Raw genomic sequence first — 50,558 nt, 5'->3', positions numbered from 1 at the left:
GGGGGAGCTGTGAGCAAGCTTTGATCCCGCGATTTCCGAATGGGACAACCCACCTTCACCATTTAAGACTGGTCCTGAGCAATCAGGATCCGTGTTAAATGGGAGAGGTATCACTAAGCTGAATAAAATAGGCTTTGGTGAGGCGAACCCGGAGAACTGAAACATCTCAGTACCCGGAGGAAAAGACATCAACCGAGATTCCGTTAGTAGTGGCGAGCGAACGCGGACCAGGCCAGTGCCTGGTGCTTAGTTAACAGAAGTGTCTGGAAAGGCACGCCATAGCGGGTGACAGCCCCGTATGTGAAAGCAAAGCATCAGGACTCGAGTAGGGCGGAGCACGTGAAACTCTGTCTGAACATGGGGGGACCACCCTCCAAGCCTAAATACTCGTACATGACCGATAGTGAACCAGTACCGTGAGGGAAAGGTGAAAAGCACCCCGATGAGGGGAGTGAAACAGTACCTGAAACCGGATGCCTACAAGCAGTGGGAGGGTCCTTGAGACCTGACCGCGTACCTCTTGCATAATGGGTCTGTGACTTAGTGTATCAAGCAAGCTTAAGCCGTTAGGTGTAGGCGCAGCGAAAGCGAGTCTGAATAGGGCGAGTTGAGTTTGATGCATTAGACCCGAAACCCGGCGATCTATGCATGACCAGGTTGAAGGTGCGGTAACACGCACTGGAGGACCGAACCGTTCAATGTTGAAAAATTGTCGGATGAGTTGTGCTTAGGGGTGAAAGGCCAATCAAGCCGGGAAATAGCTGGTTCTCCGCGAAATCTATTGAGGTAGAGCGTCGGATGATTGCCGTTGGGGGTAGAGCACTGGATGGTTGCGGGGGTCGCGAGATCTACCAACACTAACCAAACTCCGAATACCAACGAGTCTAGTCCGGCAGACAGACGGCGGGTGCTAAGGTCCGTCGTCAAAAGGGAAACAGCCCTAACCTACAGCTAAGGTCCCCAAGTCATCACTAAGTGGGAAAGCATGTGGGATTTCCAAAACAACCAGGAGGTTGGCTTAGAAGCAGCCATCCTTTAAAGAAAGCGTAACAGCTCACTGGTCTAAATAAGAGATCCTGCGGCGAAGATGTAACGGGGCTAAAGTGATGCACCGAAGCTTAGGGTGTGATCGTTTACGATCACGCGGTAGCGGAGCGTTCCGTAGGCCGTTGAAGCGATCTGGTAATGGGTCGTGGAGGTATCGGAAGTGCGAATGCAGACATGAGTAGCGATTAACAGTGTGAGATGCACTGTCGCCGAAATTCCAAGGGTTCCTGCTTAAAGCTAATCTGAGCAGGGTAAGCCGGCCCCTAAGACGAGCCCGAAGGGGGTAGTCGATGGGAACCACGTTAATATTCGTGGGCCTGGAGGTGTGTGACGGATGGTGTAAATGGTCTGGGCTTATTGGATTGCTCCAGGCTGTGAAATCGTCCCAGGAAATAGCCCCTCCGTATAGACCGTACCCTAAACCGACACAGGTGGAATGGTAGAGTATACCAAGGCGTTTGAGAGAAGTATCCTGAAGGAACTCGGCAAATTGCCTCCGTACCTTCGGAAGAAGGAGGCCCCACATAAGCGCAAGCTCTTGTGGGGGGCACAGGCCAGGGGGTAGCGACTGTTTAGCAAAAACACAGGGCTCTGCTAAGTCGGCTTCAAGACGACGTATAGGGCCTGACGCCTGCCCGGTGCCTGAAGGTTAAGAGGAGGTGTGCAAGCACTGAATTGAAGCCCAGGTAAACGGCGGCCGTAACTATAACGGTCCTAAGGTAGCGAAATTCCTTGTCGGGTAAGTTCCGACCTGCACGAATGGCGTAACGACTTCCCCACTGTCTCCAGGATATGCTCAGCGAAATTGAATTCTCCGTGAAGATGCGGAGTACCCGCGGTTAGACGGAAAGACCCCGTGCACCTTTACTGCAACTTCAGAGTGGCATTAGGAAAGAGCTGTGTAGCATAGGTGGGAGGCTTTGAAGCATCGACGCCAGTTGATGTGGAGCCATAGGTGAAATACCACCCTGCTGTTTTCTGATGTCTAACCTCGTACCGTTATCCGGTACAGGGACCCTCTGTGGTGGGTAGTTTGACTGGGGCGGTCGCCTCCTAAAGAGTAACGGAGGCGCGCGATGGTGGGCTCAGGACGGTTGGAAACCGTCTGTTAGAGTGCAATGGCATAAGCCCGCCTGACTGCGAGACTGACAAGTCGAGCAGAGACGAAAGTCGGTCATAGTGATCCGGTGGTCCCTCGTGGAAGGGCCATCGCTCAACGGATAAAAGGTACGCCGGGGATAACAGGCTGATGATTCCCAAGAGCTCATATCGACGGAATCGTTTGGCACCTCGATGTCGGCTCATCACATCCTGGGGCTGGAGCAGGTCCCAAGGGTTTGGCTGTTCGCCAATTAAAGTGGTACGTGAGCTGGGTTCAGAACGTCGCGAGACAGTTTGGTCCCTATCTGCCGTGGGCGTCGAAATTTGAGAGGAGTTGACCCTAGTACGAGAGGACCGGGTTGAACATACCTCTGGTGTACCAGTCGTTCCGCCAGGAGCGCAGCTGGGTAGCTATGTATGGACGGGATAACCGCTGAAAGCATCTAAGCGGGAAGCCTCCCTCGAGATAAGATTTCATCGAGCCGTCGTAGACCACGACGTTGATAGGCTGGATGTGGAAGTGGAGTAATCCATGAAGCTAACCAGTCCTAATTGCTCTGTTCGCGCTTAAACGGTTCACTTGTGAACCGCAGAGTCCCACCATCAATGACAGCACTGGCAACAGGTAGCTTGAATGAGACGGCGTGGTTCTTAAGCCAGCCAGAAATCACGACACACACAAAACACCGTGCACGGTATCGATTATAAACCCTGATTTTGCGCCAGCTTCATTGCTTGGTGACCATAGCGTCTGTGACCCACCCGATCCCATCCCGAACTCGGCCGTGAAACCAGTCTGCGCCGATGGTACTATTGCTCAAGCACTGGAAGAGTAGGGCGTCGCCAGGCATTGAAGCTCGCGCAAAATCAGCAAAAACCCATTCACATTGTCAAAAAAGGCGGCCCCAAAGCCGCCTTTTTTGCGTTACCCCAAAACCAAGGGGCAACCACGTGTCGCGGGATGGAGCAGCCCGGTAGCTCGTCAGGCTCATAACCTGAAGGTCGTAGGTTCAAATCCTACTCCCGCAACCAACAATAATTGCGATATCCCACCAGGGATCGCAGCCTTCGAAATACCCGCCCTAGAGGCGGGTTTTTTGCGTTCTAGGGCGATCGAGAGGATGCCGGCAAGATCGCCGCGCACGTCGATCTTAAGCTCACCGTCTTCGGGAACAAGAATGATTGCTTCGATGAGCGAACGGATGACCTCGGCCGCCTCGAAGCGCTTGTTCTCGTCATCATGCTCCAGGGCCTGATAGAGATTATCAAGCTGCGCCCGATAATGGTGCGCCATGTTCGGATGAAGCAGGGGAGGGGGCTCCTGGGCCTGCGCGAGGTCGCGCTCCAGTTCCTTCTTGCGTGCTTCCAGCCCTACCATCTTGGCGTTGATCTTGTCAGCCGCGCCGCCACGCAGGATCAGGTTCACAAGCATGTCGAGATCACGGTCAATTTTGGCAATTTCTTCCCGCGCCGCTGTGATAGCAGCGCCAGCGTCGCCCCTCATGCGGTTCATCTCCCTGGTGAATTCGTCGCAAAATTCTGTGAAGAGCGCAGGTTCCATCAAATGATGGCGCAACGCATGAAGCACGCGCCCTTCCAGACGGTCGCGCCGGATATTGAGGCGGTTGTCACAGGTACCCTTGTTCCGGGCTGCCGAGCAGCCCAGCATCATCGCTGAAATCATCGAATATCCGCCGCCGCAGCAACCGCATTGCAACAGGCCGGACAGGAGATATTTCTGGCGGCGGCGATCGCGGAAGTTTGCGGAGCCCACTGCGGCGTCTAGTTGATTCAACTGGCAGGATTTTTGCCGTTCCTTGGCATGCTGCCAGAGAGCATCATCGATGATGCGCAGTTCGGGCACGTCCTGAATGATCCATTCGGATTCCGGGTTGGGCCGGGCTTGCCGTTTGCCAGTATCAGGATCCTTGATGAAGCGTTGCCGATTCCAAACCAGCTTTCCGATATAAAGCTCATTGTTAAGGATCCCGGTGCCGCGCTTGGGATTGCCATTTATGGTACTAAAGCCCCAGGTGCCGCCGGTCGGTGCCACGATACCTTCTCTGTTCAGCTCGGTTGCTATCCGTTTGGCCGATTTGCCAGCGACATAGTCGCGAAAGATGCGCTGGATGACGCTTGCCTGTGCTTCATTGATGGAGCGGTTGCCCCGGATCAGTTCGCCGTTGGCATCGAGCCGTTTGACGACGTCATAACCATAGCTGTTACCACCCCCCGACTTGCCTTGCTCGACGCGGCCGCGCTGGCCACGCCGTGTCTTGTCGGCAAGATCCTTGAGAAACAGGGCGTTCATCGTACCCTTGAGGCCGATATGCAGATGGGTGATCTCGCCTTCAGACAGGGTGACCATCTTGACGTCGCCATAGGCCATCCGCTTGAACAGCCCGGCAATATCCTCCTGATCGCGCGACAGGCGATCCATGGCCTCGGCCAGCACGTAGTTGAAGCGGCCGCGATTGGCGTCTGCGATCAGCGCCTGAATGCCGGGCCGCAATAGCGAAGCGCCCGAAATGGCATGATCGGTATATTCCTCGACAATCTGCCAGCCCTGCTTTTCGGCATGCAGGCGACAGATGCGCAACTGGTCGGCAATGGAGGCGTCACGTTGATTGTCGGAAGAATAGCGGGCGTATAAAGCAACCTTCACGGAACGGAACTCCTCGTCTCAGGAGCGGGTCGTGCGGCGCTCCTCCAGCATCTCCAGATACGCCTTCCGCGCGGCACGACGGGCAAGCAGGCGAACCAGCTTGACCAGACGCGGATCGGGGCCGCTGCCGCAGGAGGCCCACGAAGTGTATTTCCCGGATCACTGAGCCTGCTGCTCAGGCCAGCAGGGGAAGCGCCGCCTCATCTGCCTCGCTCGCCGTATCTTCGAAATTCGACACCGTCACCCCGGCCAACCGGATCGGCTTCTCGGCCGGCAGCACGCTGTTTGCGAGTTCGCGCGCCAAGCCGTGCAGCGTCTCGCGGCTGCGGATCGTGCCGGCATGCTGCGCGCGTGCAGGATCTGCTGGAAAACGACCAATTGGATCCTGATAGCGGTCGCGAATGGGGCTGTCTGAACGAATGTCCGCTTCGCCGATTTTAATCCCGGCTCCGGTCAGTCTCTATCGTCCAACTTTCCAGACATTGGGCAATCGAGACGCACGCCAAAAAAGCGTCCGCTTTCGGGAAGATGAAAAGTGATCATAAGCGGCAAAGAAGGGTCGATTGACCCTCGACCTTTTCATCAGGACCGGCAATATCGCCTTATGGCGTCCGATCGTAAAACCGTTGAATTCCTTGTTGAGCAGATGGCAGGCGGCGGTACCGTTTCAGCCAAGGCGATGTTTGGCGAATTCGGCATTTATTGTGAAGGAAAAATGGTCGCATTGGTCTGCGACGACCACCTATTCGTAAAGCCGACAGTTGGAGGCCGGGCATTCGCCGCCGGTGCGGAAGAAGCCCGTCCATATCCCGGTGCAAAGCCCTGTCTCCTGATCGATGCGGAAAAGTGGGATGACCGTGAGTGGCTTGCCGAGATCGTTCGTATCACATCCCAGGAATTGCCTGCTCCCAAGGTCAGGACCAAACGCAAATCCGGTTGATGCAACGCCTGGCAGAAGTCCGTGTTCGTTAAACTAATGTCCGCCTTTGGAAGTGGAGGTGGGATCATTGAATGCCCGGGAAGGGTCGGAGCATGTTAGCGTCGGGCCACTCCGATCAGCGCGGTTGATGGGACAGACAGGATGGGGCGCCCCTCCGCCATTCGCCGCACCTCGGCGACAACATCTACTTTTTCCTCGTCGCTAAGACTGGTCCAGTCGGGCGACATGCCGAACAACGTGTCGGGATCATCTAGGGCCGTAACCTCGAGAGCATAGTCATGGGTGACGCGCTCGATGTCTGGATCGCGATAGCCGGCGGCGATCATCTCGCGGGCGAAGTCGTTTGGGTCGCTCAGAGCTCCCACCGCTTCCGGCATGGCCATGCTGTCGCGACCGGGGAAGAGGTCGCGGCGAATGTTACCCAGCAGTAGGAAGGTTGCTGCGCCACGTTCCTGCCAAGTCGCGACAATGCCATGTCCGCCTGGACGCGTAACCCGTGCCATTTCGGCTAGCCCCTTGCGCCAGTCGGGGAACATGATGACCCCGAAGATCGAGAAAACGGCGTCGAACGCCCCGTCCGGCAGCGCGAGCGCCTGTCCGTCCATGACACGGGCTTCGACATTGGGTAGCTCCGCCGCCGCGATGCGGGCCACCATCCCCGGCGAAAAGTCGGTCGCCAGCACCTGTGCGCCTGTTCGGGCAGCCGCCAGCGCCAGCGCCCCGGTGCCGGCCGCGACGTCCAGGACACGACTGTCAGACCCCAACCTTATCCGGTCCAGCGCAGCCTCGGCATAGCGTTCGGTGAAGGGATGGGCCGTCTTTTCATAGTGCTGCGCCGCCATGTCCCAATGGTCAGGGTTCTCGAACTCTCGCATTTCCTTTGCTCCGCGAATCATGTAACATTATGAGTATCGTGAAATATCTGACTTGCCAATCGGGGCGGGCATGCAAAAGATCGGGTCGTGCGTAACGATAGTCGCCTCTCGCGGATGCTTCATGTGCTGCTCCATATGGCGCGGCATGAAGGGGCCATGACGTCCGAGACGATCGCGGGGATGCTAGGCACTAATCCGGTGGTCGTTCGACGCACCATGGCAGGGTTGCGGGACGCAGGATATGTGCGCTCCGAAAAGGGGCATGGCGGCGGCTGGGTTATCGCGGTGGATCTGGAGACAGTCTCGCTCCTCGACGTGCATCGGGCGGTGGGTGGCCCCCGCATTTTCGCCATCGGCAATGAGCATTCTCATCCCGAATGTGCAGTTGAGCAGGCCGTCAACGAGGCGTTGCAGGATGTGTTCGCGGATGCAGAGGCACTATTGGTCGCCCGGTTAGGTGCGGTGAAACTCGCTGAACTAGCTCGAAACTTCGATGCGCGCTGCGCAATGGAGAGGGAACGCGAGCCCTTGGGTTGATCGGGCCCCCTTCACGCAAGCGGACGGTCTGTTCATCGGGATCCATAATTTAGCGCTGCATGGCCGATTTGGGTCGATCGCAGAGATGTGCCGTTGATATGCATCGCACTCGTCAGTGATCAAACAGCTGCCATAATGTATAGTCGAGACAGGCACGCCCACAACGCGGCACTGTTCAGGCGATACCCGCGCCGCCAGTCACACCATAGACCTCGCCGGTGATATAACTGCCCTCCTGCGACGCCAGCAGCACATAGATGGGCGCGATCTCGACGGGTTGGCCGGGGCGGCCGAACTGGCTCTGCTCGCCGAATTTCGTGACCTTTTCCTGCGGCTGACCGCCAGTGGATTGCAGGACCGTCCAGAAGGGCCCAGGCGCCACCACATTGGCGCGGATGCCTTTCTCGATCAGTTGCTTGGCTAGCGCCTTGGTATAGGCCACGATCCCTGCCTTCGTCGTTGCATAGTCGAGGAGGATGGCTGATGGATCATAGGCTTGGATCGACGCGGTCGTGATGACCGACGCGCCGGCGGGCAGATGCGGCACCGCCGCCTGCGCGATCCAGTGCAGCGCATAGAGGTTGGTCTTCATCGTGCGGTCGAAATCATCTGAACCCAGCGCCTGCACATCGTCCCGAAACTGCTGACGGCCCGCGTTGATGACCAATATGTCCAGCCCGCCAAGACCGGCGACGGCATCGATGACCAACTGGCGGCACCAGGCTTCATCTGTCACGTCGCCGGGCAGCGCGACGGCTTTACGCCCCTCCGCTTCGATCAGGGCGATCACGGCCTGCGCATCGCTCTCTTCGCTCGGCAGATAAGCGATAGCGACATCGGCCCCTTCCCGTGCGTAAGCGATGGCCGCTGCGCGACCAATGCCGGAATCGCCACCCGTGACGAGCGCCTTGCGCCGTTTGAGCTTGCCCGACCCTACATAGCTTTCTTCGCCATGGTCCGGTGTCGGATCCATCTGCGCCGCTATGCCGGGGGCTGGCTGGGGCTGCTTTGGGAAAGGCGGCTTGGGATATTGGTTACGTGGATCTTGCAGGGTGAGGCGATCGGCCATAAGGGTTCCTTGCTGATGAATGGCGGGCGGACATTTCGCAGCCGCTCCGAAGACTGAAGTCGAATTACGAGCCACCCCGTCCGCGAGTTCCTGCGTTAGGCTTGGCCATGCCCCGGTTCACCGAATGACGACGTCTTTTGCCGCACCAGACTACAGATCGGGCAGGATTTGGTCGGCTCTGCCCCAATGGGCCAGATCCTTGGAAGCCGCGTGCTTCAACATCTCTCCTGCATCCCCGATATGCCATTGGTCCGGGCTATCGAGCGTGCGCAGTTCCTCCCAGCTCAGCGGCACCGCAATCGGTGCGAACGGCCGCGACCGTGCGCTATAGGGCATGACGGCGGTCGCCCCGCGCTGGTTGCGCAAATAGTCGATGAAGATCTTGCCCGTCCGCTTCACCTTGGCGAGCGCAGCGGTAAACCGGTCGGGATCGGCCTGTGACAGGGCGGTGGCGAAACGATGCGCGAAATCCTTGACCTGCGGCCATTCCGCACTGGGGGTCAGCGGCGCTATCACATGCACCCCCTTGCCGCCTGTCACCATCGGGAAGGTGACAAGCCCCATCTGCGCCAGCATATCCTGCAGATGGAAGGCGGCGGAGACCACATCCTTGAACGCCAGCCCCTCGTCGGGATCAAGATCGAACACCAGTCGGTTGGGCTTCTCGACATCCTCGATCCTGGCACCCCAACCGTGAAATTCGATCGTCCCCATTTGAACGCAGGTCAGCAGCCCTGCGGGCGTATCGACGAACAGATAGGGTTCTTCATGGCCGTCCTTTTCGAGGATCCCCACCTGCTTGACGTCGTCGCCGAAACTGCCCGCATCATGTTTTTGGAAGAAGCATTTCTTGTCGCGGCCTTGCGGGCAGCGCACGAGGCTGATCGGCCTACTGCCTGCCCAGGGCAGCATGATATCCGCTACCGCTTCATAATAGTCGGCTAGCTCGCCCTTGGTGAGCTTGCCCTCCGGGAAGATCACACGGTCGCGATTGCTGATCTTGACCCCGCTGGTCGCGGCGGGCTGCGTTGCCCGTCCGACGGGCGCTTCGACTTCCAGCACCACCGCTTCCGGCTTCTTGTCTTCGCGTAATCCGAGATAGCTGGAATGGCGCAGCACGCCTTCTTCGGTAAATTCTGCAAAGGCGACCTCGGCGACCAGCTTCGGCTTGATCCAGCGCGCCTGCCGCACAGCCGCTCGTGGGGCCTCGACCGTCGGCGTCTTCCGGGCCAGCGGTGCCATCAAGGCCAGCAGCCGCTCCATCTCCTCCGCCGAAAAGCCTGTGCCCACTTTCCCGGCGAAACGCAGCGCGCCATTTTCATGGACGCCCAGCAGCAGTGAGCGGAATCCGCGCTGCTTGTCCGAGGGCAGCCAGCCCACAATCACGAATTCCTGACGGCGGATGCACTTGGTCTTGACCCAGCTTCCCGATCGCGCGCCGGAATAGCGCGCATCCACCCGCTTTGAGATGACGCCTTCAAGCCCCGCGCCGCAAAAGTGCTCGAACAACTGTTCGCCGCGCCCGATGATATGGTCGGAATAACGAATATGACCCGCGCCATCGCCGATGAGCGTGGCGAGCATCGCCTTGCGTTCAAGCAACGGTCGCCTGGTCAGATCCTCGCCATTCAACGCCAGCAAGTCGAACGCCATATAGTCGATCCGGCCCGGATCATCCTTGAGCGCGGCCTGCAAGCCCTGAAAGCTGGTGCGGCCATCGGGCAGGATCACCACGGCCTCGCCGTCGATGAGGGCGCTGGATGCGTCCAATTTTGTCGCGTCGGCGATTAACCCGGCAAAGCGATCGGACCAGTCGAGGCCTGATCGCGTATAGGCGCGGCCATTGTCGCCGCCGATGGCCAGCAGCGTGCGATAGCCATCATATTTCAACTCGTGGAGCCAGTGATTGCCCGCAGGCACATGATCGACCAGCGTCGCCAGCTGTACCGACTGAAACGGCGGCGGAGCATCGCCCTTCGCTTTTCCGGGTACAGCCGCTTTCGTCTTTGCGGCTTTGCGCTTGGGAACGGTTTTTCCGGCGGCGATTTCCTCCATAGTGCGGCCGCTGTCGATACTGGTGAGATGGTGACTGACAAGATCGTCCGACCCACCGGCAAAAGCGTCATTGACCTTGCGCAATATCCAGTTTTCGCCGCGCTCCTTTCCGCGTGGCTTGAGCCGGAACAATATCCACTCTCCCTGCATCCGGCGGCCATGCAGGATGAAATGGAGATGCCCTTCCGGCAGTGTCTTGCGCGGGTCTTTACCTGCTATCGGTTCCCATGTGCCATTGTCCCACAGCATGACGGTGCCACCGCCATATTCACCTTTGGGGATCAGGCCTTCGAACCGCGCATAATCGAGCGGGTGATCCTCGGTCCGCACCGCCAGGCGCTTGTCGTCGGGATTGGTGCTTGGCCCACGGGTGACGGCCCAGCTTACGAGCACGCCGTCCAGTTCCAGCCGGAAGTCATAATGCAGCCGCGACGCTGCATGTTTCTGGACGACAAAGCCTTTGCCGGTCGTCGGAAACTCAGCGCCCACAGGCTCTGCCGTGCGCGCAAAATCGCGCTTGGCCCGATAGAGATCGAGACTGTCTTTCGGGCTTTTGTCCTGCGCCTTCGCCATGGTGGTTCTGTCCGTTGCTTTGCCCCCCAATCCGCAAGCACGCCAACTCGTTCCGGGAGTATCGCAAGCGGGTTAAGCTTCTGCGTCAATGGCGCGCGCGAACCGATAGCTGGTCTGCTCGAACTTCGAAGCCCGGAAGAAATTATGCGCATTTTTGATTTCAATATCGCTCATCGCTTCGATCCGCGTGCATCCCGCTTCGCGCAGGACCGTTGTCGCAGCATCCAGCATGGCGGTCGCGATGCCTCGGCGGCGATGCGCCCCATCCACCAGCAGGACAGTGATGCGGCCGATCACGCCATGGTGAAGCGTGGGTATCAGGGTCCAGGCGCAACAACCGACGATCCCCTCCAGAACAGCGACGATCAAGCCGCCACCAGCCTTGCTGATCCGCTCAAGATTATGCGCGACCTCGTGTTCATCGATAGCCGTTTGGGCAAGCTGGCACAGCAGCGCCGCCATGTCTGCCGCATCCGCCGACGTGGCGGCGCGGATGCTGAGCGGGGCCGGTTCGGGCGTGGGCCTGGCCGCAATCTTCTTCGAGGGCGTTGGCGTGTGCCCGGTGGCACGCTTAGCGCGCGGCCGAAGGGCGGGCTCGACCTTTTCATGCGTCGCTGTCGTCGCTTTCCTTGCCGGTGTGGCGCGTGCAGGCATGGCGTCAGCCGATGCCTTCCAAGTGCTTGTCGCGCCCTCGCGCAGGAAGGCTTCGATATCCTCCAGCGAAGCGGTGAAGCCGTCGTCACCTATTCCCAGCAATGGCTTCCCGCCTGCATCGGTCAGCCCATATTTGCCATAATCATCCGCACCGACCTTGCGCTTGCGGGACTTTACCAGCTTGAAACCACGATGGGCGGCCATCTCGCGCAGCGTCTGATCCTTGGTTGCGTTGGTCATGATCCACTACGCGCAAAGCATCGGAAACCAACTGCTCACGCCCGCTTCTTGGCAAGCGCTTTTGCTGGTGCCTTGCCTGTCGGCTTCTTTGCCGGGGCCTTGGCCTTGCTGGCCGGGCCGATAGATTTTTTTAGCGCCGCCATCAGGTCAACCACATTATTGCCCCGTGGATCAGCGACATAGTCATCATCGCTGTCGATGTTGAGCGTCTTGCCGTTCTTCTTATGCTCGATCAGCTCTTTTAGGGCATCGACATAGCGATCGTGAAAATCGCTCGCGTCGAATTTGCCGGTCTTCTTGTCGATCAGGGTGGTGGCGAGATCGAGCAATTCGTCATCCGGCTCGCCATCGCCGATCTCGCGGAAATAACTCGCAGCCTTGTTGACTTCATCGGCATATCGCAACGTCTCCATCACCATGCCGCGCCCGCATGCCTTGATGCTGACGACATATTCCCGGCCGCGCATCGCCAGTTGGCCAAGGCCGACCTTCCGGCTGCGCCGTAGCGCCTCCCGCAGGACTATGAAGGCTTCCTCGGCCAAGTCGTCGGCGGGTACGACATAATAGGGCTTTTCGAAATAGATCATGTCAATGTCGTGCGCATCAACAAACTGGGTCAATTCCAGCGTCTTCTTGCTCTCCAGCTTGACGCCTTCGATTTCCTTCTCATCCAGCAGGACATATTCGCCCTTGGCATATTCAAAGCCTTTGACGATGTCGTCCAGGTCGATCGGCCCGATGCCGGGCACGACCTTCTCATATTTGATGCGTTTGCCCGAAGGCTGGTGGATCTGATTGAAGGCGATCGTTGCGCCACTCCTGGTCGCGGAATAGATTTCGACAGGGATGGAGACAAGTGCAAGCCTGATCTGGCCTTTCCAATAGGGTCGTGCAGCCATGATCATCTCCTGTCGGTCCGTCACATCAACCTTTCGCGCATGGTCTCGTTCCGTCCAGCCGTGTCGGCCATGCGGTCCAGCCTTGCACGTGCAACGTCTGCCGGGCTTGCAATCCGGGTGGGGGTAGCAATCCGATGCGCGGACGCTCTAGCGGTCCAAGTCAAATCGTAAACCGCCCCGAGGTCGCCGGGGGCTTTCAATCTCAACATTTCAGTAAGCCGACCGTCAGCTTGTTGAGATCAAAAATCGGCGGCTAAACAGCAGGGGTGGGCCGATCTTGCCTGCCCAATGTTTGTCAATCGTCGAAGGATTGGGACTGCTAAGGCAGGCCGCAAGCACAAAATAGAGCGGATATGAAGTTTACGCTGATCGCGCAGTGCAAGGTCGAAGTCGTCGCTATGCTGGCAGGGTGAATATGATCGGCGCGGTGAACTCGATGCGCTCGCCCGGTAGTTCGGCCGGTGCGCCAGGATAGGGGGAGGCGCGACGCAGCATTGCTTTGGCCTCATCGTCCAGCACGATATTGCCCGATCCCTGGACAATCGCACCCTCGATCAACATGCCAGTGCGGTCGAGGACGAAGCGAACCTGCACCCGCCCCTCCTCCCGTCGCATCCGGGCCCGGCGGGGATAGATTTTATGGGCGTAGAGCCAGGATCGGACCTTGGCGGCATAGCTGCGGCTGGTGCCGGGTGGCGCTTTCACGTCCAGTCCATCTGCGGCACCGCGGCGGGGCGGAGAAGTAACCGAGGCGGCGACGGCCGTGGCTTGCAAAGCGGGCGGCGATGGTGCTGCGGAGGGATTGGCTGCCGGTTTAGCTACCGACATTGGCATGGAAAGGGAAAGGCGCGATGGCACCGCAATGACCGGAGGCGTGATAGTGGTTACCGCGGGCGGTTGCAGTGCGGGCTGTTGGTTGGTCGTGGGGGACTGAACGGCGGCAGGCGTGCGGGGCGTCGCTGTCGCCGCTTCTTCCTCGCCCTGCTCCACGCCTTTGAGTTGGGCGACCGACAGGACCGTCAGCGCCGGAGATTCGCTCCGGCGGCTGACATGCCCCATGTCAAGGTTAAACAGCGCTGCGATCAACAGCCCGTTGACCAGCAACGATGCCGCCGCCGGCCCGCTGATGCGGAAAGGATGCGCTGCCTGTGCCATGGCGTCAGAATGTGTTCGCCACGGTGAACTTGAAGCTCTGTCCTTCCGCGGCGAGCGAGGAAAGATGGCGGCGATATTGTTTATCGAAGACGTTATCCATGGCGATGCGGAATTCGAATCCCCTGGCCGCGCCGCTCTGCGGCTTGAAGGCGAAGAACAAATTATGGATGGTGTAGCCCGGTGTCGGCAGGCCAGATCCGGCCGAGGCGAAGGCACCGGTCGTCACCTTGTCCTGCCGCTCCGCAAACTCGCCAGTCCAGCCGCCCGACAGGCCGCTCGCCGCATCGGCATAGCCCAATGTCAGGCGATAGTCGTTGGCCGGAATGGTATTGAGATAATCCCCCGTCAGCCGGTTCTTGCCATCGATGAAGGACGCATTGCCGCGCGCGAAGAAGCCGCCCATGCCATATTCGGCCTCACCTCCAGCCCCTTGAAGCGCGATCGGTTGATATTCTGGAAATAGGGCGTGCCCGCCGCGGCGGTGACATTGACGATCAGATCTTGGACGTCATTCTGGAACAGCGTCGTCTTGGCGCGGAAATGGTCCCCCTTACCCAGCATATTGTCGAAGGAGACGGTGAAGCCGACCTCCACATTGTCGGATTTCTCAGGCCGCAGGTCGGGATTGTTGGGCCGGGTCGCCGAACGGGTGAAGATTTCATCAATATTGGGCATCCGCACGGTGCGCGCGACCGAACCGAACAGGCCGAACCAGGGCGTAAAATTATACAGCGCGGCCAGCTTGGGCGAAACGCCGCTATCCTTGACCTTATCGGTCAGCGTCGTGCCGCCGACCACCGTGTCGCCGGGCGTCAGGTCGGTCCAATCGACGCGGACGCCGGGCATGATCGTCAGCTTGTCGGACCAGATGATCTCCAACTGGCCGAACAGGCCATAGCGGCTCATATCGCCTTCGGGATGGGTGCCCGCGCCCGGCGTCACCGTGCCGTTCAGCGCCACGCGCGGGTTGCGCCGTTCCTGCTTGCTCCATTGGCCGCCCAGGATCAGGAAGGTCGTCCAGTCGCCACCCATGGCGAACTCGCTGGTATTCTGGACCTTGGCCTGCCAGCTCTCATAGGAGAAGTCGGAATAGGCGAGCGGGCCGAGGAAGGTCGTCTCGGTCTGATGCACCTTCGACAGCGAATAGGCGACCTGCGCCTCGACATTGAAGATCTTGCTGCCGTCGAAATCGTTCACATAGCCCAGCACGGCGGTCTTGTCGTGAACGCGGCGGCGCATCAGCGCGGCGCCGGTGGCGGCGGAAATCTGGTCATAGACCTGCGGCGCGTCGCTGATCCAGTCCTGATAGCTGGCCCAGATCGCGTGCTTCTTATTGCCGCCGATCGCGACCCGGCCCTTGACCAGCCAGCTGTCGGACAAGGTGGCGGAGGCCGCGACGGTATCGCCATTGCCGCTCTTATAATCGTCCGTGCGCCGGTAGTTGTAGCTGCCCAGCAGTTCGACACCCTCGGTCGGCTGCACCGCGACGATACCCGATAGGGTGTGCGCCTGCGCATTGGTTTCGGTCGCCGCTTTCAACCGCACCGCCAGTGGATCACCATCGTCCAGAAAATCGGATGCATCCTTGGTGGTGAAATTGACCACGCCCGCCAGCGCGCCGGCGCCATAGAGGGTCGAGGAGGCCGGGCCGCGCAGCACTTCCACCCGCCTGTAGAGTTCAGGCTCGGTGAACAGCGCGCCCATGCGATATTGTTCGTAGAATTTGGTGACACCATCGACCGTCAGCAGGATGCGATTGTCGCTGTCGCCGATCGCCGTGCCCATGCCACGAATATTGAAGCCCTGGCCAAGCTGGCCTACGCCGCCCTGGACGTTGACGCCCGGTATCCCTTCCAACAGGTCGCCGATGGTGGTTGCCTGGACCTGGTCGATATCGTCCTGATCCAGCGTGCTGACCGCCTGCGGCGTGTCGATCGCGACCTTTTCGGTGCCGGCGGAGATGACCATGCGGTCAAGCGCCATACGCGTCGTTTCCGGCGCGTCGGCATCATCCTGCGCCCATGCCTGGGTCGGCGTAACGATCAGCGCGGTTCCCAACAGCAACGTCGGTTTGGTCTTCATCATATGTGCGCCCCCATTGTCGGTACATTGGATCGGGCCTGGATCGCCCCGAACGACGACGCACCTATCATCTTAATATGATATTGCAAGTGAATCGCATTAGACTTAATGGCTGATGCAGAAAGGGGACATCATGAAGACACCGCCCACTCGTTCCATCGCCCTGCTGCTAACCCTCTTCGGGGCTTCCACCACGCAGGCGCATATGCCCTATGTGCTGCCGACCCTGTTCGATGTGGGCAAAGGTGACCATATCACTGTCCAGTCGGCCTTTGCCGAAGACGCCTTCCTGCCCGAAGTCGCGATGCGCGACGCGCCTTTCCATCTGGTCGGCCCAGACGGCAACGACCTGCCGACCGGGCCGGTCACCCATTTGCGCGACCTCAGCGTCTTCGAAGCGGCGATTCCCGCCGACGGCACCTATCGCGTGACAAGCGGCCAGCGTGCCGGGCGGAAGGGCAAGATGTTCAGGCAAGGCGACATATGGGCCATGCGCGGCGAAGGCGCCGAACCGCCTGCCAATGCCGAGCAGGTCGAGGTGCAGAGCATGACCCTGGCTGACGCTTATGTGACGCGCGGCCAGCCGACCGAAACGGCGCTCAAGCCCCTGGGCAAGGCATTGGAAATCCAGGCGATCACCCATCCCAACGGCATCGTCGCGGGATCGGACGTTCGCTTCGCGCTGCTGTTCGACGGCCAGCCGCTCGCCAATGCCGACATTACGATGTTTCGCAGCGCCGGCCTCTATGACGGGCGCAAGGTGGCCGCACAGGTAAAGAGCGGCGCTGATGGGCGCTTCACCCTGAAGCCCGACGATGCGGGCGCCTATCTGATCCTGGTGCGCCATCGCGGCGTCGCGCCGGCCGGGTCGGAAACCCCCTATCGCAGCTACACCTACACCCTGACCTTCGACGCGGCCTGAGCGTCGCGTTCCTATATCCAACGGAGACGATATGAAATTCCAGCTTACCCTGACCGCAGCCCTGTTGACGCTCGCTGGCACCGCCATGGCCGCGCCGCATGAAGGATCGGCTTTTATCCACGACTATGACGCTGATCGTGACGGCCAGGTCAGCCGCGCCGAATTCGACATCGGCCGCGTCGCCCGTTTCAAGGCGACCGACACCAATGGTGACGGCTGGGTTTCGGAAAACGAATATGTGCAGGAATATAGCGCGCGGCTGGAACAGCAACTTGCCGCGTCCGACCGCAACGAAGAGAAGAAGACGGAAGAGCGGCAGCGCCAGATCCGGCAGACCCATGTCCGCTTCGGCGTGCTGGACAAGGACAAGGACGGCAAGATGGCCCAGACCGAATATGATCTGTCGGGCGCGCGCGCCTTTGCCGAGCAGGATAATGACAAGGACGGCATCGTGACCGCCACCGACGCCGCAGCGACTGCCGCGCGCCAGCTCGCCGCTAGGGAGAAGGCCGCCCAATAATCGCTGCTGGTAGCCGTGCCCGGCAAAGGGGTGCCCTCAATTGCGGTTGGCACCCCTTCCCGTTAAGGAAATCTATAGGCGCGACCGCGACATTCCTCGCTTCACGCCCAATCGTGGCGTAGCGGACAGTCCGTTTCCTGAAATGAGCAACAGGCGATTGAGTATCTTGAATAGCTAAGGCTTTGGAGGGCTTCGGAAGCAAGCTAAATGCCTACAGCGTGTCGGGCCAGCTCGGCGACGCACTGATCTATGACTGACAGAAAAGCGGCCTGATTGTCACCGTTCGTATGCGCCGCGACAGGCTTGAAACTTAGTCGTTCGGCTAACGACGAAACCAGGAAGTCGGCAATGCCGCGAGCCAGCGATCTAGAGGCGGCCCTGCTAGAGTGAGCATTTCAGTCGATCGTCGGAATGTCGGCACCTGCATCCTGATGAAGCTCGGCCAAGATATCGAATTTTGGCTGCGGCGAGCGGGCGTCGATTGCGCGGAACTGTGCGGCCATATGTTTCAGGTCTAGGTTGATGAGAACATAGCCCGTCCGATCCACATTGCTGAATCGAATGTGCGGATTATTGTCCTGTACATTGCCGAACCGACCGGGTGGCGGGGATTGGGCGGCAAGCGCTGAAGTGATGATTTCCGTTCCAACAATTGGATGTCCGCTACCTGCGCGCGCCAGGCTGTTGACCCAGAAGCTATGCACATCCCCGCTTAGAACCACAGCATTGCGGACGGATGGCTGCGCCATATGTTCCAGCAAGCGATCGCGACCGGCAATATGGCCATCCCATTGATCGCTGAACACTGCGTCCCCGCTGGCGTCCAATGCGAGCGGCGCGAAGAACACGCCCTGAGCCAACAGCGTCCAGGGCCGGGTTTCGCGCGCCAGCCGCTCCTCGACCCAAAATTCTTGCGCTGTGCCGAGCATGGAACGGTCGGGACGAAGGCGATCGGTGCAGCGATCCAGCCTGACATTGCGCGCCAGCATCGGATCGGCGCAAGGCGGCGAGGACCGATATTGCCGCGTATCCAGCATCGACAGCGATGCCAGATCGCCCCAGTCCACACCACGATATAATCGCGGCGTCGACAGAGACCGCCATAGGCTGGGGCGGATCGGCATATGTTCGAAATAGGCCTGATAGGCCGCCGCCCGGCGTGCCGCAAAGACATGCGGCGGCAACCCCTCCCGGTTGGCAAGGGCGGCATAATCATTCCATACCTCATGATCGTCCCAGGTGACGAGCCAGGGAAACAACCGGTGCGCTTCGCGCAGGTCGGGGTCGGAACGATATAGCGCATATCGGGCGCGATACCCTGCCAGATCACGCGGTTCGTCCGCGCCGAACGCCCGCACCTTCGGCTGGTCGGGGTAGGATTGTTCGTAGATATAATCGCCCACCTGCACGATGATGTCGGGGTCGGCGGCAATCATGTCACGATAGGCCCCGAACCAGCCCAGTTCCCAATGCTGGCACGACGTCAGCGCCAACCGCATCCGGTCCGCCCGCATCGGCGCGGTTGCGGTGCGTCCGGTCGGACTGGTCGCGCCCAGCGCATGAAACCGATACCAGTAATGTCGACCGGGACGCAGCCCCGTCAGTTCGACATGCACGCTATGCCCCGCCTGCGGATGCGCCACTTGGCTGCTGGTGCGGACGATATGGCGAAATTGCGCGTCATCGGCGACCTCGAACCCGACGGGAATCGCACCGCGATCGAGCGGCATCCCGCCCCGCCCCACCAGTCGCGTCCACAGCACGAAGCCGTCGGATGCCGGATCGCCGCTGGCCACGCCCAGCGCGAAGGGATCGTCATGGACGACCGCATGGGCATCCACCGCCGCGCCCGGTCGGACGGCAAGGGCCGCCATGGCGGCCAGTACGGCGCGGCGATGCCAGTCAATATTCTGCATCGCGCGGCCCTATCGGCCACAGTTGACAGAAATACGACATCCCACTGTCCCGATATTGTCACGTCCGCTGTCTAACCGGCGCGCCAGGCATAGGGGGACGCAACCGTGACCTGGCTGAGAGATGTTGACCGCTGGTTCATTGATGAAGTGCTGCCGCACCGCCAGACATTCCGGCGGCAGGCGGCGCGACTGGTCGCGCCCGGCGATGTCGAAGACCTGGTGCAGGAAGCCTGTGCGCGCACCATCAATGCCTCGCACCACCGCGACATCGACAATCCCCGCGCCTTCGTGCTGACGATCATGCGCAACCTTGCGTTCGAACGGCACCGTCGCGCGTCGGTCGTGCGGTTCGAACATCTGGCTGACCTGGATGCCATGGACATCGCCGACAGTGCGCCCGACCAGTTCGCCATTCTTTCCGGGCATCTTGAACTCAAACGCCTGATCGAATTGATGGACCAGCTTCCGCCACAGCCCCGCGCCGTCGTAAAAATGCGCCGAATCGAAGGTATGTTGCCAAAAGACATAGCGGTGAGGCTTGGCTTGTCAGTCTCTACTGTAGAGAAGCATCTTGCCAAGGGGCTGGCCATATTGGCGCACGCCATGCAGGAAGCCCCTGTAAAGGCAGATGGAGTCGGTATTTCACGCTTATGGCAACGCCACCGACAACGCAGCAATTGATGGAGGAAGCGGCCGGGTGGCTGGCCGCGCTGGACGCTGGATCGACAACGCCCGACGCCTTCGACCAATGGCGCGCGGGCGATCCGCGCCGCGCCGTCGCCTTTGCCCAGGTCGTCGATGCGCTCGAACAGGTCGAACGGCTGCGCGCCGTCCATGAAAGAGAGCCTGCACCCCCGCCGCGTGTCGAACGCCGCCAGTTGCTGCGAGCCGCTGCGCTGGCGGGCGGGGCGAGCGTCGCGGGCGCGTTCATCGCGGTTCAGGCCAATGCCCGCGAAAGCGCGTCGACGATAACGGGCGAACGCCGCACGATCATGCTGGACGATGGCACGCGCATCCACCTCAACACCGCCACCGGCATCAGCTGGCGCATCGACGGCACCAGCCGGTCGGTCTGGCTGGACGAAGGCGAAATTCGGCTGGAAGTCAAACCGCGCCCGCCAGGATCAGGCGCTGGCCACCCCCTGCGCCTGATCGTGGCGGCCGCGGACATTCGGCTGGAAGCGGGGATATTCAATGTCCGGCGTCAACCCGAATCCGTGGGATTGCTGGTCCTGTCGGGACAGGCCGCACTGGACGGACGCCGCATGGTCGATGCCGGATCGCTGGCGCAGGTCATCGGAAAATCCGTGTCGGTCCGCCCCGCCGAAACCATCGCCATTGCCCGCGCGCAAAGCTGGCGCAATGGCCAGCTGGTATTTGAAGGGGAAAGCCTGGATTTCGTGGTGGCGGAATTTAATCGCTATCTGGACCATAAGATCGTGATCGCCGACCCCAGCCTGTCGCGCATCCGGCTGGGCGGGCGATTTACCACCACCGATCCGGCCGATCTGCTGACGGCATTGCAGGCATCCTTTGGCATCCGCTCCGTGCGGGGCGACACGGGTGCCATCACCCTCACCACTGCCTGATTCAATATTTTTTGCGCTGCAATAGCGGTGGCGCGAAGGCCAGCCATCCTTCCTTCCGAGAGACGCATCCAATCGGAGGGCAAAATGATATATTCCGTCGCACTACCCATGGTCCTGGCCATTGCTCCGGCAGGCGCCACCACCGAACGCGCCGTCACCTTCAACATTCCTGCACAGAATATGGCGACCGCCCTTAATGAATTTGGACGTCAGGCAGGGGTTCAGATGGTGTTCCCCTATGACGCCGTGACCGGTCAGCGCGCCATCGCACTGAAAGGGCGCTTCACCCGTGCGCAGGCGATCCGGCGGCTGATCGCGGGCCGGGGCATCGCCATTTCGCATGAAGGCACGAACCTCATCTCGCTCGCAGTTGCAGCAAGTGCCGTGCCACAGGACATGTCGGGCAGCGCCCGTCCCGCCGGACAGGACATCGTCGTCACCGCGCAGAAGCGCACGGAGGATCTGTCCAAAGTGCCGCAGGCCCTGACCGTGATTTCGGGCGATGAGGCCGACAAGCGCCGCATCGTCGATTTCGCCAGCCTGGTCGACGAAGTGCCGGGCCTGTCGATGAACTATGGCTTTGGTGGCGAAAGCTATGGCCTGCTCAGTATTCGCGGCGTCGGCGGCGCGGACGATTACAAGCCCAATGGCAGCCCGTCGGTCGCCCTGCATGTCGATGGCGTCTATCAAAGCTCCAACGCCTATCTGGGCATGCCCTTGTTCGACGTGGAACGCATCGAAGTGCTGCGCGGACCGCAAGGCACGCTTTATGGCCGCAACACGACGGCTGGCGTGGTCAACGCGATCACGCGCGGCGGCGGCGACAGTTTCGATGGCTATGCCGACGCGCGCTATGGCAGCTATGACAATGTCCGTTTCGAAGCCGCGCTGGGCGGCCCGGTCAGCGACAATGTTCGCGTCCGGCTGGCGGTGATGACCGATCAGGGCGGCGGCTTCATGGACGGCAAGGGCGCTGGCGATCTGGCCGGCGCACGGCTCAGCGTTGGCGGCGTCGTCCAGACGCAGGTGCCAGCGATCAGCGATCCGGGCGCGCGCAAGGGTTTTGGCGACAAGGATCTGTTCGCCGCGCGCGGCACCGTGGACATCGACTTCGCGCCGGACACCACGCTGACGCTCAAGGCCTTTGCCAGCCGCGACCGGGGCGACGCGCGCCAATATGACCGGCTGAGCGCAGCGCAGGACACAAGCGTGTTGAACGCTGGTGAGGATGAAGATCCCTACAGCTTTTATTCCAGCCAATATTATGACCAGAAGATCGACATAAAGGGCGTCTCCGCACAATTTTCGCATCTGCTCAACGACGCCACCCGGCTCGACATGGTGGTCGGTGCGCAGTCCAGCCAGCGCGATGTCGGCGGCAATGGCGACGGCACGCCCTATCCTCAATATGAATATCTGTTCGATGAGGATCTGAGCCAGGCGTCGGTCGAACTGCGGTTACGCAATGAACAGCAGGGCCGCTTCAACTGGCTGGTCGGCGGCTTCTATATGAGCGACAAGATCGACTATTCCAGCCAGTGGACCAGCTGGGTAGCGCGCACCATCTATCAGAATATCCATAACCAGCGCCGCCGCAGCGCCGCCCTGTTCGGGCAGGCCGATTATGAAGTGCTGCCCGGCGTCCGCCTGACGGCGGGCCTGCGCTACACCAGCGACGACGTGGATTCCAAGGGTCGCAATGTCGATCTGAACCCCTGGGGCATCACCAACTATAACGCCTTTTTCGCCACGACGGCCAATTTCCGCTGGGACAAGCAGTTCAAGGACGATGATTTTTCCGGCCGCGCTGCCGCACAATGGTTTATCAACGACGACCTGAACGTCTTTGCGTCCGTCGCGCGGGGCTATCGGTCGGGCGGGTTTGACGGCACGTCGATCATGACGCTGGCGGAAACCGAGCCATTCGCGTCCGAAACGGTGTGGTCCTACGAAGCGGGCGTCCGCTATCTCAAGGGTCCGTTGCGCGTCTCACTCGACGCCTTTGCCAATGATTTCAGCAATCTTCAGGCTACGACCCGTCTGGCCAACGACACCAACGGCCGCACCAATGTGGGCAAGGCGGAAACGCGCGGTTTCGAAGGCGCGCTCAACCTGCGCCTGTTGAACAGCGGCGGGCATCAGATCGACTTCGACGCATCCGGCACCTATCTTCATTCGGAAATCACCGAATTCAATTCCAACCGCATCGCCGATGTCACCGCCACCGTGGGCGATCCGCTTCCCGGCGCACCCAAATGGACCGGCCGGGTCGGTCTGGTCCACAGCTACAGCTTTGGTGATGGCTGGAAATTGAGAAGCCGTGCCAACATCTTCCACCATGGCAAGGAATCCAACCGCCTGAACGCGGTCGTGGGCAATATCGCGCCGGCCTATACGTTGCTCAACGCCCGGATCGAACTGGAATCGCCCCATGGCTGGTCGCTCTACGCGATGGGACGCAACATCACGGACGAAGTCTATTTCCCCGAACTGAACGGGTTGTCGCGCATGGTCGGCGCGCCAGCAACCTATGCCGTGGGCGCTCGTTTCTCGTTTTAAGCTAGTGGGTTTGGCTTGTAAGGCACCATTTCATCGCCGCATCGCGATGCACTGGTGCCTCGCATTAGCGAATTGCTGTTTCTGCTAGGTAGGGACTTTCTAAGCTCCAAGAAGCGGGTTATCTTACGTCACCACGTGACCGGGCTCCCCAGAGTGAGTTATCGGAGATCTACCTGAAGAGACTATGCTGACCCAGTTCCTCATGGCCGTACGGTTGCTACTGGGCAGCATATGGAACAGGCGAGTGCCACAAAAACTTGAGAGACGATCGTGTGACGATCACTACTCTGCACGATCGACTTGAAGGCGGTCAGATCGCGATATACTTCGCCGCCGTGATGTGAGTGCGCCTCGCAGCGGCTGGGGGTAGCTCTGCAGGCTACTCGAATAGCGACGCGAGGTCCTCCGGATCATCCTATGATCGTAGCACGGGCCTCGATATGGGTTTCGCCTCAAGCGCCGTTCGACTCCGACGCGGCGTAGCAGTCGCTCGCGCGGTGTCTACGGTGGGGGTGGCAGCTGTCCGTGCGGCGGGACCAACATCTGCGCCGGTCCGCGCCGTATCGCCTGATTTGGTTTGACACATCAACACTGAAGGGCGAATCTGCTGGCTACATCTCGATTCCCTCGGTGCGACCGTAACGGCTGAACAGAAGTCGGCTTGCTTCAACTCGACGCTCCAAACCGGCCTTTCCGATATCCACCCGGCGTACCCTTTGACGGCACCTGACTGAACGGCAGCAATCTGGACGGCTACAGGATCGGCGAACTGTCCGGAATTAGGGTGCCTTGCTGCCCGGCGGCTGCCGAACTTGCGAATGACCGGTTCCGGCGTGGGCGGACCTTCAGTCGCCGACCGCCGAACGACTTGGTTTGGTCGGCAGGAGAAATGCCAAGTAGGGTGGTGATCTCTGCGGATTGGCCGCAAGCACGTACCTTGCACGGCTAGCCGTCGTAGTTCGAGGACATCCAATCTTCCCTGCCATGCCGGACACGCAAAATGATGACCTCGTCCTCATCTCCCACGTCATAAATCACCAGATGTGCCTTGTAGGGATGCACGCGGACAGGAGGCGATATTTTCTCCCGCAATCGAGCAGCCTGGGGATACTCGGCAAGAAACGCGAATATCGCGCTCAGCCCTTCGTGATAGGTATCGGCTTGAGGTAGTCCGAACTGCTCGATGCCTTCGAGAAAGATGGTTGTCAGATCGTCGGCTGCGGCGCGCGTTAAGCGAAAGCGAGGCACGGTCAGGCTTGCAAGCCAGACTGGCTGATCGCTCGCGTCCGGATGTCCGCCATCGTCTCGTCGCTCAAACCGCTGGCGCGGGCCTCATCGACAAGGCGCTGCATGACTGCGACTTTGTCGGCGCGTTCTTGGTCACGGCGGATGAGATCGCGCACATAGTCGCTGGCATTGCTATACCGACCAGTGTCAGCTTGCGCTTCGACCCATTGCTTCATCGGATCGGGCAGTGAGATGTTCATCGTAGCCATGGTAACCTCCAAGGCCAAGAAAATAGCAAAGATTGGCAAAGGTTGTCAACTCTCGCCTGACCTGCTCTTGCGAAGAGTGGCCATTGTGCAGCCGACGCCTTCTACGATTCCCGTAGCGCGGCTTGCTCCAAGCCTCACTAATTTCCCCCGGAGGTCTGCAGCCGTTCTTCGGAATGGCCAATTTTGGCCAATTGCAGAATGATCAGGAAAATGTCTGAAACCTTGAATGCATCCCCCAAGCGTCCGGTCTGGAACGCTGGGCGCGCGGTCGGCGCCAAGCGGGCGCTGAAGCCAAAGCAAATCTGGGAGATCCGCTTTTGCCTTAATCAGCGCCGCCGCCTCAGGGATCGGGCGCTGTTCGACCTTGCAATCTACAGGCTCGTCCCAACCTATGTTCAGAAGCCTGGCGCATTGTCGGACTGTTTCGGAAAAGCTCCAGAGGACAGGCCACTAGCCCAACCAATCAGTTGTGATCTCGCCCCTATGCCCTTTCGGCGCCAGCGCGGCGCGCAGGGCTTCCAGCAGAGGCGGCAGCACTTGCCTGAAGGCGTAGGGCGGATTGACGATATAAAGGCCCGCGCCATTATAAATGCCGGACTGGTCGCCATCGTATAACCAATGCTCCACCCGCAGCAATTTGGGAATGCCGAGTTTGCGTAACTGCTCCCTCCACCGCCAATGCGTGGCGCGGTCTTTCAGCGGATACCAGATCACCGTCACGCCATGCGCCCATTTGCGATGAACGGCGGCAAGTGTGGCTGTGATGCGTTCGCGTTCGTCTGCCTGCTCATAAGGCGGATCGACCAGCACCACGCCGCGCGCGGTGCGGGGTGGCACCATCGCCAGCCAAAGCTCGTAAGCGTCGCGCTCATGTACGGCAGCGGTCGTGCCGCGCATCATGCCGCGCAGGGTATAGGCATCCTCGGGATGTTTTTCGTTCAGGATCAGGAAATCCTGCGGCCGAAGAAGCTGCGCCAGAATCCGCGGCGAGCCCGGGTAAAAATGTGCCTCGGTCCCGACATTTACCGCTTGTACGACGGCGCGGTAGTCGTTCAGCAAGGCGTTCGAGTCGGCAAAAGCCCGCTGCACGCCCTGCGTGGACTCGCCGGTGCGTTGGGCATCCTCTCCGTCAAGGTCGTACAGCCCGCAGCCTGCATGGGTGTCGATCAGGGTCAGCGCGCTCTGTTTTTGCTGCAAGGCCCGCACGAGGGCAATTAGCAGGCTGTGCTTGACGACATCGGCGCTATTGCCGGCATGGAAGGAATGGCGATAATTCATTGCGACCCGAATGCTTGACGATCTACATTTATATTTGAGGCTGGGCACGGTTGCCGAGCGCGAAGCGATTGAAGAAACCAATCCGGCGCTAGTATGAAGTCGTGTGGAAACCTTCAATACACTTATGCACGACGCCTTAAGTCCGCGTTAGCGATCGCTACCAGAGGCGGAGACGCAGGGCTCCGCGCGCATGGAAATGTTCGAACAACGTAACGGACTTGCGCCCGCTAAATGTAGGATGACTTGGATTAGTTGACTGCCGCCGGACAGGAGCAAGCTCGGCCATGGCCCGGGCGAAGTCGGAAATGACATAGCCGCTCACCAAATGCCTCGATACATTCACACTATGTATCGAGGTAGTCATTTAGTTCGTCCGGCTGGACCGGCGCTATGTCTGGGCTCGAACACCCAGTTCAGGTAGGCCGCGATCCTTATACCTCCGCGCTTCAGTCGATCGTCCATCTCCGATCGATGTTCGTAGGCATAGTCCCAGGATATGCTGGCGTCGGCGGGGTAGATCGTCTTGCGTAGCGCGATGCTCTCCGCAATCCACACCGAAGGCGCAGGATCGCTCCAATCGATCACCTGCTCAGGCGAGATCGTGCGCGACAGCCATTGCGCATATTCGGAATAGGACAAGGACCGTTGCGCGATCATCGCTGAGTCCCACACCGAATGAAGGTTGGTCGAGCGGCCGAACCAGGTCACCTTGACATCATTGCCGCCCCGGTCATCCCCACCGCCCGCGTGCAATGGCTGATGCAGATCGCCGATGATGTGCACGATGAAGCGGAGGGCCAGCCGCTTGTCCTCGATGGAGGATTTGGGATTGCGCAATGTAGCCGTAAAACCATCCAGCGCGCTCATGGCATCACCCTCTGGCGGCGCGTCCTTGCTTTGATAGCTGTCCCCTTGCCTCACCGTTACATAGTGCCAGGGGCCAGCCTTTTTCTGCCAATATTCGGCCGGGTCGGACTTCATGTCATCGGGCCAGGTCGCCGCCCCGGCAAGATCCTCGGCACCAAGCAAAAGCCGGACATGGGCACGTGCAACACCGCTCAGATTTTCATCGGCGATGGCACCGGTTATGCGGTGGCCGACAGGACCCCAAGCCTGTGCGGGTGTGCATGCAAGGAATGGGATGGCGAGAAGGGAGAATATACGCATGGCTGTTCCTTGGCGGCATTTACTCTCCATGGAAAGACGGATTGCTGTAGATGGTATGTCGTTCCGCGTGGCGCGACCCTAGATCGTCCTGTCGGCCCTATCGTCCAGCATCAGCCGTTCGCCCTGCTTCTCTACTATGGCGGCGATCGGCCCTGACATCAGGCTCAGCATGCCAGGAAGATGGAGCGTCACCCGCAGCCGATTGTCTTCCGCATCGACCGTGCAGGGCACTTCGACGCCCATGGTCGCGACCGTCAATGCAAGACGCTCAGCGCTGGGCCATGAATGGGTTACAGTGGCTGCGCCGCCCGGGATGTGCGAGGCCAGTTTGCCAACGCCCCTCTCCATGCGCCGTATGGCCTCGTCGCGACCAAGAGTGTGGGGAATGTCAATTACAGTGGGAGATGCCATGGTCGATGGACGCCTAGACCAAGGATGTGGTTCCGGCTCTGTCGCGTGGGTCCGCATCATGAGGCTGGGGCTGTGGGGCTGTGGGGCAGGGGGGTGGTGCTTGACCGGGAAGGGGAGGGACTGCCTGCACGCCCAATCGTGGGCAGCGCTGACCGTTCACTGCCAGGATCGTTCATCGATCGAGATCAGCCGGTTGGGCGATATCCAGCCCCATCGGACAAGGGACCCCCGGCAGTAAACCTTGCTCATCTCGCCTTTACGGCGGGCACCTCGGCAATGCGGGTGGTGTAGTTGGGCGACTTGCTGTCCGATCTGGCCGCCCATTCGCGCTTGAACCCCTGGCTGGCTGGAACGGCCGCGAACTTCCCGAAACGCATGTTGACCTGATCCATGGCGACCATCAACCGATCACGCCTTCCGCAATCGTCCTCGAATAGCGTTCGCGGTCGTCTATCAGCGTCGATGAGGTCTTCCAGCATGACGCCCGCCTTGGTGATGCCATAGCCCTCTCGCCAAGCGCTCTCTATGCCGCGCCGGGCGTAGGCAAGAAGCATGAGGCCATCGTTGGTCATGGGCTGCATGGTGAGCGTCCGCGTCGCAGAATATTGCGGCCGGTCCTGCTTATGCCGATTGGTATGGAAAAATACTGTCAGGCGTCCTGCTACCAGGCCGTGCTGCCGCAGTTTTTCTCCCGCCCGCATCGCATATTGCGCAACGGCGCCCATCAGCATGTCCATATCGGTGACAGGCGTACCAAAGGATCGGGTGACAGCCATGCCCTTGCGCTGAGGCGCCACGGTTTCGATGGCGCACGCCGGAACACCGCGCAATTCAGCAACCAGCCGTTCCAGCACGACACCGCCGATGGCGCGGGCCTGCTTGAGGGCCATGTCGCGCAACTGCCCGGCAGTGCAGATATCCAGGCCTGCCAGTTTGGCCGCCGTCGCCCTGCCGACGCCCCATACATCGTCCACGTCGAACTGGTCGAGCACCCAACGGCATAAGTCTTCGTCGCGCAGATCGGCGACGCCATCAAATGTCGGGTTTTTCTTCGCCGCCGCATTCGCCAGCTTTGCGAGCGTCTTGGTCGAAGCGATGCCCACACAGGTGGGAATGGTGGTCCACTGCCGGACCTGCGCGCGCATGGCACGGCTATGCGCGGCGAGATCCAGATGCTCGAAGCCTGTAAAATCGACAAAGGTCTCGTCGATCGAGTAAATCTCGAAATCCCTTGCAAATGGCTCGATCGCCGCGACGACCCGCCGCTGCATATCGCCATAGAGCGCATAGTTGGATGAGAGGACGCGAATGCCATGCTGCCTGATCTTGTCGCGGATGAGATGGACAGGATCCCCCATTTTGATGCCCAGAGCCTTGGCTTCACCCGAACGGGCAATCGCACAGCCGTCATTGTTGGAGAGGACAATGACCGGGACACCAACTAGGCTGGCATCGAACGCTCTCTCGCAGGACACATAATAATTGTTGCAGTCAATCAGGGCGACCGGCGCGCTCATCCGTATTTGCGGGCAAGTCCGACGACCACGCCCCATATCTCGACATATTCATCCACGATGATGTCAGCAAAGCCATCGGCTTCCGGGACCAGCCAGAAGCGCCCGTCGCGCCGCTTCAGGCGCTTTAACGTGCGATCGCCATGGACCATGGCGACGACGATATGGCCTGCAACAGGCTTTTTTGCCCTGCTGACGATGATCAGATCGCCGTCGGTAATCCCGGCCCCTGTCATGGAATATCCATCGACGCGCATGATGTAGCTTGCAGCCGGATGCTCCACCAGCCAGTCGGCCAGATTGATCGGTTCCTCCATGTCGTCCTGCGCGGGCGAAGGAAAGCCCGCCGGAAGGCTCACCAGCAGCAGCGGCAGATCGGGCATGGCAAGGCAAATGGGTATGGGTTCAAACATCAAATAGGCCACGAATCAGATACACGATCCGGCATAGCCAGATTGTCCGAAACGGTCATTTGTTCTTTTTATGTTCTATCCTTGAACGGTCATCCGCGCGGCAGGATATGCCCTCGCCATCGCACAGGCACCGTCATAATCCGTCGATAGCCATGCCTGATAATCGCCGGGTTCAACGATGACCGGCATCGCCTTGGGATGCAGCGGCGCGACCAGCGCATTGGGTTCGCAGGTCAGAAACGCATAGACCGGACCCTGGTCGCTCTGTCGCCAAATACCAGCGAACGCGGCGATCGGCTGGTCGATCACGTTGAACCACCACTCATCGCGTCCTTCCCCGATCCTGGGTTCCGCAAATGTCGAGAAGGGGACGAGGCACCGCTGCAGAGGATTGGCCAGCATCGACTTCCAGAATGGGCTGCTGAGGTTCCGCACATTGGTGACGCGCTTTTCCAGCATCTTTCCGCTTTTACCTTTGACCTGGGTTGGCACGCCCCAGGACATGACGTCGCTTCGGATCACACCATCATCGTTGCGGACGATCATGCCCGGCTTTTTGGGCCAGACGTCCGTGGCAAAAGCGGCGTTGGGCTGGCGGATATCGAACCCCGCATAGTCCCGCCAACTGGGGATCTTGTCCGGATCGGTTCGATAATGATTGCACATCCGGGCAGCCTAACGATCGCCAATTTCATCGCAAGCCTATTGCTTCGTTCCTGATACGTTCTCTACGATCGGAACCATGATCCACCCTGATTCTCTTTGGCTCGCCCAGAGCCTGCTTCACGCTCCGGCCTGGGCACGAGTTGCTCTCACCGCACCCAACGAGCGCCTGCGCGAACAAGCGGCGGTGGAACTGGCGCAAAGCGTCATCGTGGCTATCGAACATCCCCCGACTATTCCTGACATTCGCCAGATGACGCTGCCTTTGTGACGGCAAGCCCGCGGTAGATCGGGTGATGCACAGGGTCAGTCGTGCTGAATAGTCTGCCGCTTTCCTGATCTTGAGCAATAGACGGTATAGCGGCTGTGCAATCCTCTACAGCCACGCTAGCGTCGCCGTTTAGGCGATCGGGAACAGGTATGAACGGATATGTGCGTTTGGAAACGGCGGACGGTGATTTTGTGGTCGTCAATGTCGATCGGGTAAGTTTCGTTCGGCGCTACCGTGGTGAGCACGACACCAGTGCGGTCAATTTCGAGAAGGGAAATTATATCGTTGTCAAAGGCAGTCTCGACAGCGTCATGACCATCCTGGCCGAAGGCTGAAGCGAGGCTCATGCTTGCCGTCCTATCCGCGGTCGTTCTGGCATCCGGGCAGGCCTTTGCCTGTACGCCCACCCATGTCTGGGACGGGGACGGCCCGATCTGGTGTGCCGAAGGTCCGAAGATACGGTTGGCCGGTATCGCCGCACGCGAGATGGACGGCACATGCAAACAGGGGCACCCCTGTCCCAAGGCATCGGCTATTGCAGCGCGAGACCGGCTGGTGCGCTTGCTGGGCGGCGCGAAAGGCAAGGCGCGGACCGGCCATATTCTTGTATCGGCGCCGGCCATGCGCTGCGTCTCAAATGGATCGGCGCGGGGCGGTCGCACAGGCGCATGGTGCAGTCTGCCCGGCACGGGCGACATAAGCTGCGCGATGATCAGGTCCGGCACTGTCCTGCGATGGGATCGTTATGCGCGGGGACATTGTCGCTGATGCCAAGGGGAACGCGCCATGAGCTGACCGGCATTCTTCTGGAAGGCGACTTCTATCCGGTGCTGCGTGTAGCCGATGGAGGCGAGTGGCGACTGGAGATCACCAAGGCCTGGCGGCCGCTGCTGGGCAAGCGCGTCGCCATCATCGGCGTGCGTGACGGTTTCGATCTGATCGCGGTCGAACGGATCACCCTGGCATGACGCACGACCAGCTTTTGTGGGGGGCGGTGTCCATGCTGATGGAGCAGCATGGTGAGCACGCACCGCGCAGAGTGGCCGAACGGATCGGTGCCCTTGCCGTTGCGGGAGACATGGCTGGCGTGGCAATGTGGAAAGATATTGCACGCCGGATGGATATGATGATGCGGTCGCCTGTCCAATAGCCGATCATCGCCCTGGCCATTACATTCGTAGCATGGCAGGCGGTGTTCGCAGCAGGCGTTAGCCCTCCTGATCCTGGAGCGATCCATGGGACAGCGCATCGGCGATCATGGCGGCGAGCGTTTCTTCGGCCCGTCCGCGGGCATTGAGGTCCTTTGACGACAGGTCGTGGCGAAGCCATTGCGGGGCGCGGGCAATGACACGGATGATCAGCTCGGAGGTTTCCTGGTCCATGCGGGCCCTATGAGTGGTCGCGTGCGGACAAGCAATCATCAAGGGGACACTCCCAAGGCGATCGTGATGAAAGCAGGGGACGCATAAAAAAGCCCCGCCAGAGCAAGGCTCGCGGCGGGACCGAAGTTCAGGGAGGTGCCGCTCCAAAGGGGGAAGAAGCGACAGGCATGAAATAGCATGTTGCGATGAATGACGGGTGAAGCAGCTATTCATGAGCGCTGCAGCTCGGTTTTCTCGAGCAAACTATGCGGCTGCACGGCATCGGAGAGCAAAAGCCAGGTCACATTCGTCAGCAGACAGCGCTAGCGGAACCTCGCCATTGTCCATCTGTTCGATCTATCGACAGGCTCTGCGAAAATCGCCGATGCAAAAGACCTGAAAGAAAGAGAACCCGACCATGGCTGAGACGCAGGACGTCCGCGATAATGAAGGCGGGAGCCGCTATGAACTGAAGGTTGATGGCGGCACGGCTATTGCGGCCTATGAACGGCGCGATGGCGCATTGGTCTTCACGCACACGCAGGTTCCTGAGGCCTTGGAAGGGCAGGGCATTGCCAGCAGGCTGATTGCAGGTGCTCAGGCGGACGTGCGGGCGAAGGGATTGAAGGTCGTGCCACTGTGCGAATTTGTCGCCGGCTATTTCGATCGCCATCACGAGGAGCAGGATCTGCTCGCTCTCGACGCGCCGGGCTGATTGGGGGGATACCTGGAACAGCATGACTTTTGACCAATTCTACGCCTCAACGGCGGCCATTGCGTAATCTCAAAGATGAAGATCGCGACCTATAATGTGAACGGGATCAACGGGCGTCTGCCTGTTCTCCTGCGATGGCTAGTCGAAGCCGAGCCCGACATCGTCTGTCTGCAGGAATTGAAGGCGCCGCAGGATAAATTTCCCGAAACAGCGATCCGTGATGCAGGTTACGACGCGGTCTGGCATGGGCAAAGCCGGTGGAACGGGGTTGCGATCCTGAGCCGGGTCGGTGAAATTCACGAGACGCGCCGCGGGCTGCCGGGCGATCCGGACGATATGCAAAGCCGCTACATCGAAGCGGCTGTTGCCGGGGTGTTGGTGGCAGGTCTTTATCTACCCAATGGCAATCCACGCCCTGGACCCAAGTTCGACTTCAAATTGCGCTGGTTCGAGCGACTTCACGACCATCTCGCCTCGCTCGTCGCTATAGATGCGCCGGTGGTCATCGCCGGTGATTTCAACGTGATGCCAACCGATCTGGATGCCTATTCGCCCGAGCGGTGGCGGGACGATGCGCTCTTCGCGCCGGAGGTGAGGGAAGCTTACCGCCATGTGTTGGAGCAGGGATGGAGCGATGCTGTCCGCGAACTGCACCCCGATCAGACCGTCTATACGTTCTGGAAATATTGGCGCGGGGCGTTCGAGCGCAACGCAGGCCTTCGGATCGACCATATTCTGCTCAATGGGAACGCACGGAGCAGGCTTGAATGGGCGCAGGTCGATACAGCGCCGCGCGGATGGGAAAAGACGAGCGACCATGCTCCGGTCTGGATCGAGCTGGCCGACAAGCCGGTGCGCAAGGCGCGTCAGTCGAGGGCTGCAAACCAGTCAGCATAGGGCGTATTGCGCGCCATATGGCGATTATAGTCAGGTGCACCATCAGTCCACCAGACTGGGCCACGCTCGCCAAGTCCGCGTTTGGCAATGTCCACCGCCGCATGCGCTTCACGCTCGGCCGATACATCGGCGTTTTTACGGGCGTCGCGCACGGCCCTGCGCGCCTCCATCAGATCCGATACCACGGCAGCGCGAACGTCTTCGTCCAACGCGGGATTGGACAGTCGCCACAGGCGGCCGCGCACGACAAAATAACGGCCATCGGGCGTTGCCGGGTGAGTGGCGGGCTCCCGGCTCACCCCGGCCTTGCCGCCTCGCGCGCCCATGCAACGATGGCCTGTTGCGGCATGGCGCCCGATTGCCGCGCAATCTCGCGGCCACCCCGAAACAGGATCATCGTGGGAATGGACCGGATGGCATAGCGACCCGCGATCGCTTGATGCGCCTCGGTATCAAGCTTACCCAGCCGCATATAGGGTTCAAGTTGTCCGGCTGCAGCGCTGAACGCTGGGGCCATCTGACGGCACGGGCCGCACCAGCTTGCCCAGAAATCGACGAGCAGGGGAATGCCGGACCGCGCGGCATGCGCGTCGAAATTATCTGCGGTCAGTGTGACCGGCTCCCCAGAGAATAGTGGGCGCTTGCATCGGCCGCAGCTTCCGCCATTGGCCAGCCTTTCGCGGGTCAACCGGTTCGCCGTTGCGCAAGCCGGACATATGACAATCAGGGCATCATTGGGCGCCGTAGCCATTCTGGTCTCCATCATGCATCGTCTTGGATGCCATAGATGGGATCGGACATCCCGAATGTCAGGCCCTTGAAGGCAAGCAAGTCCTGGGAGGACGATGAAGCCCATAGGCTGCCAAAAAGCGATAACGGCCTGGCTGGACGTTGGCTTGCTCACTCGTCTATGTTCGTCATCCAAACGAAACAGGATATAGCCCATGAACAATACAGATCTCGCGGAGAAGATCGCCGGCGACAACGGCCTTTCCAAGGCGGATGCCCGCAAGCTGGTCGATGCGGTCTTCGCCGCGATCGCCGATGCTGCAGCAGCGGGCGAAGAAATTGCCCTGAACGGCTTTGGCAAGTTCAAGGTCAAGGACACGCCAGCGCGTGAAGGTCGCAACCCGTCCACCGGCGCTACCATCCAGATCGCCGCTTCCAAAAAGCTCGGCTTCACGCCCGCCAAGGCGGTGAAGGACAAGCTGAACGGCTAATGTGTGGCTGGTAAGCGTCCGTCCAAGATGCTTGCCGGCTTCGTCGGCTGATACGGTCGATAGGGTGGGCTTTCCGCGCCTGACCCGCGAGATGCAGGAGTAGGGTGACAATCCGCAACGTTTAGGAATGGTCGCAGATCTCACCAATCCCGTGCGGGACGATATGGTGGTGAACCCGCGCTATCGCTGTCTTACCGTCTTCACCCACTTCACCAATCCTGACGGGATGCCGGGCCACAAGACGAGAACCTCGTTCTCGGTCACGACCTTATCGAGATTACGCGCACGAGCGGTCCCTGGAACAAGACACGTGCAGCAGCACCTGCGCAGTCGCTGCTGTGAGGGCCGATCTTGAACGTTGGGCTGAGGCGCTGGCGGTCGAGTGGGAACATGGCGCGAATGCCGGCGACTTCGTTGCAGAAAGGGTGAGAACGCTGGCGCTGGCGGGAGATCAGGCCGGTTTTGCGCGTTGGCTCGACATTGCGACGCGCATAGACCAGCTTCTCGATGCGGGCGCCATGGAGCATTGAAGGTGGGCAGCTATCTAAACATGTTCCGGCCCGCCAGTCTATCAGCGAGCGTACGGAAAGTGATCGACCAGCGGGTCTCTTCCATTTCGACTATGCTATGTTCCCATTGGTACCGCGCTTCGCCATGGAGGTGATAGATCGAACGCGGTGCTAGCGGGACGGTGACGCGATCGAACCCGCCGGCTTTGCGCCGCCGAAAACGTAAAGGTGCAGAAACGCCCAGCGAAATACCAACCACATGGTCGAAAACCGGGCGATCGCGGTGCCAACCTATGCCGGCACCAGGATCGTACCGGATAAGAAGCGCCTGGGCGAGGCTAGCGGGGTCAAGGCCCGCAAAGGCGGCGGCTCTGTCGCGTATGGGCAGCAGCCAATCAGGCATGGGATCCGTCGGCCCGAAGCGTGCATCATCAAAATCATAGCGCCAGCCAAAAGAACTGGTCAGGCGCTTGCCGAGCCAGCCCTGAAAGCGGAATGGCTCAAGCGCCGTCGCGTCGATCCCGGCGATCAACCTCAACTCTTCGTCGCGAGAGAGAAGGTTGTCACGATAGGAGAGGCCCGGAATTTTCGGGGTCTCGAACAGGTCGGAAAACAGGCTGGCCATCCACGCCTAAATTGGGACGCTGCGCTTAAAAGGCAATCGCATAGGTGATTTATGATTTCCCGCCTTCCCATAACTCAATAATCCGATCAAGCAGACGGTCGACGATGGCAAGGCCTTGGTCCGTCATCGAAATCGCGACGCGTCGCCCATCAGGACGAGGAATGTCCCGCGTCACCAGCCCCCGCTTTTCCATCTCGGCGATCTTGCGGTGGGCGGTCGATTGCGGAACGTCGGGGGCGGCCGTATACAGGGAGAAGAGATAGACCTCCCGCTTCTCATATTGCGCCAGGTAAAGATCGAGCAGCATGTCCCAGACAGGGCTGGGGCATAGACGATAGCCAATAGCCTCACCAATCGTCTGCCGCATGACCACCAGCCTGCGGCACATATCGATACGTGTGTCGGGGGGATATATTTGCGTCATGTCATGCCTCCTTTTTGGATACTGACCCTTCGCTCCTCTCTTCCGCCCGTGGACGAGCGGGCCATGTTAGACAGCCACATTGATCATTGTGGTTCGCCTGAAGTGGTTGCCGCCTTTCTGGCTACGCCTGCTGTGCGGCGCGGCGGGGCGTGGGGCTAAAGATACCCCGCCTGGCGGAAGCTCACATGCCCGGCATGGGCGATGACCAGATGATCATGAACCGCGACATCCAGGCAGCGTGCGGCATCGACAATCTTTCTGGTGAAAGCCCGGTCAGCCCGTGAAGGCTGAGGTTGGCCCGATGGATGATTATGAATGAGAAAAATTGCGGTCGCGCCTATCTCGACGCATCGCTTCATGATTTCACGTGGATAGGCGTGGACATGAGAGATGGTGCCGGTCGCCAGCACCTCATCTGCCAATATCTCATTGACGGCGTTGAGGAAAAGCACCCGCAACTGTTCGACCGGCGCGAATGCCATGGTGGCGCGCAGATAGTCCAGCAGTGCCTGTTCGTTCGAGAGTATCGATTTACCGGCGAGTTTTCCGCGCAGAATATGGTGGATAGACATTTGCAGGCACTCAAATGTCCGCTCGACACATAGCGCGCCATCCAGAAGGCGCATCCGGTCCTGGCGCCGCGCAGAGAGGGTTGCAGCAAAAGAACCGAACCTGTCGACCAGCCGCTGCGCCAGTTCGGGCGCGCGCGCCGGACAGGTGAGCGCGATCAGCTCTTCCAGGGCCTGTCGACACCGCGCTGTTTTATCCGGCTGCGATGTCGAAAGGTCGCGCCGATGAGCATGGTTTGTGCTACCCAACTCCACACCGCCAGCGCATCGACATAGGCACGCGGTACAATCGCCGGCATCAGGATCCGCATCAGATGCACGGCTACCTCTGCGCCTAGCATCGCCGCGACCCAGAGCGGCCAGAACCGTGTGCTTTGTAGAGAAAGCCATATAAACACACTCAATAAGGCAAAATCGACCAGGAGAATGGCGATCTCGATATGATGGAACCGGTCGCCGAACGGGTCGACAAGCCCTACGGACAGACAGGCAGCGCCCAGCAGGGCTGCAGCGCCGATCCTTTCGGGCGTGCCGCCCCGCCATGCGGCATAGAGGGTGCTGACAATGAGCAGGGTCAGGAACGCGATTTGCCGGGTCATGACCCTGATTGAACCCAGGTGGCCGCATTGCGTCAATCCTCTCTTGCGCGTCAGACGACGCGCAGATGGGCAGGCTGATCATGCGAGACAACTTTGAAAAGGTCGCCATAAGCGGTTTGCCCGAGCCCAACATCATCGCTGGCCCGTTTGAGATGGGCGTGGGTTATGACCATCTGCTCGCGCGTCTGCGCAATCAGCATGACAGCAGCGGCAGATGTCGCGATAGCCTCCTGGCCGATCGCAGCTGCAAAACGGGCATCAAGACGAGCCAGGGGTAGCGAGGCGTTGAGTTCGGCAATCCGGGCTGCAGCAATATCGAGCGCAGCTTCGGCGGCAAATAGCCGCTCGGCAACCGATTTGGCGATGGTCTGTCGTTTAACGCGCATAGAATCTCCTTCCCGCAAAAGCGGGTGAACAGGGAAAACATAAAAATGTTGGTTTTAGTGGCGAGCCAGGGCGTCTAGCGCCGAGAGCAGTGAAGCGGCCGATCCAGCCATCACAAGAGCAAGCGTCGCCATGATCGCAAGAGCGATCAACGTCATGTTCGAAGTCAGGTCATTGTCGGGCCTCCCGCTTGTGCGGAACGGCAGAAAATTGCCCATAAGGGGAAAGCGCACCAAACCATGGTAGCCCTCCTGCTGCGTGGCCAATAAATCGGCATCGGCAATATCTGCGTCCACTTGATCGTCAGTGGAATCAGATTGGCCAGACGCAGCCGGGATTGGCAGGACCAAAGATTGGGCGCCTATTTTTTGGGCCCCCGGAGAAATCTCCGTGCGGTCCGCTTCATAGGCAGCCACGAGGCGTGCCGCCTGCTGCCGGCCAATGCCGCCGAGCTTGCCGCGCGCTTCATATATATGCTTGTCGACACGGCCGGAACTATTGCCCAGTCGCGAAGCAATTTCCTTGCTGGAATAGCCCTGCGCCACTAGTACTAGGCATTGCCGTTGCCGACCCGTAAGGCTGGCGAGCCTTGTCCTGAATACCGCAATGTCCGGCGGAACGGGTGGTTTGTTCATCATCGCGCACTGTCTCCAGCCTTGCGACGCATCGGGGCAGATCGGTCGCGCCTGATATCTCCTCTGCGGCCCCGCTCACAATGTCATGAAATTGCAACGCAAACGCAACCATTTGGCCGAGCAATTGAGACGAATCGAAGAAATTTGCATAGCCATGTCGCAACTGGCCTGGTGCGGGATGCCGCCATCCAGATCTCCGGGCATGGAGGGGAGGGGATGGACAGGGGATGATCGGGCAGGTTTCGGCCAGAACGTCCCAACGGATATCCACCATGAACGCACTTATCGTCCGCCTCGCGCGCCATATATTCACCTGCCTGCGTTGCCGCAGGGATGAGGCTCTCATGGGCACTATATTTGCCTGGCTCGACGACCAGGAACAAGCGGATCAGGATGAACTTCTGCCTAAACAGCAGTCGCAGGACCGATCCGCATGGTATTACGATCAATCGGCCTTGTCTTCCGACAAAACCGATATGACCGCACGCTGCGCTGAACATATGCCAACCCTGACCCGGCTCTTTCTCTTGCTGCGCGTACCTTATGCCATGCAGATTGACGACATTGCGCGAACCTTCGAGATCCGCCCCCGCCGGGTTCGTCGCCATTTACGGCGAGCCGTGGCGATCCTTGCGCGCGACAGGCATTGACGCAATGACGGTTCCCATCGACCGGCTTGTCATGGAAGCGCGCGCAAAGCTGCTGGTCAACCGTCTGGGCGGCCGCTGGGCCTCGTCTGGCGGCCTGTGCCTTTGCCCGGCCCATGACGATCATCATCCCAGCCTTTCTGTCCGACTGGGCAAGACAGCTCTGCTCTTCAAATGCTTTGCAGGCTGCCATGCCCGCGATGTGCTGCGCGCAATCGCACGGATCGACCATCAGGCGCTGACAGCTTGTCATGAGCCAGGTCATTCGACGCGCGATTTTCAATCCGGTTTCCGCAGCCAGGCGAGGGACATCTGGCATGCGAGCCGACCGATCGCTGACACGCCGGCACAGGACTATCTGCAGTCTCGTTCCATCACCAATCTGGGAGAATGGCTGCGCTTTCATCCGCGAACGCCCTTGCGAACCGACACGGGGCTTGAGTTTCGCCCTGCCATGATTGCTGCTGTGCGCGACAGAGAAGAAATTGTCGCCATCCACCGGACATTCCTTGATCCTCGCTATTCCCGTCTCGCTGCCGACGTACAACCGGCGCGTCGCTTGCTGGGCCGACCCGGCCATGGCGCCGTCATGCTGGCTCCTGCTACCAATATTCTTGGTCTTGCCGAGGGGATCGAGACGGCCCTGTCGGCCATGTCCTTTCTCGAAATTCCGGTCTGGGCCACGCTCGGTAGCGAGCGCTTGCACAGCATTGCCATTCCCGCGTCGGTTAAGCGGCTAATTATCCTGCCCGACAACGATCGTGCGGGCAAAATCGCCGCAATGCGTGCGCTGGCGGCGTATCGCGGCGCCGGCAGGCCAGTCAGGCATATCCGGCCGCCATCAGGCTATAATGACTGGAACGATGTCCAGCAGGCAAGGGAGGGAGGGGGATTGGATGATGTGGCGCAGGAAGACCCGATGGGCGGGTCTTTGGCGCCTGGAGATCCCAGTCGATGAACCAGCTTCCCATTCTCGTTGCCGCGGCGAACCTCAGCAAGTCGCCATCCAATGTCCGAAAGTCGAGCGATGCTGTCGCCGACGCCCAGCTTGAGGCCAATATCGCGGCCAAGGGCATAAGGCAGAATCTGATCGGCGTGCCGGTTGCGCGCAAGAAAGGCCATTATCGTATCGCCGCGGGCGGACGGCGCCTCGATGCGGTGCATCGTCTCATCGAAAAGGGCGTCTTCGGGCCAGACTATCAGGTGCCGGTGCTGGTCCTGCGCGACGCGAAAGATGCGATCGCCACCAGCCTGGAGGAAAATTTCTTCAAGCTCAGCATGAACCCAGCGGACACCTGCCGGGCTTTCCAGGATATTGTCGAAACCGAAGGCAAGACCCCGGCCGAGATCGCCAAACGTTTTGGCCTGACCGAGCGCTTCGTACTGGGACGGCTGCGCCTTGCGGATCTGGCACCCTGCATTTTTGACGCCCTGCGCGACGGCGAGATCAGCCTTGAGATTGCCACGGCTTATGCCAGCAGTCCCGATGCCGTGCGCCAGGCGCAGATATTCGAAACTCTGGGGCAGAGCTATTACCGCAATAATCTAAACGAGATCCGGCGCCAGCTTGCCCAAGGCAGCTATAGTGGCAATGATCCTAAAGCCCTGCTTGTCGGTCCCCACGCCTATGTGGCCGCCGGTGGCCGGATCGACAGCGACCTGTTCACCGACGATGCGAGCGAGATGTGGATCGATGGCGACCTGCTCGATCAACTGGCGACCGACAGGCTGGCGCAGGCGGCGCAAGCGATCCGGGAACGGGAAGGCTTTGGCGATGTCCGCATCGTGTCCGGCACTCATATTGCCTATAGCGCAACCTGGGATCTCAAGCCCATTGAGGGCGAACAGCCACCGCTGACGCCAGAGCAGGAACAGCGGCTTGCTGATATCGAAGTGGAACTGGAAGCGTTCGAGAACCCGGTTGAAACCGACGAGACCGAGGAGGAGGTCGAAGCGCGCTATGATCGGCTGAATGCTGAATATGAGGCAATCCGGCAACGGGCACCGATTCTGACCGAGGAGCAAAAGGCGTCCGCACTGGCCTATGTGGTGATCGGTTCCGACGGTCAGCCGCGCGTCCACGAACAGCTTTATCATGTTCCGGCTGAACAGGCCGACGATGCGCAGGATTCGACCGGTGATGATGATGAAGTCGATGCGGATGCGGATCGCGCGCCAGCACAGGTGGTGCCGGGCCAGCCAAAGATCAGCCAGCGCCTTGCCGATGAGCTCGCTGAAATGAAGGCTGAACTTCTGCGCGTCCATATCGCCAGCGATCCGCGGTTCGCGCTCGATCTCGCCACTTTCTGCATGGCTGACGCGGCAACGCGCACCTATGGCAGCGCGGAACGGGCCACCGACCTGCGCGCCAATGCCCCCGCATCGCCGCTTCATGGCTATGAGAGCGATACGCCTGCCGCCGACCAGTGGCTCAAGCTGGAAAAAGATCTTGATCGATGCTGGATCAATCATGCCGATGTGCGGACACGCTATGACGCCTTTTGCGCTTTGAGCCAGGAGGCACGGGCTGCCTGGTTCAGCTGGGCAATTGCCCGGACGGTCCAGGCGGTGCCTGCCGGGCGGACCGGCAGCGTGTTTCTCGACCATCTGGGGGTCAAGTGCGGGATCGATGTTACGGCCTGGTGGCGACCGACCGCGCGCAACTATTTCGACCGGGTCAGCAAGGCGATGATCCTCCAGGCGTTCGAAACGGTCGGCGGCCTAGAGCTGAGTTCCCGCTACGCGGCGTCGAAGAAGCATGATCTTGCGCTCTCGGCCGAGCGACTGTTCAGCGGCGATCTCATCGTCGAGGCAGAGGTCAAGGAACGCGCGCTGCAATGGTTGCCGGACGCCATGCGCTTTGTGCCGGTTGGTGAAGCTGAAGCCAGTCTCACCGGAGATGGCGATGCCGATTGTGGCGTCGGGCGGGTCAGTGTCGATGGGGATGCTGCGGCGGAAGCGCTGGCTGAGGCACCTGACGAAGATTCTGGAGAGGACCGCGTCGCGCAGGCGGCCTGAGCCTGGGGTATAATGCTGGGGACCATGATGTGTCGTCATGGTCCCTTTTTCTGTCCGCCGTCCTGGGAGGGAAGGGGAGCGGACGAGGCGTGGACCGATCGGGTCCGAGGCCTGGAGATATTTATGACTCTTCCTTTGTTCGCTACGCAGCAGCCTGATCCCGTCGCAACGCGTTCACGCGCGCAACGCCTATTCGATGTCGCGACAATACTCGCCGACAATCTGACGCAATCGCAAATACCGACCCGACATGCCCTACGAAAGCTGATGACAGCCAGCTTTGGCGCGAGCGATGCACAAGGCGCATGGTCGATGCGCCAGGCCTATGACGCGCTTGAAATCGCCCTGATACTGTTCCTGCGGCGGGGGAATAGTGGCATCGCCAGATCCGGAGATCCGACTGCCTGTTACGCCGCTTTGCGCCGTCTTGAAACCAGCCTGCCCACGCACAGCTATCGCAGCGAACAGCAGATCGCGATGCAGCAGTTCAGCACGCCGCTGACCCTCGCATGGCTGGCGGTCCAGGCAGCACGCCTTGGGCCAGAGGATCATATTCTCGAACCATCGGCAGGCACGGGAATGTTGCTCGGATCCATTCCGCCTGGACGCTGCACCTTCACGCTCAATGAACGCGATCCCGACCGCGCGGCGCTGCTCACGCTTGCCATCGGGCAGGCTGTCACCTGCCATGACGCGGAATATATCCATGATCTGTTGCCCCTGGGCAATGACCCTTCTGTGGTCCTGATCAATCCGCCCTTCGGTCGCAGCGAGGGACGCGGCAATGACCGGCAGGCCGGGGTGCGGCATTTGCGCTCGGCCTTGCTACGACTGCGCCAGCACGGTCGCTGTGTCGCCATCATGCCACCTGGCTTTGCTGCTGATGGCAGCGGCGCAAAAGCCTATGCGACGATCGCGCAATTGATCCCGCCTCGCGTTGAAATCACCATCCTGGGCAGCCCCTTTGCCAAACATGGCACCGGTATCGCTGTACGACTGCTGTTATTCGACAAGGGATGGCATGGTCAGGGACAAAGTCATGTCGCCGATAATCTGGACGCAGCGCTTGATCTCGTCCTGGCATTGCCTGACCGGCTCGATCCACCTGCCTTGTTGCCACCCCCGCCGTTGCCAAAGCCACCAAGTCCTGCCGTCGCGTTCCATCTCCCTCGGCCAAAGGCAAAGGATGAGGCGGCATCGCTGTTTCGCACTTTGTCCGCCACGCCACTCGCCGCGCCGGCGCGTATAGCAGCAAACAATGCCAATGCTGTTCCGCTTTCCTACGCCGTACGCGACACGCCTCTGCCGGTAGGCGACCCTGTTGGCATCTATGCGCCCTGGCGGCTTGCGCGGATTGCGATCGAAGGCGCGACACCCCATCCCGACAAGCTGGTGGAATCCCTGGCCATGGGATCAGTATTGCCGCCCGTACCGCGCTGGCAGCCATTATTACAACCAAGGGCGCTCGCTGCCCTGTCCGAGGCGCAACTGGAAACCATCATCCATGCAGGCGAAGCCTTTTCACGCGATCTGCCCGGTATGTTCACGCCCAATGCAGCAGGGGATCAACTCCATGAAGATCCCGCAGGGCGCGCCTATCGGACGGGCTATTTCATTGGCGATGGCACAGGCGTTGGCAAGGGCCGGGAAGGGGCGGGCCTGATCCTTGACCAGTGGAACAGGGGTAATCGCCGTGCCATCTGGATTTCGCGCAGTGCTGCCCTGCTCGAAGACGCCCGAAGGGACTGGAGCGCCCTTGGCGGCCTGCCGATCGATATCCAGCCGCTCGATGCCTTCCCGCTCGGTGAGCCGATCACCATGACGTCTGGCATTCTCTTCCTCACCTATGCAACGCTGCGCTCGGTCCGTCAGGACAATTTCTCACGCCTGCAGCAGATATTGGTCTGGACCGATGCTGAATTTGAGGGCGTCATCCTGTTTGATGAATCCCACGCGATGGGCAACGCTGCAGGCACGCAAGGCGATTTTGGAACGGCGAAGGGGTCAGAGCAAGGCCTGGCGGGCGTTCGCCTCCAAAATGCCCTGGCCCGCGCGCGGATAGCCTATGTGTCCGCGACGGGTGCCACCAAGCCTGAAAACCTCAGCTATGCCTCGCGCCTTGGCCTGTGGGGGCCGGGCACAGGCTTCACCGACCGCAATGCTTTCATGGCGGCGATGGACGGGGGCGGGATCGCCGCGATGGAGATCGTGGCGCGCGATCTCAAAGCCACCGGCCTCTACACCGCGCGGGCGCTCAGCTTTGCCGGGGTGGAATATGATCCGCTCGAACATCGATTGAGCCCTGACCAGATCGCCATCTATGATGCCTTCGCGGATGGGTGGGCGGTGATCCATGCCAATCTGCACAAGATATTGGGCGCGTCCGGCGTCGTCGATGCCATGTCAGGACAGACGCTGAACGGCCAGGCTAAAGGCGCGGCGCTCAGTCGATTTGAAAGTGCCAAGCAGCGCTTCTTCTCGCAATTGTTGATTGCGATGAAGGTGCCGAGCCTGATCAAGGCCATAGAGGCAGAGATAGCCGTCGGCCATGTTGCTGTCGTGCAACTCGTCACGACAGCCGAAGCGATATTGGAACGCCGTCTTGCCGACTTATGTGCGGAAGATCGTGCCAGATTAAATCTTGACCTGTCGCCGCTTCAAACCCTGATTGATTATCTCACATCGGCCTTTCCCACCCGGCAGATGCGGGTGTACCGCGCCAGCGACGGCGAACTACGCTCTGAACCGATGATCGATGCCGACGGGCAGCCCGTTCATTGCCAGGAAGCGCTCAATGCGCGCGACACGATGATCGAGGATCTGTGCGCGCTCCCTCCCATCCCTGCTCCCCTGGACGCGCTCATCGCGCATTTTGGTGCGGACAAGGTCGCCGAGGTTACCGGGCGCTCACGCCGGATCGTCGTTGATAGCAGCGGGCGGCAGCAGGTCGAGCGGCGCGGCACACATGCCAATATCAGCGAAACACGGGCGTTTATGGAAGGGGTCAAGCCCATATTGATATTCAGCGACGCTGGATCCACCGGGCGCTCCTACCATGCCGATCTTGCCAGCAAAAGCGCAGACAAACGCCGCATCCATTTCCTGCTCGAACCGGGTTGGCGTGCCGACGTCGCGATCCAGGGGCTTGGGCGCACCCATCGTACCAACCAGGCCTGCCCCCCGGTGTTCCGGCCTGTGACCACCAACTGCAAGGGCGAACGCCGCTTCATCAGCACGATTGCGCGAAGGCTGGACGGCCTTGGTGCCCTAACTCGCGGACAACGGCAGACGGGCGGCCAAAATATGTTCGATCCGGCCGACAATCTTGAAAGCGACTATGCGCGTGAAGCGCTTGGGCAATGGTATCGGCTGCTTTTCGCAGGCAAGCTTTCCAGCGTGACGATGGGCGACTTCGTCACACTGACTGGTCTCAAGCTCGTCGATGAGGGCGGTAACCTGCTTGAAACCCTCCCGCCCATCCAGCGCTGGCTTAATCGCATCCTGGCGCTGCGGATCGCGATCCAGAATGCAATCTTTGAGGAATATATGGGTCTCATTGAGGCGAGGGTGGACGCCGCTCGTGCGGCGGGCACGCTTGACCTTGGCGTCGAGACTATTCGCGCCGAGCGGATCGAGACTTTGTCTGAGCAGATTTTGCGCACAGATCCGGTGACCGGCGCGCAGACCTGTCTGTTGCGCCTTGAGCTTCACATCCAGCCCCGCGTCACCACATGGCACATACTGAACCAACGGTATCAGGGCATGGACGACATGGCCTGGTTGCGCAACAGCCGCTCCGGGCGCGTCGCCTTGCAATTGCCCTCCTGGTCGATCACCGATGAAGAAGGGCGACCCATTCCCATGTGCCAGCTTGTCCGGCCCACCGGATCGACGCGGATCGATCGGGCATCGCTCGTACATAGTCACTGGGCCTGCATCGATGCCGAGACATTCAAGACTGTCTGGGACGAGGAGGTGGCCGCCGCAGAAGGACGGCTTGACGTCGAGACCATCTGGGTCGCGATGGGCCTTCTTCTGCCTGTCTGGAACAGGCTACCACAGGACGATGTGCGCGTGTGGCGTATCGATAATGGCGCGGGCACATCCATTTTGGGCCGGATCATTCGTCCGGGCGCGGTTGAAAAACTGCAAGCGGCCTTTGGACTGGAACAGGGCATAAGGCTCGGTGCCAGAGACCTGCTTACTGCCGTAAAAGCTGGGGACGACGTCGCCATACCGGGTCTTGGCAAAGCGCGTCTCGCCTCAGTTCTCGTCAACAGTGCCCGTCGCCTTGAAATCCGCGACTATGATACTGGTGACCGCGCCTGGCTGAAAGCGCGCGGTGTGTTCAGCGAGATCATCCAGTATCGCACGCGGCTTTTCATTCCCGTCGACAGGGCTGTCGAAATACTCGACGCGATCATCGCGGAGCGACGCTGAGACGGCAATGTGTGACATGGTAATGCCGTATCCGCTTATCTGACAAGGGAAACTTATGTTCAATCCGTTTCAGCGTACATGCGCCGACGCCTATTGCGAGGGTGACTTCGCCCATGTCGAAGATATCGAGCAGGTTCGCGCAGTTAGCGATACGCTCTTCACATTTCTGATGATTGAGTTGGGTACCCCCGAGGATTGCGACACGCGCGAAGAAGCACTGCGCAGAATGGCGATGGCGATTGGAAACATCCAGGATTTTGCCGCTGCGATTGAAAAGATGCAGACAGCCTGAGTATCTGGACTTGTAGTTAGTAATCCTGAGGTCAGACATTGGCCGCCGAAGCTCATGGAACCCAAGCACCCCGGCGGCTGTCCTGCTTATCTCAATGTCTCGGACCAGGTCAGCTTTCCGCCGTTTTCGGCGCGGACTGTACGTCGGGCGTTTTGATACCGAGGGTCTTGCGAGAAGATTTTACGGTTTTTGCAGAGCGAGCTTTAGGTGCGGGTTCCGCTGGCGTCTTTTTCGCGGTGACGCTCGATTGACGTTTCGCTTTCGCAGGCTTCGAGGCTTTGACGGTGTCAACCGGAGGGGCGATCGCATCAATAGATGTCGCCGATATGCTGACTTTGGAAGGCGTTTTTCGCGCAGGCTTGGCGACGGGCTGGTCTCCTGCTGCCTTCACCTTGCGCGATGCCTTGGGTGGTAAAATGTCGGCAGATGTCGCTATGGCGTCTTTTGGAGCGCCGGTTGCGGACATCTTCTCATCGGTGGTTGATGCTATGGGCGCAGATACAGCCTTGCTTGTGGGCCTTGCCCGGCTTGTTGCGACCGTCGTCTTAGGCGTCTTTACCTTCCGCCCCTTGCCCGTCACAGGCGCAGACACTTGTTCGGTAGGGACATTTGCGATGGTCGGCTCGCTCGTTGCCGGCGACACATTAGCAGCGCTCGCAGCGGCGGCTTTTGCAGCAGTTCCACGCTGTCCAAGGCCGAGCCGTTGCGCGACTTCCCGGCGCTGCTCGGAATAGGCCGGTGCAACCATGGGATAGGTTGACGCAAGACCATAGCGCTCACGATATTGCGCTGGCTTAAGGCCGTGCGAGGCCAGATGCCGCTTGAGCGTTTTGTAAGGCCGGCCATCGATGAGGCTGATGAGATGCTCGCGGGAGGCGAGACTTTTGCGAACACTGACCGCAGGCGTGTATTCCAGCACGGGCTCTGCTTCCACTGCGGATGTTTGCGCCACCAGCGCTGCACGTGTCGACTGGATCAACCCTGCCAGATCGGCGCTTGGCACCATATTATTGGTGACATAGGCGCTGAGCAACTGAACGGTCAGAACCGTATAGTCGGGCTGGTCGGCATCGGTCATGGGAATATCCTGTCCAAGACATGGTGAGAATGTCGGCGCTGCAGGAGCCGCGGCTCAAAAACAGGAGTTTAGCCATCCGGGCCGTGATTTGTCAAAGGGGAGGGGGAGCCATGTCTGTGCAGGCAAACAGCTTGGGCAGGTAAACCGGTACAGGAGCTTATGGACAATGGCGGACATATATATTCAGGGGAGTTTTGCGTTCATATGTCATGTGGAAGAGGCCGAAACATTGGGCCAAGCCTGGTACGCCGTAATGTCGTTGCGCGATGACGTCGAGCCAGACGCGCCCTCCGCCGCACTCACTACATTGTTTCCCCCTCTTGATGAAGGCGATCCATGGTCAGGCCTGCTCACCATTTTCGACAATCCCGATTTCCCCGACTTTGGTGCTGATCTCCAGATCGACGTCGATCGCGATAATCGGGACATGCGAATAGTGGTGATTTGCGGGATGACGGATTTTCAGCCTGCGCCGATTGCAAAGCTGATCCAGCGCTGCTGTGCCCAAAGCCTGGCACAGGCACCGATCGGCTTTGAATGGGCGGAAGTCTGTTCCAGACCGCGCGTCGGACATTTCCGCGGCGGGTGGTGCGCCATTTTTCCTGATCGCCTCGAATTTGAAAGCACCCTTCACGCCTTGTCAGCCGCACTGAGCGGTGCTGTGATCTGAACGGTGACACGCTGTTTGTGGGACACAGGACCCTGGCCAGACATGCGGAGGGGAGGGGGGAAGGGATTTGCGAGGATCAGTGGCGCTGCCCTGGCTTCATGACTCTTATGAGGAGAGCCTCTCATGTCCAGTCTTGCAATCCCGGTCGACAGTGCGCCGGTAACGGGTGCCTATCGCGTCGATATTTCCCGCGGCCATAATGTCAGCCGTGTCTCGTCAGAATGGTTTTCGCGGCCCGATGACGAGAAATTCCTGTCGCTGACAGACCTTTACGACCATGTCCGCACGCGGGCCGAGCGAGCGACGACGCGGATCGTCGAAAGCCGATCGCTCCGGGTCGAAGCGCGTGCCGATAATCCGGAACGCCTGACCCTATTCGTGCCGGGCGAGGATATGCCCATCGCGCCCACCAACTGGTCCTTTGGCCAGCTCTCCAGCCTGGTCGGTGCACCCGCTTCCTATCTGCGCTCGCTGCCCGCAGCGCTTGCCGGCATCAATCTCCAGCATGGCCTGCTCTCCCATCGCGGCGAACAGGTGAAGCTGCTTCAGACGCAAAATGGCCGCGCTGAATTACGCGCGGTTACAGGTCCTGATTATGGACGCATCTGGGATCATGAGCTGGTCGCCGCGGTCATGAAGATCGCGGGCGACGGTGTGGGCGATACGCGCTGGAAAGTGCCCGGCGTCCTTGACTGGTCTTCGATGCACTATAACCCCTTTGTCGATGTATCCCGCGACACAACGACGCTCTATGCGTCCGATCGCGATGTCTTCCTCTTCCTTGTGGATGATACCCACCCGATTGAGGCCGGACGCCTTGCCAATGGCGATCCGGACCTGTTTTTCCGCGGTTTTTACTGCTGGAATTCTGAAGTCGGGTCAAAGACGCTGGGCATTGCCACTTTCTACCTGCGCGCCGTCTGCATGAATCGCAATCTGTGGGGTGTCGAGAATTTCGAGGAAATCTCGATCCGCCACTCAAAGTTTGCCGCCAATCGCTTCGCCCATGAAGCCGCGCCTGCACTTGAAAACTTCGCTGATTCCTCCGCCAGCGGCTTCATCCGGGGCATTCGCGCTGCGCGCGAGCGTATTGTCGCCCGCACCGACGAAGATCGCCAGACATTCCTGCGCGGTCAGGGTTTTTCCAAGGCCGAAACCGGCAAGATCATCGCCACCGTGCTGGCCGAAGAAGGTCATCCGCCTGCCAGCATTTTCGACTTTGTCCAGGGCATCACCGCCCATGCCCGGTCCAAATCCAATCAGGACAGCCGTCTCGACGTTGAGACGAAGGGACGCAGGCTTCTCGAACGGGCGCATTGACCCCGGCTGGCCCCGGCACCGCGTCGCCCAATCTCCCATTCGCACATCAGTGACGGTCGTTGAAAGGCGACAATCACGCTCGCCCTTGAAAGGACGCCATCATGCGGACCTCGTCCCAGCATTCGCTCCAAAGCTTTCGCGTCGATATCCACTTCTTCAGCGGAAACGACCTCTATGCCTGTGAAACCTACCGGATCGATGCGCCAGACTGGTATCGTGCCGAGCAGCAGGCGCTGCAATTGTCGGGCGAGAGCGCTTACGACAATGGTCGGGTGCCCGATCTTCGGCGCACGGCGACATCATCGCTGGCCTGACCGTGCGTCTACCGCGCCATGTCGCCGCGCAGACACATCTCCTACACCATATATTTCAGGAGTTTTCCTATGCCTTCCTCTGCAAAGCGCGGCCTTGCCTCGCTATTGGCGGGATCGTCGATGCCGGCCCGCACCCATCCTGAATTGCGCAGCCGACCTGCAGAACAGTCGCCTACGCCCGCAATTGGCGTGATCGGCAAATATCAGCTGCTTTCCACCGCGCATCTTTC

General features: G+C 60.0%; 52 protein-coding genes, 1 tRNA gene, 2 rRNA genes and 2 pseudogenes (2 of these 57 cut by a window edge). 29 read left to right on the top strand and 28 right to left on the bottom strand.

Annotation, left to right across the window (positions count from 1 at the left end):
• From ACZ2HM_RS19020 to ACZ2HM_RS19010, 3 genes are all read left to right on the top strand, one after another.
• Nucleotides 1-2,719: ribosomal RNA gene (locus ACZ2HM_RS19020) — 23S ribosomal RNA — on the top strand (it extends 77 nt beyond the left edge of the window).
• Nucleotides 2,720-2,882: 163 nt separating this feature from the next.
• Nucleotides 2,883-2,997: ribosomal RNA gene (gene rrf, locus ACZ2HM_RS19015) — 5S ribosomal RNA — on the top strand.
• 106 nt (nucleotides 2,998-3,103) lie between these two features.
• Nucleotides 3,104-3,180 (top strand) — tRNA-Met (locus ACZ2HM_RS19010).
• Here the strand turns inward: ACZ2HM_RS19010 and ACZ2HM_RS19005 are convergent.
• On the bottom strand, nucleotides 3,137-4,813 hold the full coding sequence (locus tag ACZ2HM_RS19005) for a recombinase family protein (protein ID WP_470427320.1): 1,677 nt from the start codon (nucleotides 4,811-4,813) through the stop codon (nucleotides 3,137-3,139). The genes ACZ2HM_RS19010 and ACZ2HM_RS19005 overlap by 44 nt on opposite strands.
• Before the next feature lie 175 nt (nucleotides 4,814-4,988).
• Entirely contained in the window at nucleotides 4,989-5,117 is a 129-nt protein-coding gene (locus ACZ2HM_RS19000; protein WP_470427201.1) for a hypothetical protein, read from the bottom strand.
• Between the two features lie 231 nt (nucleotides 5,118-5,348).
• Here ACZ2HM_RS19000 and ACZ2HM_RS18995 point away from each other — a divergent pair, with 231 nt between their 5' ends.
• Nucleotides 5,349-5,753: a TfoX/Sxy family protein gene (locus tag ACZ2HM_RS18995; protein ID WP_470427200.1), complete on the top strand. Its 405-nt coding sequence runs from the start codon at nucleotides 5,349-5,351 to the stop codon at nucleotides 5,751-5,753.
• Between the two features lie 95 nt (nucleotides 5,754-5,848).
• On the opposite strand, the gene ACZ2HM_RS18990 is transcribed toward ACZ2HM_RS18995, so the two are convergent.
• Nucleotides 5,849-6,628: a class I SAM-dependent methyltransferase gene (locus ACZ2HM_RS18990; RefSeq protein ID WP_470427199.1), complete on the bottom strand. Its 780-nt coding sequence runs from the start codon at nucleotides 6,626-6,628 to the stop codon at nucleotides 5,849-5,851.
• Between the two features lie 87 nt (nucleotides 6,629-6,715).
• On the opposite strand from ACZ2HM_RS18990, the gene ACZ2HM_RS18985 reads away from it, so the two are divergent.
• Nucleotides 6,716-7,165, top strand: coding sequence for an Rrf2 family transcriptional regulator (locus ACZ2HM_RS18985; protein WP_470427198.1), 450 nt, complete (start codon nucleotides 6,716-6,718; stop codon nucleotides 7,163-7,165).
• Between the two features lie 175 nt (nucleotides 7,166-7,340).
• Here ACZ2HM_RS18985 and ACZ2HM_RS18980 read toward each other — a convergent pair whose 3' ends face one another.
• The 6 genes and pseudogenes from ACZ2HM_RS18980 to ACZ2HM_RS18955 form a co-directional block, all read right to left on the bottom strand.
• The gene (locus ACZ2HM_RS18980) at nucleotides 7,341-8,234 is read right to left on the bottom strand and encodes an SDR family oxidoreductase (RefSeq protein WP_470427197.1); all 894 of its coding nucleotides are present in this window, start codon (nucleotides 8,232-8,234) and stop codon (nucleotides 7,341-7,343) included.
• Between the two features lie 150 nt (nucleotides 8,235-8,384).
• A complete protein-coding gene (ligD, locus tag ACZ2HM_RS18975) occupies nucleotides 8,385-10,862 on the bottom strand; it encodes a DNA ligase D (protein ID WP_470427196.1) in 2,478 nt (825 codons plus the stop codon).
• 72 nt (nucleotides 10,863-10,934) lie between these two features.
• Entirely contained in the window at nucleotides 10,935-11,756 is an 822-nt protein-coding gene (locus ACZ2HM_RS18970) for a GNAT family N-acetyltransferase (RefSeq protein WP_470427195.1), read from the bottom strand.
• Nucleotides 11,757-11,791: 35 nt separating this feature from the next.
• On the bottom strand, nucleotides 11,792-12,655 hold the full coding sequence (gene ku, locus ACZ2HM_RS18965; RefSeq protein ID WP_470427194.1) for a non-homologous end joining protein Ku: 864 nt from the start codon (nucleotides 12,653-12,655) through the stop codon (nucleotides 11,792-11,794).
• Nucleotides 12,656-13,051: 396 nt separating this feature from the next.
• The gene (locus ACZ2HM_RS18960; RefSeq protein ID WP_470427193.1) at nucleotides 13,052-13,810 is read right to left on the bottom strand and encodes an energy transducer TonB; all 759 of its coding nucleotides are present in this window, start codon (nucleotides 13,808-13,810) and stop codon (nucleotides 13,052-13,054) included.
• A 4-nt stretch (nucleotides 13,811-13,814) separates the two neighbouring features.
• A pseudogene (locus ACZ2HM_RS18955) lies at nucleotides 13,815-15,778 on the bottom strand (TonB-dependent receptor domain-containing protein).
• A gap of 247 nt (nucleotides 15,779-16,025) precedes the next feature.
• Here ACZ2HM_RS18955 and ACZ2HM_RS18950 point away from each other — a divergent pair.
• Together ACZ2HM_RS18950 and ACZ2HM_RS18945 are read left to right on the top strand one after the other, a co-directional pair.
• Entirely contained in the window at nucleotides 16,026-16,814 is a 789-nt protein-coding gene (locus ACZ2HM_RS18950; protein WP_470427192.1) for a DUF4198 domain-containing protein, read from the top strand.
• Nucleotides 16,815-16,845: 31 nt separating this feature from the next.
• Nucleotides 16,846-17,334, top strand: coding sequence for a CREC-EF hand family protein (locus tag ACZ2HM_RS18945; RefSeq protein WP_470427191.1), 489 nt, complete (start codon nucleotides 16,846-16,848; stop codon nucleotides 17,332-17,334).
• 395 nt (nucleotides 17,335-17,729) lie between these two features.
• Here the strand turns inward: ACZ2HM_RS18945 and ACZ2HM_RS18940 are convergent, their stop codons facing one another.
• Nucleotides 17,730-19,250: an alkaline phosphatase D family protein gene (locus ACZ2HM_RS18940; protein ID WP_470427190.1), complete on the bottom strand. Its 1,521-nt coding sequence runs from the start codon at nucleotides 19,248-19,250 to the stop codon at nucleotides 17,730-17,732.
• A 105-nt stretch (nucleotides 19,251-19,355) separates the two neighbouring features.
• Between ACZ2HM_RS18940 and ACZ2HM_RS18935 the strand changes: the two genes are divergently transcribed.
• The 3 genes from ACZ2HM_RS18935 (at nucleotide 19,356) to ACZ2HM_RS18925 (ending at nucleotide 23,398) form a co-directional block, all read left to right on the top strand.
• A complete protein-coding gene (locus ACZ2HM_RS18935; RefSeq protein WP_470427189.1) occupies nucleotides 19,356-19,931 on the top strand; it encodes an RNA polymerase sigma factor in 576 nt (191 codons plus the stop codon).
• Nucleotides 19,901-20,839: a FecR family protein gene (locus ACZ2HM_RS18930; protein ID WP_470427188.1), complete on the top strand. Its 939-nt coding sequence runs from the start codon at nucleotides 19,901-19,903 to the stop codon at nucleotides 20,837-20,839. The genes ACZ2HM_RS18935 and ACZ2HM_RS18930 overlap by 31 nt, the downstream gene beginning before the upstream one ends.
• Nucleotides 20,840-20,923: 84 nt before the next feature.
• On the top strand, nucleotides 20,924-23,398 hold the full coding sequence (locus tag ACZ2HM_RS18925; protein ID WP_470427187.1) for a TonB-dependent receptor: 2,475 nt from the start codon (nucleotides 20,924-20,926) through the stop codon (nucleotides 23,396-23,398).
• Nucleotides 23,399-24,343: 945 nt separating this feature from the next.
• Here the strand turns inward: ACZ2HM_RS18925 and ACZ2HM_RS18920 are convergent.
• Nucleotides 24,344-24,646, bottom strand: a complete 303-nt coding sequence (locus ACZ2HM_RS18920; protein WP_470427186.1) for a type II toxin-antitoxin system RelE/ParE family toxin — start codon at nucleotides 24,644-24,646, stop codon at nucleotides 24,344-24,346.
• Nucleotides 24,647-24,648: 2 nt separating this feature from the next.
• A complete protein-coding gene (locus tag ACZ2HM_RS18915; protein WP_470427185.1) occupies nucleotides 24,649-24,894 on the bottom strand; it encodes a type II toxin-antitoxin system ParD family antitoxin in 246 nt (81 codons plus the stop codon).
• Nucleotides 24,895-25,092: 198 nt separating this feature from the next.
• Here ACZ2HM_RS18915 and ACZ2HM_RS18910 point away from each other — a divergent pair.
• Nucleotides 25,093-25,266: pseudogene (locus ACZ2HM_RS18910) on the top strand (integrase); the annotation flags it as partial.
• Between the two features lie 78 nt (nucleotides 25,267-25,344).
• On the opposite strand, the gene ACZ2HM_RS18905 reads toward ACZ2HM_RS18910, so the two are convergent.
• The 6 genes from ACZ2HM_RS18905 to ACZ2HM_RS18880 all read right to left on the bottom strand — a co-directional run bounded on the left by ACZ2HM_RS18905 (nucleotide 25,345) and on the right by ACZ2HM_RS18880 (nucleotide 30,343).
• Nucleotides 25,345-26,172: a 23S rRNA (adenine(2030)-N(6))-methyltransferase RlmJ gene (locus ACZ2HM_RS18905; RefSeq protein WP_470427184.1), complete on the bottom strand. Its 828-nt coding sequence runs from the start codon at nucleotides 26,170-26,172 to the stop codon at nucleotides 25,345-25,347.
• A gap of 360 nt (nucleotides 26,173-26,532) precedes the next feature.
• On the bottom strand, nucleotides 26,533-27,339 hold the full coding sequence (locus ACZ2HM_RS18900; RefSeq protein ID WP_470427183.1) for a S1/P1 nuclease: 807 nt from the start codon (nucleotides 27,337-27,339) through the stop codon (nucleotides 26,533-26,535).
• A gap of 78 nt (nucleotides 27,340-27,417) precedes the next feature.
• A complete protein-coding gene (locus ACZ2HM_RS18895; RefSeq protein WP_235209913.1) occupies nucleotides 27,418-27,687 on the bottom strand; it encodes a hypothetical protein in 270 nt (89 codons plus the stop codon).
• Between the two features lie 308 nt (nucleotides 27,688-27,995).
• On the bottom strand, nucleotides 27,996-29,267 hold the full coding sequence (locus ACZ2HM_RS18890; RefSeq protein WP_470427182.1) for a Y-family DNA polymerase: 1,272 nt from the start codon (nucleotides 29,265-29,267) through the stop codon (nucleotides 27,996-27,998).
• On the bottom strand, nucleotides 29,264-29,677 hold the full coding sequence (locus ACZ2HM_RS18885) for a LexA family protein (RefSeq protein ID WP_470427181.1): 414 nt from the start codon (nucleotides 29,675-29,677) through the stop codon (nucleotides 29,264-29,266). The genes ACZ2HM_RS18890 and ACZ2HM_RS18885 overlap by 4 nt, the downstream gene beginning before the upstream one ends.
• Before the next feature lie 75 nt (nucleotides 29,678-29,752).
• Nucleotides 29,753-30,343 (bottom strand): SOS response-associated peptidase family protein, encoded by a 591-nt coding sequence (locus ACZ2HM_RS18880; RefSeq protein WP_470427180.1) that lies wholly within the window; start codon nucleotides 30,341-30,343, stop codon nucleotides 29,753-29,755.
• Nucleotides 30,344-30,419: 76 nt separating this feature from the next.
• Here ACZ2HM_RS18880 and ACZ2HM_RS18875 point away from each other — a divergent pair, with 76 nt between their 5' ends.
• The 5 genes from ACZ2HM_RS18875 (at nucleotide 30,420) to ACZ2HM_RS18855 (ending at nucleotide 31,761) form a co-directional block, all read left to right on the top strand.
• Nucleotides 30,420-30,611 (top strand): DUF6771 family protein, encoded by a 192-nt coding sequence (locus ACZ2HM_RS18875; protein ID WP_470427179.1) that lies wholly within the window; start codon nucleotides 30,420-30,422, stop codon nucleotides 30,609-30,611.
• Nucleotides 30,612-30,760: 149 nt separating this feature from the next.
• On the top strand, nucleotides 30,761-30,946 hold the full coding sequence (locus tag ACZ2HM_RS18870; RefSeq protein WP_470427178.1) for a hypothetical protein: 186 nt from the start codon (nucleotides 30,761-30,763) through the stop codon (nucleotides 30,944-30,946).
• Nucleotides 30,947-30,956: 10 nt separating this feature from the next.
• Nucleotides 30,957-31,379, top strand: a complete 423-nt coding sequence (locus tag ACZ2HM_RS18865; protein WP_470427177.1) for a thermonuclease family protein — start codon at nucleotides 30,957-30,959, stop codon at nucleotides 31,377-31,379.
• Nucleotides 31,379-31,579, top strand: coding sequence for a DUF5818 domain-containing protein (locus ACZ2HM_RS18860; protein ID WP_313921819.1), 201 nt, complete (start codon nucleotides 31,379-31,381; stop codon nucleotides 31,577-31,579). The genes ACZ2HM_RS18865 and ACZ2HM_RS18860 overlap by 1 nt, the downstream gene beginning before the upstream one ends.
• On the top strand, nucleotides 31,576-31,761 hold the full coding sequence (locus ACZ2HM_RS18855; protein WP_470427176.1) for a DUF6961 family protein: 186 nt from the start codon (nucleotides 31,576-31,578) through the stop codon (nucleotides 31,759-31,761). The genes ACZ2HM_RS18860 and ACZ2HM_RS18855 overlap by 4 nt, the downstream gene beginning before the upstream one ends.
• 58 nt (nucleotides 31,762-31,819) lie before the next feature.
• On the opposite strand, the gene ACZ2HM_RS18850 is transcribed toward ACZ2HM_RS18855, so the two are convergent.
• Nucleotides 31,820-31,993: a DUF6771 family protein gene (locus ACZ2HM_RS18850; protein ID WP_313921820.1), complete on the bottom strand. Its 174-nt coding sequence runs from the start codon at nucleotides 31,991-31,993 to the stop codon at nucleotides 31,820-31,822.
• A 397-nt stretch (nucleotides 31,994-32,390) separates the two neighbouring features.
• Between ACZ2HM_RS18850 and ACZ2HM_RS18845 the strand changes: the two genes are divergently transcribed.
• Together ACZ2HM_RS18845 and xth are read left to right on the top strand one after the other, a co-directional pair.
• The gene (locus ACZ2HM_RS18845; RefSeq protein ID WP_470427175.1) at nucleotides 32,391-32,687 is read left to right on the top strand and encodes a GNAT family N-acetyltransferase; all 297 of its coding nucleotides are present in this window, start codon (nucleotides 32,391-32,393) and stop codon (nucleotides 32,685-32,687) included.
• A gap of 75 nt (nucleotides 32,688-32,762) precedes the next feature.
• The gene (xth, locus tag ACZ2HM_RS18840) at nucleotides 32,763-33,584 is read left to right on the top strand and encodes an exodeoxyribonuclease III (protein ID WP_470427174.1); all 822 of its coding nucleotides are present in this window, start codon (nucleotides 32,763-32,765) and stop codon (nucleotides 33,582-33,584) included.
• Here the strand turns inward: xth and ACZ2HM_RS18835 are convergent.
• Nucleotides 33,554-33,910 (bottom strand): hypothetical protein, encoded by a 357-nt coding sequence (locus tag ACZ2HM_RS18835; RefSeq protein WP_470427173.1) that lies wholly within the window; start codon nucleotides 33,908-33,910, stop codon nucleotides 33,554-33,556. The two genes, xth and ACZ2HM_RS18835, sit on opposite strands and share 31 nt — an antisense overlap.
• Nucleotides 33,880-34,335, bottom strand: coding sequence for a thioredoxin TrxC (gene trxC, locus ACZ2HM_RS18830; protein ID WP_470427172.1), 456 nt, complete (start codon nucleotides 34,333-34,335; stop codon nucleotides 33,880-33,882). Before trxC ends, ACZ2HM_RS18835 begins: the two co-directional genes overlap by 31 nt.
• A 193-nt stretch (nucleotides 34,336-34,528) precedes the next feature.
• On the opposite strand from trxC, the gene ACZ2HM_RS18825 reads away from it, so the two are divergent.
• Both ACZ2HM_RS18825 and ACZ2HM_RS18820 read left to right on the top strand, forming a co-directional pair.
• Nucleotides 34,529-34,804 (top strand): HU family DNA-binding protein, encoded by a 276-nt coding sequence (locus ACZ2HM_RS18825; RefSeq protein WP_313921825.1) that lies wholly within the window; start codon nucleotides 34,529-34,531, stop codon nucleotides 34,802-34,804.
• Between the two features lie 338 nt (nucleotides 34,805-35,142).
• Nucleotides 35,143-35,334, top strand: coding sequence for a DUF6961 family protein (locus ACZ2HM_RS18820; RefSeq protein WP_470427171.1), 192 nt, complete (start codon nucleotides 35,143-35,145; stop codon nucleotides 35,332-35,334).
• A 10-nt stretch (nucleotides 35,335-35,344) separates the two neighbouring features.
• Here ACZ2HM_RS18820 and ACZ2HM_RS18815 read toward each other — a convergent pair whose 3' ends face one another.
• The 6 genes from ACZ2HM_RS18815 to ACZ2HM_RS18790 all read right to left on the bottom strand — a co-directional run bounded on the left by ACZ2HM_RS18815 (nucleotide 35,345) and on the right by ACZ2HM_RS18790 (nucleotide 38,552).
• A complete protein-coding gene (locus tag ACZ2HM_RS18815; RefSeq protein ID WP_470427170.1) occupies nucleotides 35,345-35,938 on the bottom strand; it encodes an alpha-ketoglutarate-dependent dioxygenase AlkB in 594 nt (197 codons plus the stop codon).
• A 49-nt stretch (nucleotides 35,939-35,987) separates the two neighbouring features.
• A complete protein-coding gene (locus ACZ2HM_RS18810; protein WP_470427169.1) occupies nucleotides 35,988-36,305 on the bottom strand; it encodes a MarR family transcriptional regulator in 318 nt (105 codons plus the stop codon).
• 212 nt (nucleotides 36,306-36,517) lie between these two features.
• On the bottom strand, nucleotides 36,518-37,186 hold the full coding sequence (locus tag ACZ2HM_RS18805) for a JAB domain-containing protein (protein ID WP_470427168.1): 669 nt from the start codon (nucleotides 37,184-37,186) through the stop codon (nucleotides 36,518-36,520).
• Nucleotides 37,090-37,566: a hypothetical protein gene (locus tag ACZ2HM_RS18800; RefSeq protein ID WP_470427167.1), complete on the bottom strand. Its 477-nt coding sequence runs from the start codon at nucleotides 37,564-37,566 to the stop codon at nucleotides 37,090-37,092. The genes ACZ2HM_RS18805 and ACZ2HM_RS18800 overlap by 97 nt, the downstream gene beginning before the upstream one ends.
• A 14-nt stretch (nucleotides 37,567-37,580) precedes the next feature.
• Nucleotides 37,581-37,916, bottom strand: a complete 336-nt coding sequence (locus ACZ2HM_RS18795) for a hypothetical protein (protein WP_043150391.1) — start codon at nucleotides 37,914-37,916, stop codon at nucleotides 37,581-37,583.
• 54 nt (nucleotides 37,917-37,970) lie between these two features.
• On the bottom strand, nucleotides 37,971-38,552 hold the full coding sequence (locus tag ACZ2HM_RS18790) for a helix-turn-helix domain-containing protein (RefSeq protein WP_119750486.1): 582 nt from the start codon (nucleotides 38,550-38,552) through the stop codon (nucleotides 37,971-37,973).
• A 269-nt stretch (nucleotides 38,553-38,821) separates the two neighbouring features.
• Here ACZ2HM_RS18790 and ACZ2HM_RS18785 point away from each other — a divergent pair, with 269 nt between their 5' ends.
• The 5 genes from ACZ2HM_RS18785 (at nucleotide 38,822) to ACZ2HM_RS18765 (ending at nucleotide 46,946) form a co-directional block, all read left to right on the top strand.
• Nucleotides 38,822-39,199, top strand: coding sequence for a sigma factor-like helix-turn-helix DNA-binding protein (locus tag ACZ2HM_RS18785; RefSeq protein ID WP_043150395.1), 378 nt, complete (start codon nucleotides 38,822-38,824; stop codon nucleotides 39,197-39,199).
• Nucleotides 39,200-39,203: 4 nt separating this feature from the next.
• Entirely contained in the window at nucleotides 39,204-40,154 is a 951-nt protein-coding gene (locus ACZ2HM_RS18780; protein ID WP_043150397.1) for a DUF7146 domain-containing protein, read from the top strand.
• Nucleotides 40,151-42,214 carry a ParB/RepB/Spo0J family partition protein gene (locus ACZ2HM_RS18775; protein WP_043150398.1) on the top strand — a complete coding sequence of 688 codons (2,064 nt, stop codon included), beginning with the start codon at nucleotides 40,151-40,153 and terminating at the stop codon, nucleotides 42,212-42,214. Before ACZ2HM_RS18780 ends, ACZ2HM_RS18775 begins: the two co-directional genes overlap by 4 nt.
• A gap of 267 nt (nucleotides 42,215-42,481) precedes the next feature.
• Nucleotides 42,482-46,654, top strand: a complete 4,173-nt coding sequence (locus ACZ2HM_RS18770) for a strawberry notch-like NTP hydrolase domain-containing protein (RefSeq protein ID WP_239019105.1) — start codon at nucleotides 42,482-42,484, stop codon at nucleotides 46,652-46,654.
• A gap of 55 nt (nucleotides 46,655-46,709) precedes the next feature.
• Nucleotides 46,710-46,946, top strand: coding sequence for a hypothetical protein (locus ACZ2HM_RS18765; protein ID WP_119750480.1), 237 nt, complete (start codon nucleotides 46,710-46,712; stop codon nucleotides 46,944-46,946).
• 109 nt (nucleotides 46,947-47,055) lie between these two features.
• On the opposite strand, the gene ACZ2HM_RS18760 is transcribed toward ACZ2HM_RS18765, so the two are convergent.
• Entirely contained in the window at nucleotides 47,056-48,024 is a 969-nt protein-coding gene (locus tag ACZ2HM_RS18760) for a Ros/MucR family transcriptional regulator (protein ID WP_130754522.1), read from the bottom strand.
• 166 nt (nucleotides 48,025-48,190) lie between these two features.
• Here ACZ2HM_RS18760 and ACZ2HM_RS18755 point away from each other — a divergent pair, with 166 nt between their 5' ends.
• The 4 genes from ACZ2HM_RS18755 to ACZ2HM_RS18740 all read left to right on the top strand — a co-directional run.
• Complete coding sequence (locus tag ACZ2HM_RS18755; protein ID WP_119750476.1) at nucleotides 48,191-48,694, top strand: hypothetical protein; 504 nt, start codon at nucleotides 48,191-48,193, stop codon at nucleotides 48,692-48,694.
• A gap of 123 nt (nucleotides 48,695-48,817) precedes the next feature.
• On the top strand, nucleotides 48,818-50,014 hold the full coding sequence (locus ACZ2HM_RS18750) for a DUF932 domain-containing protein (protein ID WP_130754524.1): 1,197 nt from the start codon (nucleotides 48,818-48,820) through the stop codon (nucleotides 50,012-50,014).
• A 101-nt stretch (nucleotides 50,015-50,115) separates the two neighbouring features.
• The gene (locus ACZ2HM_RS18745; RefSeq protein ID WP_119749441.1) at nucleotides 50,116-50,328 is read left to right on the top strand and encodes a hypothetical protein; all 213 of its coding nucleotides are present in this window, start codon (nucleotides 50,116-50,118) and stop codon (nucleotides 50,326-50,328) included.
• A gap of 69 nt (nucleotides 50,329-50,397) precedes the next feature.
• Nucleotides 50,398-50,558, top strand: the beginning of a protein-coding gene (locus tag ACZ2HM_RS18740; protein ID WP_130754526.1) for a DUF5983 family protein. It continues 244 nt past the right edge of the window; only the first 161 of its 405 coding nucleotides appear in the window; it begins with the start codon at nucleotides 50,398-50,400; the stop codon falls past the right edge of the window.

It is taken from the genome of Sphingobium sp. KKT206 (genome assembly GCF_055640555.1).
Note: the sequence above shows the minus strand (reverse complement) of the source record. Positions and strands in the feature narration are given on the sequence as shown.

Coding starts and splice junctions, on each gene's coding strand:
- ACZ2HM_RS18870 (WP_470427178.1), top strand. CDS start 30,761: ATGAACGGATATGTGCGTTTGGAAACGGCGGACGGTGATTTTGTGGTC.
- ACZ2HM_RS18780 (WP_043150397.1), top strand. CDS start 39,204: ATGACGGTTCCCATCGACCGGCTTGTCATGGAAGCGCGCGCAAAGCTG.
- ACZ2HM_RS18915 (WP_470427185.1), bottom strand. CDS start 24,894: ATGGCTACGATGAACATCTCACTGCCCGATCCGATGAAGCAATGGGTC.
- ACZ2HM_RS18855 (WP_470427176.1), top strand. CDS start 31,576: ATGACGCACGACCAGCTTTTGTGGGGGGCGGTGTCCATGCTGATGGAG.
- ACZ2HM_RS18810 (WP_470427169.1), bottom strand. CDS start 36,305: ATGCGGCAGACGATTGGTGAGGCTATTGGCTATCGTCTATGCCCCAGC.
- ACZ2HM_RS18795 (WP_043150391.1), bottom strand. CDS start 37,916: ATGCGCGTTAAACGACAGACCATCGCCAAATCGGTTGCCGAGCGGCTA.
- ACZ2HM_RS18970 (WP_470427195.1), bottom strand. CDS start 11,756: ATGACCAACGCAACCAAGGATCAGACGCTGCGCGAGATGGCCGCCCAT.
- xth (WP_470427174.1), top strand. CDS start 32,763: ATGAAGATCGCGACCTATAATGTGAACGGGATCAACGGGCGTCTGCCT.
- ligD (WP_470427196.1), bottom strand. CDS start 10,862: ATGGCGAAGGCGCAGGACAAAAGCCCGAAAGACAGTCTCGATCTCTAT.
- ACZ2HM_RS18925 (WP_470427187.1), top strand. CDS start 20,924: ATGATATATTCCGTCGCACTACCCATGGTCCTGGCCATTGCTCCGGCA.
- ACZ2HM_RS18850 (WP_313921820.1), bottom strand. CDS start 31,993: ATGGACCAGGAAACCTCCGAGCTGATCATCCGTGTCATTGCCCGCGCC.
- ACZ2HM_RS18930 (WP_470427188.1), top strand. CDS start 19,901: ATGGCAACGCCACCGACAACGCAGCAATTGATGGAGGAAGCGGCCGGG.
- ACZ2HM_RS18785 (WP_043150395.1), top strand. CDS start 38,822: ATGAACGCACTTATCGTCCGCCTCGCGCGCCATATATTCACCTGCCTG.
- ACZ2HM_RS18890 (WP_470427182.1), bottom strand. CDS start 29,267: ATGAGCGCGCCGGTCGCCCTGATTGACTGCAACAATTATTATGTGTCC.
- ACZ2HM_RS18905 (WP_470427184.1), bottom strand. CDS start 26,172: ATGAATTATCGCCATTCCTTCCATGCCGGCAATAGCGCCGATGTCGTC.
- ACZ2HM_RS18790 (WP_119750486.1), bottom strand. CDS start 38,552: ATGATGAACAAACCACCCGTTCCGCCGGACATTGCGGTATTCAGGACA.
- ACZ2HM_RS18835 (WP_470427173.1), bottom strand. CDS start 33,910: ATGGGCGCGCGAGGCGGCAAGGCCGGGGTGAGCCGGGAGCCCGCCACT.
- ACZ2HM_RS18950 (WP_470427192.1), top strand. CDS start 16,026: ATGAAGACACCGCCCACTCGTTCCATCGCCCTGCTGCTAACCCTCTTC.
- ACZ2HM_RS18765 (WP_119750480.1), top strand. CDS start 46,710: ATGTTCAATCCGTTTCAGCGTACATGCGCCGACGCCTATTGCGAGGGT.
- ACZ2HM_RS18980 (WP_470427197.1), bottom strand. CDS start 8,234: ATGGCCGATCGCCTCACCCTGCAAGATCCACGTAACCAATATCCCAAG.
- ACZ2HM_RS18900 (WP_470427183.1), bottom strand. CDS start 27,339: ATGCGTATATTCTCCCTTCTCGCCATCCCATTCCTTGCATGCACACCC.
- ACZ2HM_RS18865 (WP_470427177.1), top strand. CDS start 30,957: ATGCTTGCCGTCCTATCCGCGGTCGTTCTGGCATCCGGGCAGGCCTTT.
- ACZ2HM_RS18885 (WP_470427181.1), bottom strand. CDS start 29,677: ATGTTTGAACCCATACCCATTTGCCTTGCCATGCCCGATCTGCCGCTG.
- ACZ2HM_RS18960 (WP_470427193.1), bottom strand. CDS start 13,810: ATGGCACAGGCAGCGCATCCTTTCCGCATCAGCGGGCCGGCGGCGGCA.
- ACZ2HM_RS18895 (WP_235209913.1), bottom strand. CDS start 27,687: ATGGAGAGGGGCGTTGGCAAACTGGCCTCGCACATCCCGGGCGGCGCA.
- ku (WP_470427194.1), bottom strand. CDS start 12,655: ATGGCTGCACGACCCTATTGGAAAGGCCAGATCAGGCTTGCACTTGTC.
- ACZ2HM_RS18860 (WP_313921819.1), top strand. CDS start 31,379: ATGCCAAGGGGAACGCGCCATGAGCTGACCGGCATTCTTCTGGAAGGC.
- ACZ2HM_RS18880 (WP_470427180.1), bottom strand. CDS start 30,343: ATGTGCAATCATTATCGAACCGATCCGGACAAGATCCCCAGTTGGCGG.
- trxC (WP_470427172.1), bottom strand. CDS start 34,335: ATGGCTACGGCGCCCAATGATGCCCTGATTGTCATATGTCCGGCTTGC.
- ACZ2HM_RS18990 (WP_470427199.1), bottom strand. CDS start 6,628: ATGCGAGAGTTCGAGAACCCTGACCATTGGGACATGGCGGCGCAGCAC.
- ACZ2HM_RS18775 (WP_043150398.1), top strand. CDS start 40,151: ATGAACCAGCTTCCCATTCTCGTTGCCGCGGCGAACCTCAGCAAGTCG.
- ACZ2HM_RS18750 (WP_130754524.1), top strand. CDS start 48,818: ATGTCCAGTCTTGCAATCCCGGTCGACAGTGCGCCGGTAACGGGTGCC.
- ACZ2HM_RS18945 (WP_470427191.1), top strand. CDS start 16,846: ATGAAATTCCAGCTTACCCTGACCGCAGCCCTGTTGACGCTCGCTGGC.
- ACZ2HM_RS18940 (WP_470427190.1), bottom strand. CDS start 19,250: ATGCAGAATATTGACTGGCATCGCCGCGCCGTACTGGCCGCCATGGCG.
- ACZ2HM_RS18745 (WP_119749441.1), top strand. CDS start 50,116: ATGCGGACCTCGTCCCAGCATTCGCTCCAAAGCTTTCGCGTCGATATC.
- ACZ2HM_RS18815 (WP_470427170.1), bottom strand. CDS start 35,938: ATGGCCAGCCTGTTTTCCGACCTGTTCGAGACCCCGAAAATTCCGGGC.
- ACZ2HM_RS18825 (WP_313921825.1), top strand. CDS start 34,529: ATGAACAATACAGATCTCGCGGAGAAGATCGCCGGCGACAACGGCCTT.
- ACZ2HM_RS18755 (WP_119750476.1), top strand. CDS start 48,191: ATGGCGGACATATATATTCAGGGGAGTTTTGCGTTCATATGTCATGTG.
- ACZ2HM_RS18770 (WP_239019105.1), top strand. CDS start 42,482: ATGACAGCCAGCTTTGGCGCGAGCGATGCACAAGGCGCATGGTCGATG.
- ACZ2HM_RS18845 (WP_470427175.1), top strand. CDS start 32,391: ATGGCTGAGACGCAGGACGTCCGCGATAATGAAGGCGGGAGCCGCTAT.
- ACZ2HM_RS18875 (WP_470427179.1), top strand. CDS start 30,420: ATGATCCACCCTGATTCTCTTTGGCTCGCCCAGAGCCTGCTTCACGCT.
- ACZ2HM_RS18760 (WP_130754522.1), bottom strand. CDS start 48,024: ATGACCGATGCCGACCAGCCCGACTATACGGTTCTGACCGTTCAGTTG.